The sequence below is a fragment of the Cobetia sp. cqz5-12 genome, assembly GCF_016495405.1.
Lineage (GTDB): Bacteria > Pseudomonadota > Gammaproteobacteria > Pseudomonadales > Halomonadaceae > Cobetia.
This window is the reverse complement of record NZ_CP044522.1, coordinates 1,552,006-1,609,676: the sequence shown is the minus strand read 5'-3', so window position 1 is coordinate 1,609,676 and position 57,671 is coordinate 1,552,006. Positions and strand designations below refer to the sequence as shown.

Here is a 57,671-nt window from a genome sequence, read left to right as displayed (position 1 = left end):
GGTTGACGCGCTCGGCAGACGCGCCGCCCGCAGAGCTGGCCGTCGCGGAAGTCGCCTGGCTGGCGCCGAATTCAAAGCTCAGCAGCTCGATCCAGTCCTTGTGATTGGTGTCCAAGCTCTCGCCCGGGATGCCGTCGATCTTGAGGTAGGCGTCAAAAGCCATGGTAAAACTCCATTTCAGTCATGTGATGGGTAGGCATCACGGGTAGCAGCACTCCCTGGCTGCCACCTGCAACGCGCGTTTGGACACGCTACCGCCAGGAGATGCCATCCAGGCACCCCCACTGCGTATGTCCATGCTTCTCCGCTCTCGTGCTCCGGGCCTGCCTTCAGGCCTGTCATCCAAGAGCTCGACTCCTCCATGAGTCGGCAAAGTGAAAACGGTTCAGCGCAGGCGCATCAGTTCAGCGCACGCACTTCAATCTCGACACGACGATTGGGCGCCAGACAGGCGATCTTGTCGGTGCGCGACATCTCGCCATCGCACTTGACCAGCGGACGATCACTGCCGGCCCCTTCCGCGCCGATCAGCTCACCCGGCAGCCCCTTGCCCACCAGATAGGTGCGCACGGTCTCGGCGCGCTGCAGCGAGATCCGACGGTTGGCAGTGGCGGACCCGATCGGGTCGGCGTGGCCGGTGATGGTGATGCGCCCCAGGTTCGGCGTATTGGAAAGTCGTTCGGCGATGGCATTCAGCTGACGCTGCCCCTCGCCCTGCAGCCCCGAGTAATCCGCACGCCCGAAGGCGAACAGGGTGTCGGATTCCAGTGTGATGGTCTCGACGGTGCTCAGGGAGCGGTCCAGCAGGCCATCGATGTAGTTGCGACTGGATGACACCAGGAAGGTGTTGTCTTCCAGACGCGGCACGTCCGGGCGCACGACCTGCTCGGCATAGAAATTGACCTGACGGCTGGCATATTCCAGATCACGACTGTCGCGCGGCATATCCTCCCCCTGGGTGATGGCCGGATACCAGTAGACCGGCATCTCGCTACGCAGCCAGTCCGGTTCGATGTCCTCGCGCGGCGTGCGCGACAGGGACAGGTAGGTCTTCAGGGTACTGTTGCCGAAGTCCGCCAGCGCCTGGGCCGAGTTGTCACGCGGCTGGGCGTGGTCCTCGACTCCCGGGACATGGATATCGGTCTCGCGCGGGCCATCCTCGCGGTCATGCACGCTGATGGTCGGCAGCATGAACAGCGACTGGTTGAGGTTGCTGGCGATCGGCACCAGCATCGTCTGCCGCAGCGCGCCGAAATAGACATCGCGCAGCTCAGGTTCCAGCGTCTCGCCTTCATAGAGCCCGAAGCCGAGCGACCAGGGCACGCCACTCTCGTGATGACGGCTGTCGTAGCGGGCCGCGCTGTCACGCAGGGCATCCAGCGTCGCCCACTGGGCATAGGCATTCGGCTCGCCGGCATCCTCCTCGTAGGCGGCATCCAATGCCTGATCCAGCGCCCCCAGCTCCCGGGTATTGGCGGTGAAGGACACCGCCCACGCCAGGCACATGGCCGCGGCGAGCGCCAGCGCCAGCCACACCCAACGCAGCTGACGCCGACGCTGCAGGTTGGCACCGCCATAAAGGCCGACCAGGTGCTGGTCCGGCAGCACCACTCGTGAGAACAGCCCCGAGACGAACAGTGGCTTGCCATCCTGATGGCCCGGCGCATGACGCTCGGTAACGGCGAAGCGTGACGCCACGTTACGCCCGTGGGCGGCCGTGCTGGCCTGCCCCTCGGAGAGCGCGCTGGTGAAGTAGAAGCCGCGCAACAGCGGTGCCGCCTGATAGGGATTGACCCTGAGCAGCTCGGTGACGAAATCGGTCAGGTGCGGAGCCAGCGCTTCCAGCTCACGCGGGAATTCCACCGCCGCCGGTGCCTCGCGGGTGCGCACGATGTCACCCTCCACCAGACAGCGCTCACCGGTACCCGCACAACGTGCCACCAGACGAGTCATCGCCTCACTGAAACGAGTACGCCAATCCGCCTCGGCATAGCCCTGGTGCGGGAAACTCATGCCCAGCACTTCATCGCGCTGCGCCGGGGCCAGCTGAGCATGAAACTCGCGAAAGCCGGGAATGTGGTCGCTCTTGGTGAACACCAGGTAGATGGGCAGTGCCGCACCGAGACGCTCGTAGCTTTCCTGGATACGCTCGCGCAGCTGATGTGCCAGGGCCTCGACGTCATGGCGGTTCTGGAGCACTTCATCGATGCTGACCGCGACGATCAACCCGTTGAGCGGCTGACGCGGACGATAGCGACGCAGCATGTCGAGGAAGGCACGCCACTTGCCGACTTCCTCCTCGGAGCTGACGTAACGCCCTGCGGTATCCAGCAGCACGGCCTCACTGCTGAAGAACCAGTCACAGTGACGGGTGCCGCCGATGCCCGCGACACGTGCGCTTTCGCGCTCCGCGAAGGGGAAATCCAGCCCTGAGCGCGAGACCAGCGTGCTCTTGCCCACCGCAGGCTGACCGATCACCAGATACCAGGGCAGCGTATAGAGCACGTCCCCCTGACGGGTGAACCAGCCACTACGCTTCTCGCTGGCACTCTTGCGCATACGGTCCAGCGCCGCCAGCAGGCGCTCGCGCAGCAGGCTGACTTCCTCGCGGTCCTGGGGCGCGGCACTGAGCACGGCGTCATCGGCGTTCTGGATCAGCAATGACTCGACGTCCTGACGCTCGCCCACCCCACGGTAGAGCAGCAACAGATAGAGGGCGGAGGCGACGAGGAATGCCAGAATGCCGACCAGCAGGCTATCCAGTGACGGGTAGCCCAAGCTCACACCGACGCCCCAGATCAGGAAGATGCCCAGGAAGAACAGCACGCCCAACCAATACGGGCGGTATTTGAGGATGTAGTACTTGAGAACGTGGAGCTTTAGCTTGTTCATGTCGGTGCCGATTCATCCTTGGATATGTCGCCGTATGCCATCTCTGCACTGCCCGGGTGTGTGGCTGGCTGCCCCGCCTTGTCGGCCGCAGCGACGTCGTCTGCAAGCGCAGCGCCACCTGCAAGTGCGGCGCCATCTTCCAGCGCGGCGCTGTCATTCAATGCGAGCAGGTAAGCCCCCATGCCCAGCGTCTGCGCCGCCACTGATATCTGATCTGCTGACGGCCCCGCTATCTGAGCCACCTCGCCCTGCGCGCTTCCGAGCAGGCGCCAGCCACCAAGTGCCTCGGGGGCCGACTCGGCCAGGATGCGCAGTGCTTCCTGGTCATCGCGCGTGAAGCGCACGAGCGTCGGGCGCATGAAGTCGTCGACGATCACGCTGATGTGCCCCGGCGCGCCATTGTCATGCTCCAGCCAGTGCAGCCACAGGTCCGCAGCCGGACGCTTCAGCGCGCGCTCCGGTGGCAGCGGCAACGCCACATGCCCCCGTTGGCCATGCCTGGCTGACGACTGTCGACGCAATGCCTGCATGTCGCGGGTCAATCTGCTGGCACTCACATCGGGAAAGCCACTGGCCAATGCACGCGTGAGGTCTCCATAGCGCACGTCTTCCAGAAAGCGTGCGAACAGACGCCGATGCAGCTTGAGATCGGAATCATCCAGCGGGCGCAGCGCCTCGATCCCCGCCAGCAGACGCTCCTGCGCCTGCTGGGGGTCTGCGCAATGCATCACATCGCGCAGCAACTCCCGCACCTGCCCCGCGAAGGTCTCGCCGAGGGTATGCACCCCGACACAGCCTTCCACCACCGGCGAGACGGCCAGCCGCTGGAAGACCAGCAGCGGGTAGCGTCGCCCGGAGGCGTCCTGCGAGGGCGACATGACGCCCATCAACCAGGCCCCACCGCTGGCGCGGTAGTGAAAGAAGCACAGCGGCAAGGCGTCGAAGCGTGCCTGCCAGTCTTCGTCGCGCTCCGCCATGCGATTCAGCGCCCGCTGCCACCAGCCATCCAGTTCCCGGATGTCCTTGTGGCCCGCGTGATGGGCGATGAAGTCCGCGCTGCCGGGCAGCTTGCCGAAGAAGCCGATCATGCGGTCATCTCCCGGCGACCGAAGGCATCGACAGGTTGCGCACCTGCTTGAGGTCCGTCAGCTTCACGCCACCGAAGTTGCGCGCCTCGAAGCTCACCGGGCCGACCGGGGTGTACCAGGTGAAGCGCTGACGGGCGGTATCCAGATCGGTCACGTCCGCGGATTCGATCAGCTTCAACAGACTCCAGCGATTGGGGAAGTTGAAGACCGTGATGCGGCGGCCATCCCGTGTCACCACATCCAGTCGCGCGCCGGAGACTTCCGGGTCGCCCGGCCAGACGAAGCGCTGCCAGTGTTGACGACCATTGCGGTACACCTGCTGCTGGCCATCCAGTGTCAGCTGGATCGAGATCAGCCGGGAGGAAGGCCGGATCATGATCTCGAAACCGTTCTCCACATCCGCCAGACTCTCCAGCACCCGGCCCACTGCCGTGCCCTTGGTGATGGTGGCGGTGATCTTGGGGTCTACCAGCGGCGTGCCGTCCTGTTCGCCCTCTTCCAGATTGCCGACTTCTTCATTGTCGAAGCGGGTCAGCAGACCGGTATCGGGGTCGATGAACTGACGCAGATCACGCACCGAGGTCTCATTGCCGGAGTCACTCACCGGATAACGGCCACTGACCATGCGATGCCACGGCGAGACGACCTGCTCACCCCAGGCGGCGGCCAGCTGTGAGGCCACCGGTCCCTGCAGACTGGCCACGGAGTAATCGATGGGCGCACGGAACAGACGCTGAAGCGACTGCACCAGCGGTTCCTGCGAGGTATCGACATTGGCGGCGACATAGTCACGGGCCGCCGAGATTTCATTGGGCTTGCCGCCGATCATCTCGGCCAGCAGCTGCTTGGTGCGCTTGCCGACATCGCCACGCTCGAGGCCGTCGAGGCGCACCTTGAGCTGACGCAGGCGCAGCTGATAGCGATTCATCACCGAGGCGTCACCGCCCTGACCTTCATCCTGGGCGAACAGGCTGGCGACCGGCGCGAAGTGGTCCGCAAGCTTCCCATCGTGAACACGGGGCAGCCCCTGCATCACGCCGGCACTTTCGGCCACCTCGGCGCCACTGCCTTCCAGCCACGCCACTGTCTGGTCCCACATGCCTGCCGACTCGGAGGCCGGTGCGGAGGCATCACCTTCGGCTTGCGGCTGCGGCGCCTTGCGGGCCTCGGCATCACGGCTGTCCCAGCGCGTGTTGTCATCCACGACGGCCATCAGTGTCTTGAGCGGTGAACGCTGGTAATCGCTGAAGCGCGCCAGACGCTGACGCGAGAGCGCCAGTCCTTCGAAGCGACGCACCCCGACATCGGCCAAGAAGCGCTCCCAGGCCTCGGCGTAGTCACGCTTGTAGTGGGCCAGAATGGTCGCGGCGAATTCGCTCTTGCCCTGGGCCGCATCGGGGTTCTCGTCTTCCAGTACCCAGTCATGCTCCACCGGCAGGTCCGAACTCAGCGTCTTGAGCAACTCGGGGCGCACGAATTCGTCCCACACACGGCGCGTGAAGAAGGCCGGCACCGATTCCCCGGCATACAGCAGGCCGCGTGCGCCCTCATCCGGCAGCATCACCGACAGGGTCATCGACGGGAAACGGGCTTCGGCCGCCAGACGCAGACGCAGGTATTCACGCTCCGCCGGCGAGTTGTCGAGCAGGAAGGCCTTGAGATCACGGCGTGAACGCGCCACGCGGTCCTCATCGCGCACCAGTGCAGGCGCCTTGCCCTGCGCCAGATATTCGCTGTAAAGCGCGACGTTGTCGGCAATGCGCTGATCGCCGCCCGGCACCTGACGACGGCTGTCGGCCAGCTGATGCCAGGCACGCGGCAAGGCTTCACGCACGAAGGCGACGTCCGGGTGCGCGACGGGGTCACTCAGAATCAGATACAGCTTGAGCGCATCGTAGGCATCGATGAGACCGGCGACCTGTTCCGGCGTCAGCTGGTTGAGCACTTCACTCGAGAAGGCAGGCCCGCCGGGCATGCCCCCCTCGGCCGGGCCACCGTCTCCCGGCACCGTGCCATCACCGCCGAACCCCGCAGGCGAGCCACGCAGGGCGTCTGCCTTGTCGCGCAGCGCCTCACGACCCTGCTGGCGTGTGCTCCAGTAGGCGTCATTGACGCCACCGCGCAGGCGATAATCCGCCTCGCCCTTGAGCTGGCTGGCCAGTTCGCCTGGCGAGCGCGGCACGCTGCCCAGCGTCGGGCGCTCGGTCAGGCGCTGACGCAGGCGCTCACCGCTGGAGGTCAACAGTGACTTGCCATCTTCGATCAGCACATCGGAGGCCCCGGCCTCGGACGCGCTCTCCCCGCCCATGGCCTGCAGCGAGGCAGACTCGGAGACGATGCCCAGCGACACCGCCAGGCGACCGACCGCCCGCAGACGTGCATCGAGATCTTCCGCCAACGGCGCCAGTACCTGCTGCTTGAGGGTCGCGAAGTAGCGAGCCTCGAGCGTGGTGCCCAGGCGCTCGCCGCCATCCAGCCCCATGTGCTGATACCAGGGCAAGCCACCGTCTTCACGGGCCTGTCGCACGCGCGACAGCTCGTCGTGGAGCAGATCGAGCTGCACGCTCGGCGTCACGGCACCGTCAAGCGACGTCAGTTGCGCATCGACGGCCTCGAGACTGATACGGCTCTGGTAATAGGCGTTGCCAAGCAGACCCAGCGTCACCGCACCTGCCACCCCGCCCACGCCGATCAACAACGGGTTCAGGGAGCGGCCCTGGCCATCGCGTGCGTAGTGACGCACCAGGTTGCGGTCCGGAATCATCACGTCGCGGAAGACACCGCCGACGAAATAGGGACGATCGCCGACGGCGGCACTCGCCGCTGTCGCGGACTGGGCGGCACTCGGCTCCTTGAGTGCGAAGCCCTGACGGACCTGCTCATCGAGGATCGCCGGCATTGCGCTGCCATCCTGCAAGGCACTGGTGAAATAGATGCCGCGCGTCAGCGGCCCACGCGCGCTGTTGCGACGCAGATCGAAGGGCTCGAGGAAGTCGGCCAGCAGGCCTTCCATCTCGGCAATGTATTCCGGGAAGTGCAAAAGCTCGCTGTCCGCCTGCTGACCACGCTCACGCAGGGCCGCTTCCACATGGCCGCGCAGCCCCGCCACCATCTCGGGGAAGTGTCTGGAAAAGGCTGCCACGACGCCCTTCTGGCGTGCCTCGGCCACCGAGAACGTCATGCCCCACGGCGCATGGCGGGCATCGCTGTCCAGGGTATTGAAGGCGGCGGTGAAGCCCGGCAGCTGGTCGGCCTTGGTGAACATCAGGTAGACCGGCGGCGAGGCATCCAGCGCATCGCGGAAGTCATTGATGCGCTCGATCAGCTGGCGTGCCAGCGCGTGGTTCTCGTCGCGCGGTGCATGCAGCAATGCCGGCAGGTCAACCACGACCACCAGGCCATTGATGGGCGCACCGCGCCGGCGACGCGCCAGCAGACGCAGGAAGTCACTGAAGGCACGCGCCGGCTGTTCCTCGGCGACGTAGCGCCCGGCGGTGTCGATCATCAGGGCGTCATTGCCGAAGTACCAGTCGCAGTACTGGGTGCCGGAGTCGCCGCCCAGTCCCGCCACGCTGGAACTCAAGCCCGAGCGTGTCAGCAGCGAGGTCTTGCCGGAGGACGACAGGCCCAGCACCAGATACCAGGGCAGATCGCTGAGCGAGGCACTGCCCCCCTTGTGCAGCCCACGCTGGGCCCGCAGCATGCGCAGCGCCGACTTGAGACGCTCACGCAGCACTTCGTAGTCGCCGGCTTCGGTGGCGGCATCCGCGGCTTCGCGGTCCACTTCCAGCTGGACGAGGTCTTCCAGATCACGCTCGGCGCGCACCTTGCGATACTTGCGCAGCACGATGGCCAGCAGCCATACCGCGGTCAGCAGGGCCACGGCGATCGCGAGACGTTCCAGCGAGCCACCCAGACGCGGCACCCACCAGACACACAGCACGACACCGGCCAGCCACAGCAGTGACGACGCCAGCCAGAAACTCTTGAGGAAACCCAGCACCCGTTTCATTCAGTCACGCCTCATGTCGTTGCGAACAGGGACGACAGTCGCTCGATGAGCGCCGTGACCTGAGCATCCAGCAGGTTGTCGAGCACCAGATAGACCGCGCCACAGCAAAGCGCGATCAACAACAGGTAGACCCACACCGGAATTTCGTAACGCAGCAGCTGGCCCACCTGGTCAGGCAGCTGCCAACCCGGCGACAGCACGGCGGAAGACTGGCGATAGCGCGCGATATCCTGGCCCAGGGTGCTGGCCACGTAGCGCAGCTGATCACGGTGTTCGAGGCGGAACTTGCCCTCGAAGCCCAGCGCCAGACACAGGTGATAGACCTCCAGCACGTCCAGGTTGGCCTTGACGTCGGTACGCAGTGCCTCGAGGCGCTCGAAGAAGCCTTCACCGGCCAGATGCACCCCGAAATAGGTGTACTGCAGCGGGTGCAGTTCCAGGTGCTGGCGAATGTTGCTGGCGCCGGCGCCCAGCACGCTTTCATCGAGAAAGGCGCACAGCGCGTACTGGGCGTCACGCACCTGGTCCATGCTGTAACCGACGGCCAGCGCCTGGGCTTCCAGCTCACGGAAGTAGTCGGCGACACGGGTCAGGAATTCATCGACGTTGCGCGCTTCACTACCGCGACGAATCATCAGGATCAGCGAGAAGAAGTCCTGGGACAGCGTACGCAGACGCGTATCCGCCGCTGCGCCATTGGGCTGAGCACTGCCAGGGTGGTCACTGCCAGACTGGGCACTGCCGGTCTGGGCAGCGTCATTCGGCCGGGTTGCCGTGTACTGGTTCATTTCAGCACCGCCATCAATTCAATCTTGAGGTTGTGGAAGCCGCCGGGCACATAGAAGGCGATGGCCTGAGCGGCCATCATGCGTTCGTACATGCGCCCCTGGGGTTCCAGCGCGAAATAGTGATTATCGAGGCGCGACGGGATCGCGGTGGGCAGACGCGAGGCATGCACCAGCGAGCCGCCGGGCATGGCGCTGTTGACCACCACTTCGATGTCATCCGGCGAGCCGACCTTGAAGGCACGCGGCACCAGCTCCAGCAACTTGGCGCCGGGCATGTCGGCATGCACGCTGATATAGAAGTCGGCATCCACCAGACGCGCATCGTGCAGATGGGCGATGTAGTAGGACGGCTTGGTCTGTTCCAGCGCGATGGGGATGTACTGGTTGGGCACTACGGTGTCCAGCAGCTCGCGCGCCATGGTTTCCAGCGTCGTCAATGACTGGACCGGGTCTTCATGGCGGTACGTCGGCAGGTCACTCAGGCGGTAATCCATCGAGAAGGTCATCAGGCTCGCGACCAGGTCCGACAGGAAGGTGTAGAGCTTCTCGGGATGCTGCTGCGGGTGTTGTAGCAGATGCGCCAGCGCCGGGTAGGCACGATTGACCGTATGCAGCAGCCAGAACAGCGCCACGTCGCTTGAACCGAATTCCGCGACCTGATCGGCGCGTTCGCGGCGACGGCCTGACAAGGTCTCGTGCTTGGCCTGCAGCATGCCGGCCAGGCGCTGGCCCATGGCCATCAGCGTCTCGCTGCTCGAGAGGTGCAGCGCGGGCGGCACGAAGCGCGGCGAGACGGAGAACCCACCGGCGGCATTGCGCGTCAGCACGGCCAGCGGACAATGCGTGCTGCCTTCCAGGTCATCGCCTTCCAGCAACAGACGCACATTGAGTTCCAGCAGGCTCAGCTCGTTCTCGCCATCGCCGTCCAGCAAGTCCGGCAGGGAGTCGAAACGCTGACGAAAGCGGCGACGGGCACCGCGCTGCTGCTCATCTTCCTGCACATTGCCGGCGTAGGGTTGTACCAGGCTCAGCGCAGCGTGCACCTTGATCTCGCTGTGGCCGGCCAGTTCACCCAGGTCGCGCGCCCGCGGCAGGCTATCGTGCTGCGGTGCATCGAACAGCGTGCCGTCGGGGAAGACCAGCTTGAGGCGGCTGAGCTGCAGGCGGCCCTGGGCCAGCGCGCTTTCATCGATTTCCAGACGCTGCACGCCAAAGGCAAAGGGCCCGCTGCGCGTGCTGGCTTCGCCGAGCTGCCATTGGTGATACTCATCCTGATACTGGAAGTGCTGGGGCAGCAGGAACATGCCCTCGGACCACCTCACGCGATTATGCTTGCTCACGAATCCATCCTTTATAAAGTCCGTCCGGTGTCGCCCGTGACGTGTCAGCCACGCGGTTCATGCCCCGGGTGTCAGGGCTGGGTCGCCGTCGCCAGCAGGTCTTCGCTGTCGGGCGCCACCGTGATGTAGTGATCGATCAGGGTCAGTTCGACACCGTCCGGTGAGGTGAACAGGCCGTCCTTGCGCATCGCATCGGCGTCGAACAGCACGCGCCAGCGCGCGTCCGGGGTCTGGCGGAAATAGGCCGCGACCGCCACGTAACGCGCGCCCGGCTTCAGCGGCGCCTCATCCACGACATGCCCGCCCGGCACCATCACCACTTCGCGGGTATCCAGCAGCGTGTCGCCCAGTACCTTGTCGGCGTGATCCCACAGGCCATCGGGCGAGGCGCTGGCGAAGGCTTCACGCGCATCCAACTGATAGATGCGCACCACCACCGACAGCGACGCCTCGTCGACATCCGGATTGAGTGATTCATCGGCATCGAGGGTGAAGGCGACCGTCTCGTCCTGGCTGAACAGGATGTCGCCCACCGTGCCATCCATCTGCTGGCCAAGACGGCTGCCGACCCCGCAGCCGCCGAGCAGCAGGCTGGCGCACAGCATGACCGGCAGCCAATGGCGCGAACGCAGTGACGTGGATCGGCGCTCAGCCTTCACGTGATATCCCCGGAATGACATGTGGGCTTCCTCACTGCATCTCGTAGGTGAACTGGCCGGCGTCATCCAACGCGATGCGGATGTCACCCACCGGCTGCTGATCGGCCATGCGCTCCAGTACCCACTCCACCAGCGGCGGCATCATCGAACCGCTGAGCAGATGGTCGATGCTGCGTGCACCACTGTCGGTCTGGGTGCAACGCTCGGCGATATGATGCGCAAGCGATGAGTCGAAGCTCAGATGGGCGCCGTGATTGCGCGTGAAGCGCGCGGCCAGACGCGACAGCTTGAGGTCGACGATGCGTGCCAGGATGTCGCTGTGCACCGGGTAGTACGGCACGACCTTGAGACGGCCGAGGAAGGCCGGCTTGAAGACACCATTCAAGGTATCGCGCAGGCCCTCGACCAGCGCCTCGGGCGCCGGCGGCGTCGCCACGCCCAGGCAACGGTTCATGATCTCGTCGGTGCCGACGTTGGAGGTCAGCAGGATGACGCAGTTGCGGAAGTCGATCTCGCGCCCTTCCCCGTCATCCATCACGCCCTTGTCGAACACCTGGAAGAAGACTTCCAGCACGTCCGGGTGCGCCTTCTCGACTTCATCGAGCAGCACCACGCTGTACGGCTTGCGACGCACGGCTTCAGTCAGCACGCCGCCTTCGCCATAGCCGACATAGCCGGGCGGCGAGCCTTTCAGCGAAGAGACGGTGTGGGCTTCCTGGTACTCGGACATGTTGATGGTGATCAGATTGCGCTCCCCGCCATACAGGGTGTCGGCGAGGGCCAGCGCGGTTTCGGTCTTGCCGACACCACTCGGGCCGAGCAGCATGAAGACACCGATCGGCTTGTTCGGGTCTTCGAGCTTGGCGCGTGACAGGCTGATGCGCTTGCCGATCTCTTCCAGGGCGTGGCCTTGGCCCAGTACGCGCTCGCCCAACAGCGCCGGCAGACGACGCACGGTGTCGATCTCGTCACGCTGCATCTTGCCCAGCGGGATGCCGGTCCAGGCGGCGACGACCTCGCCGATGGCGTTGCCATCGACACAGGCGTGCACCAGCGGTGCCTCGCCACCGGCCTCTTCCAGCACCGCACGCGCAGCGCGCAGTTCTTCCAGTGCGCTTTCACGGGCCGCGTCATTGGCCGCGTCGCTGCCCTCATCATTGCTCTTGTCATTCACCTCGTTCAGAGCGGCGTCGGCCTTGAGCACTGCCTCGACGGCCTCACGCTGACGCGTCCAGTCGGCTTCCAGCGCCGTGACCTGAGCAGTGATGGCCAGTACTTCCGTGTCGATCTCGTCCAGACGCGGGGCATGACTGTCATCGCCGCGCTCGTGTTCCCGGGCCAGCGCTTCCCGCTCGGCCTCCAGATCGCGCAGGCGCTGACGGGCATCTTGCAGCGGTGCCGGCGTGGTCTGCTGGCCCAGCGCGACACGCGCGCAGGCGGTATCCAGCACGCTGACCGCCTTGTCCGGCAGCTGACGGCCGGTGATATAGCGGCTGGAGAGACGCACCGCCTGCACGATGGCGTCATCGAGAATCTCGACCTTGTGATGATCGCGCATGCGCGTCGCCAGCCCGCGCAGCATGTCGATGGCCTGCGGCTCGGCCGGCTCCTCGACCTTGATCACCTGGAAGCGACGCGCCAGGGCGGCGTCCTTCTCGAAGTACTTCTTGTACTCGGCCCAGGTGGTGGCGGCGATGGTGCGCAGCTCGCCACGCGCCAGCGCGGGCTTGAGCAGGTTGGCGGCATCGTTCTGGCCTGCCTGACCGCCACTGCCGATCAGAGTGTGGGCTTCATCGATGAACAGGATGATGGGATGCAGGCTGCGCTTCACTTCCTCGATCACGTCCTTCAGGCGCTGCTCGAATTCGCCCTTCACGCTGGCGCCGGCCTGCAGCAGGCCGAGGTCCAGGGTGCGCAGCTCGACACGTGCCAGCGGTGCGGGCACTTCGCCAGCGACGATCTTCTGCGCCAGACCTTCCACCACCGCTGTCTTGCCGACTCCCGCCTCGCCGGTGAGGATCGGGTTGTTCTGACGACGACGCGTCAGGATGTCGATCATCTGGCGCACTTCATCATCGCGCCCCAGGATCGGGTCGATGTTGCCGTCACGCGCACTGGCGGTCAGGTCGATGGTGTATTGATCCAGCGCCGGGGTCTTGTGACTGCCCGGACGTGCGCTGGCACCACCCTCACCTGCCGTCTGCCCGCCGCTGCTCGCGGCTGGCGGCGTTGATTGCGAAAGCTCGGCTTCCGGACTGGCGGCCAACAGGCTGGTGAAATGCAGGCGCAGGTCAGCGACATCGATGCGCTCGAAAGGATTCTCGAGACCTGGCATGTCGCTTCGGATCACGCGCGCCAGCTCCGGGTCCTCCAGCAGCGCCAGCAACAGGTGCCCGCTGCGGATATGCGCGACTTCGTGGTCGATGGAGGCGATCAACCAGGCCTTCTCGATCAGCCGCGTGATATGCGGTGAGAGTGCCGGCGTCGCGGTGCTGCCCGTCTTCAGGCGCTCCAGCGAGCGATCCAGCTGATCGGCGAGTTGGTCCAGGCCCAGCGAGTAGTGACGCGCGATGCGCAGCAGGTCGTTGTCATCGCCATCCAGCAGCTTGATCAGCAGATGCTCGACATCGACTTCATACTGGCGCTTGGCAAGGCACAGACCCGCCGCCTCTTCCATGGCACCGCGGCTGACATCATTGAGCTTGGCGAATAGCGTCTTGAGACTCACGGGGTCACTCCATCGAAGGGGATTCGTAACAGCACACTTCCCGAGGTGCTGCGTGGTGTCTGGCCCAGCCAGCCCAGGCGACCCAGCGAGATGCCGCTGGCACCTCCCAGGCGGGCCGGCGGGACTTCACTGGGGTCGAGCTGCAATTCCAGCTCGAAATCGAGCTCCGGCCCGACATAGAAACGGATCAATTCCGTCATGCGCAGGTGGTCTTCACCCCCGGGCAGAAAACGGCGGAAGTCCGCCAGGCGCAGGGGGCCAACGACCATGCGCAGGCAGGACTGGTAGTCCCAGGCACGCTTGCCGGCCACGGCGCTCTGGCCGAGACGCGCGTTTGCCTGCCCCAGGCGCGTCAGTTCCGGCTCGCTGATGTCGAGCCAGCGGCCCTGAAACGGATTCACCTGGCAGGGCACACCGAAGAACACGCCCAGCAATGTCTCGAGATTCTGCTGATTGCGGGGCCGCTGCCCGAGCAACCCGGCAAAGAAGGAAAACAGCTCACGCGGCAGCTCGCGGCTGCCGGCGCGCTGCTCGTCAGTGCCGTGGTTGTCACGGCTCTGACTGCCAATGCCCCAGCTGGGTGCCGCGTTGTCGCGGTTCTCATCCACCTCCAGCGCCTCGACTGACGTCCTGGCGGCAGGCACTGCCAACGGCGCCTGCGGAGCAAACAACAGCTCGGCCGAGGCACCCGACAGGCCACACAGCGCGTGCAACTGGCGCTCGATATCGGCCTGCCCCCGCCGCTCGTACTCGACGTGGAAGCGATACTTTTGCCATGCCTGATAGAACAGCGCCGTCATGCGGTGCGAGAACAGATCGAAGAAGGCATGGGCGCCGTCATCGCGCAGCTGCACGTGGCGATCGATCAGCGTCTCGGTGTACGGGCGCGGCAATACGCCAGACGGCCCGACCAACCCCATGAAGGTGACCTGTACCTGGGTCAGCGGCTGGTCGGTGGGCGAACGCAGCGTCTCGCTCTCGAAGACAAGGTCACTCACTTCGCTGGCCGGGAAGTTCAGCGACAGCTGGCTGCGAAACCGCAACGGGTCTTCGTGCGGGCGCAGCTCGGGTTCGAGACGACCGGCACGGCTGTAGTGCAGCCGCAGCAAGCGTACGAGCTGAAAGAAGCTGAACCGGTATGGCTCAGCGCGCGCCTGGTCGATCAGACCAGGGGCTGAGTGCCGGTTCTGGCGGGCCATGTCACGACGTCCTTTTCGCGCTGGCGGCTGCGCAATGTCAGCCGGGTGAAACTGTTGAGCGAGCAGTACTGCCCGAAGAAGTGATCCAGCACCATGCCGAACACGCAGATGCCGCTACCGATGAATTCCTGTTCATCCAGTTCCAGGGTGATGCCGATCCCGCGCACGAAGGCCGGGCGCGGATGCCCGATCCGCGTCATCGCCGGCGCGCTCTGAATGCTGGCGATGCCGTTGATCTGGCGACGCGTGGCTTCGAGGTCGCGATAGTTGTAGAGCGAGAGCATTTCCAGCAGCGCCTCACGGCCGCGCTCCACCAGCGAGAGATGGTTGAGCGACAGATGCGAGATCAGGCGCCAGATGACGCCCTTGCCCATCGGCGGCCGTGCCGAGGGCGTCGGCTTGCGCAGGCAGCGGATGGCCTTGACCACCTGTTCGCGCGGCAGGGTGAAATCGCCACGCGGATGCCCGAAGCTCAAGCGCTGCGGCAGATCACGATTGCTGCAGGTCAGCTTGAGGCTCAGCACGTCGCTGGTGGCGTCGATGGCGTTCAGCTCGCGGTCCGCCAGACGTAGCAGCAGCTCGGTGCCGGCATCCCGCTCACGGGCGGAAGGCACCCGCCGCGACAGCCAGTAGCTGGTCTCGCGTGACGGTGCACTGCCCTGCGGCTCGAAGAACGGCGGGCAATAGCGCACGTGATCGCGCTCAGCGGTCTTCTGTACGCGCGTGACGCGGTCGATCGAGACCACCTCGGCGCCGTGCGGATTGCGCACATCGGCCACCACCGGATATTCCGCCTGGGTATGCGTCAGCAGGATCGGCTCGGCCTGGCGCTCGAACAGGTTGATCACCGGCGTGCAGCCGAGACGGAAATGATTGCGTCCCAGACTCTGGGACAGCCGCGACAGCCGCTCGTCCAGCGCATAGTCCGCGAAGTGGAAGTGCAGTTCGAAACGCGTGCCGCTGGCGCGCGCCAACAGACGTGTCAGCCCTTCGACATCGAAGAACATGAACTTGTCGGGGAAGGTGAAGTACTCGTGCAGCAGGCGATAGCCGAGGAAGGAGCGCTCGGGGTAGTCGATCAGCCCCTCCTCGGGGGCGAACCCGACCGGCGTGAGCGAATCCGTCGGCAGCGAGACTTCACGACGCTGCCCGCCTTCATCGAAGCTGACGCTCAGGCGAGTCAGGTTGTTGAACAGCAGTTCGTACATCGGGTGCATCAGGGCACCCTCGCCGTCCAGGAACAGGCGCAGGCGGTCGATCCCGAAGCTTCCCACCGACTGGTCGTTCAAGGCCTCGAAGGCCAGATCCAGTCGCGCGACGCTGTCCTTGTCGCGACCATTGAAGGCCGAGCGTTCCAGCAGCGAGAAGCCGGCGCTTTCCACGCGCAGCGGCCACACATCCACCGGATAGCAGGTACGGAAACGGCAGGCCACACCTTCCACCGGACGCGAGAACATCTCGGTGTGCCGCGCGACCTGATAGCGCCCGGTCAGCGAGGTCTGCTCACCGGGTTCGAGCTGTGCGATCGACAGCGAAGGCGTCGGTCGCAGGTAATGGGGGTAGAGCACATCGAGGAAGGCCTCGACGATTTCCGGCAGATCATCATCCAGCTTCTTGTGAACCCGTGCCGACAGGAACGCGAAGGACTCGACCAGACGCTCGGTGTGCGGGTCTTCGCAGTGGTCGCCTTCCAATTGCAGTCGTGCGGCAATCTTGGGGTACTCACGTGCGAACTCCCGGCCCAGAAAGCGCAGGTGCGAGATTTCTTGTTCGTAATAAGGCAGCAGTTCATCAAGCATCAGGAAAGGTTCTGCACTTTGTATTGCTGAGTGTCGGCATGCAGCACGGCATCGAACGCCACTTGCCGCGTTGCATCCTTGAGGACGAGGAGCGTCTCGACGCGAAAGCGCAAGAGGCGGTCCTGGCCGTCCTGGTCCAGCAGCTTGACCTGCACGTTGCGAAAGCGACGGTCATTGCTTTCGATGGCGTACTCCAGCTGACGCTGGATCAAGCGGCGGTCTTCACTGCTGTGCAGGCCTCGGCCGAGAAAGTCCGGCAGACCGAAGCCCAGCACCGTGCCACGCAACCCGGGAAAGTCATTCAAGCGCCCTCCCAGCAATTCGCTGCGCGTATTCACCAGAATCTCGAGGTCTCGCACGATGGTGCGCTTGTACTCGTCGAGACTGACGAAGCGTTGCTCCTCTGCGGCTTCTCCCTGATGCGGAGCATCGTCCTGCAACCGATCCCACAGGGTGGGAATGAGGCGGCGGGTGCCATTCATGCGCATGTCGCCTCCTTCATGGCGATATACCGCATCGTCAGGCCGGCGTTGGCCAGTCTGACGATGCGGGCGTGCAGAACACGCAGGGAAAAGAGCGAGGGGTTTTCAGTGACGAGACGTCATCAGCTGCGAGTGGACTGCGGCAGCTCTGCGACCAGGCGCAGCGAGGCGGTCAGTTCATCCAGCTGGTAGTGCGGACGCAGGAAGGTCACGGCCTTGAAGACACCCGGCTTGCCCGGGACTTCCGCGACTTCGACACGTGCTTCACGCAGCGGGAACTGTGCCTTGGCTTCCTGGCTGGCGTTGTCGTCCAGCAGCACGTACTGGGACAGCCAGTCGTTCAGGTAGCGCTCGACACTGGTGCGCGAGGCGAAGCTGCCGACCTTGTCACGCATGATCGCCTTCATGTAGTGCGCGATGCGTGAGGTGGCGAAGATGTACTGCATCTGCGAGGACAGGCGCGCGTTGGCGTTGGCCACGTCGGTGTTGTACGTCTTCTGCTTCTGGGCGGACTGGGTGCCGAAGAAGGCGGCGTAGTCCGTACCCTTGCAATGCACCAGCGGGATGAAGCCCAGGTCTGCCAGCTCCTTCTCGCGACGGTCGGTCACGGCGATCTCGGTCGGGCACTTCAGCGCCACTTCGCCATCGTCGGTCTGGAAGGTGTGGGTCGGCAGGTTCTCGACCAGGCCACCGCCTTCGACACCGCGAATGGCGACACACCAGCCATAGTTGGCGAAGGCATCGGTCACGCGGGAGCCCATGGCGTACGCCGCGTTCATCCACAGATACTTGTTGTGCTCACGGCCATCGACGTTCTCGACGAAGTTGAATTCCTCGACCGGCGTGGTGTCCGGGCCATACGGCAGACGGCCCAGCACGTGCGGCAACGTCAGACCGACATAGCGCGCATCTTCGGAGTTGCGGAAGGACTTCCACTTGGCGTATTCGACGGTGTCGAAGATCTTGGACAGATCACGCGGACCGCTCATCTCGGTGAAGGAGTCCCAGCCGAACAGCTCCGGAGACGCCGCGGAGATGAAGGGTGCGTGCGCCGAGGCGGCCACGTGGGAGATCTGCTCCAGCAGATAGATGTCTTCCGGGCTGCGCGAGAATTCGTAATCGCCGACCAGCATGCCGAACGGCGCGCCACCAAAGGTGCCGTACTCTTCTTCGTAGACCTTCTTGAACAGCGCGCTCTGATCGAATTCCGGCGCCGATTTCAGGTCACGCACCAATTCCTTCTTGGTGGCGTTGAGCATCTGGATCTTCATGTTGCTGCCGGTCTCGGTCTGATCGACCAGATAGCGCAGACCGCGCCAGGAGGATTCCAGCTTCTGGAACTCACTGGCGTGCATGACTTCGTTCATCTGCTCGGAGAGCATCGCGTCGATCTCGGCGATACGCGCATCCAGCACGGCGATGAGGTCCTTGCTGGGCATGACCTCGCCGTCCAGCACCTGGGCGACCAGCTCTTCGATCAGGTCGCGTGCACGGGTGCGCTCGGTCTCGGAGCGCGCCACGCGGCTCTCGGAGATGATGCTGTCGAGCAAGGAAGACTGCGGCGCGAAGACGGTATCCTGTGCCTGCGGTGCCACTGCTGATTCACTACGATTGTCACTCATGGTCTGACTCCGCAATCAGTTGTCGTCTTTGCGCACGGCTTGCTCGCGACCGAACTCGTCGCCCAGCGTCTTGAGCTTCTCGCTGTTCTGCAGCACGTCCATCAGCAGCTCTTCCAGCTTGTCATTGCCGCCCATCTTGTTGCGCAGATCGGCGAGCTTGTTGCGCACATCCAGAAGCTTGCGCAGCGGCTCGACCTGCTTGACGACATTCTGCGGCTCGAAGTCTTCCAGCGAGTTGAAGTTCAGCTCGACCGGCAGCTGGGTACCATCCTTGCTCAGCGTGTTGTCGACGCGATAGGCAAGGCGCGGCTTCAAGCCCTTGAGGACGCCGTTGAAGTTGTCGCGGTCGATGGCGACGAACTTGCGGTCCTTGAGCTTGGGCGGCGGGCTGAGCGGGTTGCCGGTGTAGTCACCGACGGCACCGACCACAAACGGCAGTTCCTTCTGCTCCTGGCTGTCACCGATCTCGACGTCGTAGGTGATCTGGACGCGTGGTGCGCGAATGCGTCCCAGCTTGTGTTGTGTGCTATCCCTCTCCGCCATGGGGCATTTCCTTATGTGCAGTTGTGAAGTGGTTGCGCGTGTCAAAAATGGGGGATCAATCTGAGCCGTCCGGCGCATCTTTGAGCGACATCAGCCCGTCAGACTGCCGCTATCGCCTTGAGTAGCCGCTGCTTGACGGCGTCATCCATCGACTCGATGTCCGCGACATCGATCAGTTCTTCAAAGGTGTCATTGCCGGCGATTTCGGTGCTGCGCAGAATGGTGTCCTGCTCCGGCAGGTGCGAGGTGATGGGCGACCCCACCACGCAGAACGGCATGCTGCCGAATTCGTCCAGCTTCTCGAAACTGACCGGGAAGCGCAGACCCAGCAACAGACGCCCGAGGCCCGGGGCACGATTGACGCAATAGAACAGCATCAGGTAGTGCACCACGTAGCGCAGCAATTCTGCCGTGCTGCGATTGGGGTCCTTGATGATGTGGCGGAAGCGCTGCAGCGAGAAGCCGTCAAAGCCCACGACCCAACGTGTGGGGCTGGTGACGCGAATCACCTTGCCGGTGGTCGTGAGGCGTACGTCATATTCATGTGGATAAAGGCGCGGGGCCGTGCTCAGAAGCTCCAGCGGCACATCCAGCTCCTGCAGCAAGCGGAAAGGCTCGGCATTGGCCGTGGAGTCATAGAGAGCGGTGAATTCCTTGAAGGCATGCTGTGCCTCACGACCGCTACCGCGCGGCGCCCCTTGCAGGTATTCGCCAAAGATCATCTGCGGGCGAATCAAGGCCCCCAGCGTCGTCAGATAATCCGACGCATTGTCATACAACAGATCACTGACGACGCGAGTCTGCTTGCGCTGACGGATGAAGGCTTCAATGTCAAAGGACGAATCCATGTCAGATACTCTCCGTGCGCAGACCTTGCGCAACGCGTGATGAACCTCAGCCAAGCGGCTCGGCACGGGTGAACTGGTAATCGCTGTCAGCGTCCTGCTGCCCCATCAACTCCAGGGTGTCGCCGCCCTCTTCCATCTTGAGCATCAGCGGCGCATCCCGCTCCAGACGCAGATAGGTAGTGCTGTCAGAGGTCTCGGCCTCGAAGTCGCCCCACTGCGTAGTCACGAAATCGCCCCCGATGGCATCGACGTGAGCTTCCTGCAGGAAGAACGCCGTGGGCTTGCCACTCTCGGAATCGCGATGCAGGGTCAGGTCCGCGCGGATGAGGCGACAATCCTGGCAGGGAAGCGTGCCGACGAAACGCTCGATCGGCGGCGGCGTGTAGTCGGCAGGACCTGTGTCCGGCGCAGAGCTGCAACCGCTCAGCAGCAGGAGCCCCACCACCAATGACCTGACAATGGCAATAAAAGGAGTCTTCAAGGTTTCACCGCCTGGTAAGGACATGCCGCCATTTCTTGACATCAATCTGCTTCCCTGTCAGATAAATCAAGACAACGTCTTGCCACCACTACCCTCTGATTGACGTGCTCGATACCGTAAATAGGTGACATCTTGCGGCGGGCATACAGAAGGAAAAGCGTTGACGATACATAGAAGGTAAATCTGTATATTTGTTCTAGCGCAGACGCGAATATGGAAACATATTGCAGGTAGAGATTCCAGCAAGAAAAGCAACACAATAATCGTTTAAATAACGATTAACGCCATGCTTGCCACGCCACTGAGCGGACGGTTCCATCTTTCATGGTGTCGCAATCATCTGACAGGCAGGCCTGCTGTACCTAACCTGGAGCGATAGTAAGGACTCAATCCTGCCCCACCACTCCCGACTCGCCACCACCTGGTACGCAGGTGGGGAAAACACCATCAGAACAATGACATGCTGCCATATACCATACTGGAACAAAAGTGTTACAAAAATACCGAGATTGGGTAACACAAATATGACAAGACAGTTGCCCATTACGCGACGACATGTCTTCTGACACTTTAAATCAGTTTAAACTAATATCATAAACAACCCCATCACTGAGTTAAATGACAGGGTCATCGTGTTGATGAAAACCCTCATTATTGACCAGCGATGTCTACTCTTTTCGCTTGCCGCACTTCCTGACCTCTCATTCATGCAGGCGACCATTGCGCAACCATGCAGCCTCACACGCTCACTCATGGCAACCGGCGCCAGCAGAACTGCAGCCAACCTCTCTCGCCCATACGCTAACGAGTCATAGGCCACCCTGATCGCATTGCCGTGCTACAGACTCATCCCCCTTCCCCTTGGTCGGCACTGACTCACGATCATCAGCAAGCATTGAAAGCCCCAAGCACGAAAAAGCCCGAGACCTGGAGGGGCTCGGGCTTTCTGAACAACACTGAAGTCAACTGAGTCGACTAGCGGTAGCTGCCGTCAGATTGATGCTCAAGCCCGTAATAGCTCGGCACGAAGGTATTGTGCTCTTCTTGCCAAGCACGTGACTGCTTGATGGCTTGTTGGATTTCGGCGTCACTCATGTACTCTGAAATTCTTTGTTTGTCATCATCACCAGCCGTACCGGACAAGTCATAATACTTATATGATTTAATATAATTTTTATCAACTCCATACCCTTTTTCATAATAGCTTGCGAGACGGATACTATTACCACCAATACCTCCACCATACTTAGAGCTAAAAGCCCGCTTAGCCCAAAGAAAAGATTTTTGTGGATCTTTAGCGTATACGATACCTTCCCGATAATAGACTGAAATAATTGCGGCAGATTCAGCATCACCAGCTTGAGCGGACTTCATTAGCCAAAACGCTGCTTTCTCAGTATTCTTGTCATATAATTTAGACTGGATTTCTTTTCGCCAATAAGATTTACCGAGGAGTTTTTGCGCCGGTACATAATCACTGCCTGCTGAAGCAGCTAGTAATTGTTTAGACTTTTCTAGATCTACATCCAAACAGACCCCATGGTAGTACATTCTTGATAACTCATAACCAGCATCATTGATACCATGATCCCAAAGATCACTCAACGTATTAAAAGCGAACGTACAGTCTTTATCAACACCAAGTTCATTATAACCATCAGACAAGCTTAACACTGCTTTTATATAGCTTTTTTTATTATTCTCGCCAACACACCCTGGTACACAACTTATATCTTTTGGCGAGTAAGTATTTAGCAATTCGTCAAAGTCAGCCCTCCTAGGATCTTGGAATAGAGAAGTGGCATAAGAATAGTCAGAAACCAGAAGTATTAAGAAAGTAAAAATGCGTAGCATGTTACCCCGCTCAAACAATAATATCACAATTATTAAATTAAAGCGTATCCACTAAAGAAATTATGTTTTGAAAGATAATTTCTAGCTTTAGCCAGCTAATAATAATTTCACTTTAGCTATACGTGATAGCTCGAGACTGGATTAGTCTCGAGCTACTTCTTGCGACGGTGTCATCAAATATAACTAACGGTAGCTGCCATTAGATTGATGCTGAAGGCCATTATAACTAGGCACGAAGGTATTGTGCTCTTCTTGCCACGCACGAGATTGCTTGATGGCTTGTTGAATCTCATCGTCAGTCATATTCTTCGATACCCTTTCTTTACCATCCATACCTGCAGTACCAGTTAGATCGTAAAACTTATAAGACTGAACAAGATCCTTATCTACCCCGTATCCATTTTCGTAATAGCCTGCCAACCGATAACTATAGGGTCCAGGTCCTCCGCCATATTTTGCTTCAAATGCTTTATGTGCCCAATAAAACGACTTTTGCGCATCCTTTTCAAAAGCAAGGCCTTTCTTATAAAGAACTGATATAATAGATGCAGACTCGGCATCGCCTGCCGCAGCAGACTTCGACAACCAAAACGCAGATTTATCTAAATCCTTCCTATACAACTTAGACTGTATTTCATCTCTAAAATAAGATTTACCCAATAATTTTTGAGAAGGAATATAACCATCATTCGCAGTTTTAAGCAAATATGCCTTTGATTTTGCTAAATCAACCTCTGTACATACTCCATGATAGTACATTCTTGACAGCTCATAGCCTGCATCATTAACCCCATGCCTCCACAATTCGGTTAATGTATCATAAGCAAATTTACAATTTCTAGGCACTTCTAAGCTATTATACGAATCAGATAAACTTAACACTGAAACTATATATTTTTTCTTTTTGTTATCAACTTTGCAATCTGGAATACAAGCGATATCCGCCTTACTGTAAGATGCAAGCATTTGATTGAACCCATCTCTATCCGGACTTTGAAATAGAGATTGGGCTTGTGCTATTGGTGCAATAACAGACAACAGTGTAGCTATAAGCAGCTTCATATTACACGACCTTTATTGCCATAGTGTCATTTTTAAGAACAGAAGTATCGCTGTCTTTATAGAAAATCCTCAAAAAGAAGTTCTCACCATTTAAATTCTTGGTTATCTCTTTTCGCCACTCAAGCATATAATAATCCCCTTCGATGGCCAATCCGGGTTGACTATTGCCACCTTCGCTAGGATAAGTCTCGTTACCACGAGAGAGTTTAGCTACCTTGCCACCTTCTTCTTTTTTATACTCCCAGTTAAATATACGATCACCGACATCAATAGCTATAAACTCAAGCTTTAAATAAAAACTAGATGTTGCGGGAACTGTGACCTTGAGTTTTATATCTATCTCAACATCCCCCGCATGGGTCATAGAGTATATTTGAGCAGCTGATGGGCCCATCGCAGAAGGATCAGGCTTTATATACTGGAGCTCAACCACTACACCTTTAAAGACTAACTCTAGTGAGCTTTGCTCAGATAAAATATCACCGAACTCTTGTACTTGACTAGAATGTTTACCTAAAATACTACGGTTAACCCATGTTTGAACAGCAGGCCCTACCAATGTAGTGTGAGCATAACCTATTAATAGAGTAGCCAATCCAACCAACAAAGTAACTGTCAAGGTAACTGCTAGAGTTGCTCCTATAATTGCGATTGATATGACTCCACCGCTTATTGAGACAGAAGACATCATCTCAAGGTTACCAGCTGAGACGCTATGTCCGAGCCTGACAGCTTCATCTCTTTGACCGCGCAATTCTAAGCCTTCCCATATCGCTAATGCCCCCGCAGCGATGCCAAGCGAATTTCCCATAATCTTCCAGCGAGTTCCATAATTTGTAACTCCTATGAGTTGGGCTTTACCTTCAACAACGCTCATTGTTACCTGAAGCATGGATACACCAACGCCTAGAATTTTACTCCAATCTGCAGCACCCTCTTCATTCTCGATACCATCCTCAACAATATTATACATAAGCGAGCAAAGGCTAATTAAGGCTACTGCTGACTTAGAATAACGCCCAAATATTTTTTCAGCAACGGGCTGAGATACACTGAAGCCCGTTTTTATTACTTGTGATAAAGCAGAGGCTTCTCTTTTCTCGGCATAACTATTGGCCTGAGAAGCATCTTTGTTATCTGAGTTATCAAATATTACAAAACTTGGCAGACGAACAATTATTTCTCTATCATTTTCAATAGTGTCAGATTGGATATTACCGACATTGCCATGGCTAGATTTAAATACACCAGTCTTATCATATCCTCTAGTTTCTTGGCGCAAGTAATCTGAAGTTGATTTCATTAACTTCAGATACTCAGAAATTTTCATAGTATAGCTTTTGATGATAAGGGCCGGTATTTCGTCTGAAGACGGCCCTATCATGCTAACCATTTGTTGATAGCACAAAAAACTCTTCATTGCCTTCGATTGTTCCTTGGAGAAACTCTTATCAGAGCTTCCTCCGATGCTACTATAATTAGCTAATGCAATTAGGCTAGACCCTATTACTGCAGAGGAAAAATTATTGTTCCCCCGGATTCTATGAACCAACTTTTCTGCTATCAAATTATTTTGCGATGTAACAGCGAAAGCAATCTCACTCCATGACTGCTCTTTCCAAGACACGAGATCGAGGACTGAAAGCTGTTCACTGATTTTCAATGAATTTATTTTTTCACATGCGTAACTGATGAAGCTAACATTATTAAAAAACAATACTCGAAGTATCAAGCCTTCTATATTAACAATATTCTTAGCTAACATTCTCCATAAACTACCACTCGCTGGCGATAACACACCCCCTTTGAGAGATAATGAAGCTACATTACTTGCATAAACCCCATGCGACACATCTGTTGTGCTATAGCGAGACATAACCTTCAGTAAACTTTCTTCAACCCATAACGCATAATCACTATCATGCAAAGACAAGATAGCATGACAATGCGCAGTATGCTTTTTATATTCATCATTAAAATCTTCAAGATCATCTGTTCGATACATATCACGAAGTTGATCAAGATGATCTTTTACCACTTTATCAGCCGCTATCTTTTTATTGTGCTTTACGGCCTGCCAGACTCTAAGCTGTCCATCAAAATATGAGTCCTGAGATTTGAGCGACTTATAATATTCTCTCCTATCTTCATCAGCTTCAGCCTCTATCTTCATATCCAAGGCGCTATCACGCTCGCTAATTTCCTTTTTAAGCTTAGATATATTGCTATTAGCTTCTTTCAACTTAGCGATAGGATAGAGAAGCTCAAAGTTTTTGTGAAACTTATCAATAGCCTGCTTACATAACATCTTACGCTTACGTTCTTCTCCCATTTTTTTTGAAGCCAAATCTTCACCGGGATGGAAGAAGTCATCCACAGCGGCAAGCGCCTGGTGACGATAAGCGTTGAGCTCCTGGATAATGCCTATTTCGTCATTGACCGCGAGGATCAAACCTCTGCCCTCGTAGTCCGTCGAGGCATATCTGAGACGCTCGCTCATCGTCTGCTTCATTTCTTCTGGGCTATAGAGATCACGCTTTGGTCCACTGGACCAGAATTGCTCATCCAGCCCTGCTGCACCGGGACTATATTCAGCGACCTGATCCAGCTCTTCCAAGCTGAAAGCATGATCTTGTGCCACCCCTGCTTTCCAGTCAGGAACATTGAATTTCTGCAGATACTTGTCACACCAGGGATCACCACTGAGAATTCTGGATTTCACCTCATCCAGAAACCCTTCAGGCCATGCATGTTCCGTATAGGCATAATACACATCACCGCTCTTGTCAGGAGTCGTGATAGTGACCAGAGAGGCTTGTAACGATTCATTCTTTACGCGTGTGACTTTTTCTTCATCACTCTCGCCATCCCTATTGCCTGACTCGAGAGTACACGGCATCGCCATCTTGTCCAGAGACGGGGGCTGCTTGACGGGGAACTGGTAATATTTTCCATCAGCGGTAATCGCAAACGCAGACCAATACATGCCATCGGGGTTGTCTTTATCGAACAAGTAAAGATAACCGCTGCGCAATTGGCGGAGGATATATTTATTGACCTGACTGGAGGTGCTATGAGCTATCTCTTCCTTGACCTTAGAGGGGACCACGCGCGTGGTACGCTTACCGTTTTCAAGTGTCTGATCAAGCTTTATGTCAGTAAAAGCCTTCACCCTGTCTTCTGACAGTTCAGGGATTTGCTGATTGGCATCATTACGTTGGCAGACAGCATATCGAACAGGCAGGATCGGAAAGCCAGTACGCTTGCAGAAACGACATTCGCCATTCACGACACTCAAAGCGACATGCTGATTTACTATTTGACCTGACATGAGGTTATACCTTTTCCCTGCTTTCCATGATCTTGTCCCAATCGGCGCTCTCAAGCTTGCTGGTCAAGCTGATATAGCTGTGAGTGCTGCGTGAATCAGGTGTCGCTCTGGCGCTCAGTAACTGGCGCATGATCGGATGCTGATAGAACATCGGGGTTGTGACCAGCCCGTGGAGCACGAAGACCGAGATATCCTGTCGCTCTTCCAGACCACACTCCTTTGCGGCGACCAGTAACGCATCGACGATTGCGGCATCCGCATAACCGGCCTTGCTCTCTTCCGGCAGCGTGCGATAGAGCTCCAGGCAATGATTCAGCATCCCTATCCGTCTAATGGCAGACCACTGCGGCAATGTCAGGTTCAATCTCCCGAGGTGACGCTGCTCACTGTGTGGTGCGATGCTCTGCAGTGCATGGGCGTTATCCAGGTAGATCCACTGATCGACAGGCCCCAGCAATGCCGATAGCTGCTCACGATCAAGAATGGCCTCGAGGCGCTCCAATACCCGTGGGTCATGAAAGCGCAGCAGCGCCTTCTTGCCTTCCGGGGTCGTCTGCTCAAGTTGGCGCTGGAAATATGACACCACGCTGGAGAGCGGCTGGGCTGTGATGACCCAGCCACCGAACGCGACCGGAGTGGTGAGGCTTGCAGAGCGTTGCTGCCTCTCCTTCTCCAGCTCTTTGCCCAGGTGCATTTCTGACGGCACCGGTTGTAGATAGAGTTTCTGCGATGGCGTCTGGGCATAGAATCCGTTGCGTACCAGGCCCGCGGATTTCTGGTCCTTCGCACTCAATGCGCGCTGCGGCGTATTGCACGGATCTACCACGCGATACAGGCGTGACTCGGTAGCCGCTTGTCTTGCCACCTGCAGGAATTCCGCCTCATCCAGCATGGCCATATCAGGACTCCACCACACCGTCGCCATTGGCGGCAGCGCTTTGTCCTTTACTCGGACACAGCAAGTCTTCGCCTTCCGGCAATTCCGTCATCGCGGCATTCAGACTCGTCGGCCCACCGAAGCTGTGCTGCGCGCCTTTGACATCAATCTTGCCAGGCGCGTGGAGTTCGATATTGCCGTCCTTGAGGCGGACGTAGGCACCACCACAGGTGAGCAGAATCTCCTTGGCGGCATTGATATCGATGTCGTTCTCGGTGGAGGTGATGGTGACGTCCTTTTCCGCCGTCAGGTCCATCGCATCGCTTTGCGCCTGAACTTCGACCTTGCCCTTGCCGGCAAACAGCTTGATGCCGGAGCGCTGCACGAACAGCGAGAACTTCTCAACCACGGCGCCTACCAGACTGCGCCCGGTGGCCAGGTTGATGTCTTCGCCACTGGTGACGCTGAGCGAGCGGCCCTGTGCCAGGTGCGTCGATTCCGGCGTACTGCTGGCGATGCCGGCGGGGGATGTGAGATGCAGCCAGGGCGCATTCAGGCGCGCTGCCTGCCCTCGCCCGCCATTGGTGGCGCTCTGGGCTGAGCTACCGTCGAAGCGGCTACCGCTGTCATCGGCGCCATAGGTGCCTTGGGTATCGTCGCTGGCCTGCTTGATCTGCGTGCGCGCCGCAAGCGCCTCGGCGTTGTGGCTGGTGGCGCTGTCGCTGAGCGTATTGGCCAGCTGATAGGCGCTGGCGAGCTGCTGTTGCGCAGGAGAGAGATCGAGCTGTTCGCCACTGGCGGCGATCTGGCCCCAGCTACTGAGCATAAGCCCGCTGTTGGCGCGGATGGCGCCGTAAGCGTCCGAGCGCAGCTCGAAGCCGGTACCGCGGAAGCTGCCGCGTGTGTTGCCCTGCTGGTGGATCAGATAGCCGAGGTTGAGCTGGGATTTCTCGTGCTCCGAGTTCAGGCGCACACGCTCCTGATCGGTGGCGTCATCGAACACCAGCTCGTTGTACTTGTTGCCGCGGTAGGTCTTGCTCTTGAGGCCGGAGAGCAGACCATTGGAGTGCCATTGCGGGGTCTGATCACCGTTGTAGACCCGCCCGGTGATCAGCGGCCGATCCACGTCGCCCTCGAGGAAATCGACGATGACTTCCTGGCCGATACGCGGCACGAACACACTGCCCCAGCCAGCACCGGCATTGGGTTGCGCGACACGCAGCCAGCAGCTGGCGTCAGCGGCACCCTTCTCGCTGCGGTCCCAGTGGAACTGCACGCGCACGCGGTTGAGCGAATCGGTGTGGATCTCTTCGTTCTCGGGGCCGACGACGATCGCGGTCTGCGGGCCACCCAGATTGGGGCGCGGATGATCGAGAGACGGACGATACGGCTGACTGAGGCGCTGGCTCTCAAAGTCGATCAGATACTGGCCGGTGCCGACATCGGCGTAGTCTTCGTGAGCGCTTTCATTGAGGCCATGCGCCTGGCGTGCCTCGGCCATGCGCGCCTGCAGGCTGCCCGGTAGCGCCTTGAGGTGCGCGGAGACCGGCAGCGCATTCTCGGCGCAGACGGTCAGGCCCAGCACGAGGAATTCGCGCTCACTCGAGTCGCCGTCTTCATGGCGGGCGTGCTGGCTGAGCTCGAACCAGCGGCCGACCTTCAACTGGCGGATGCCCCCGGCCCCGTAGAAGCGCTTGGCGCGGGATTCATGGGCCTCGAGGCGATTGACGGTCAGGCGTTCGCCGCGCGAATGGTCATCAAAGTAGTACTCGCCGGGATAGTCGTAGACTTCCTGCTCGCTGAGGTTGCCCTGATCGCTGCGCGTGTCCTGACCGGAACGTTTTTCCAGGCCCGGCTGCTTGTAATCAAACGTCCCGAGGCTGACGCGCGTCGGTTGCTGCTGACGGCGGCCGCTCCACTGGGTGATGGAGTCTTCCAGTTCGGTGGCGTCCTGACGGTGGAAGCGGATTACCTGTGGCTCAACCGGCGCGCAGGTCGCGACATCGTCGGTGATGACGAGGCGGTGGCCATTGAAGTCGCTATCGTCAGTGGCATGTTCGAAGTAGTAGAACAGCCCTTCCTGCTCCATCAGGCGATTGACGAACTGGAAGTCGCTCTCGCGATACTGCACGCAGTAGCTGCGCGCCGGGTACTCGCGGCGCAGGTCCAGCCGCCAGCCACCCTGGGCTTCGCCTTGCGCGATGGCATGATGCGAGAATACCGACTCGATCACCTCGACGACGGTAAGGTCCTGGAAGATACGGCTGTCGCGGCCGAGCTTGAGCATCGCCATCCACGGCACCAGCGTCAGCTGGTAATAGAAGACGCCACCATCCTCACCGAGCAGCGCGGCGGACTCGACCAGCCCCGAGAGCTTGCGGTAACTGCCATCGGCCTGACGCACCGAGAGCGCCGCCGGCTGCGCCATCAGGGTCTTGAGTTCGATATCACCATTCTGGGAGATGCAGTCGAGGGTATAGGCGAAGGGACGCGACATGCGCTCTTCCCCCACCAGGCGATGCGGGATGAAGTCCGCGCCGCTCATCTCAAGCGTGAGCAGGCGCTCGTTCTGGCTCAGTGAGACATCAAACGACGACAGCAAGGCGTCGAGTACCCATGAATCTGACATGTTCTGCATCCCTGGCAGTTATCGTAGACGATGCCCTGTTGTACAAGACCGTCCATGGCTCTCAATCAGGCTGCACAGCATATAGGAATGCACTGATTTAGTTAATGACTCAACAGAGTGAACACTTACGCTGAAAGCTCGTTAACGACTACGTGAAGCGCGGCATGACTGGCGAGAAAGGAGGTTATGTCATGATGGATTCGACACCATAAATCGGTACAAGACTTGCCATCATTTCCGGTCAGTCGCGTGGTCTGTTCTCTCTGTTCTCATCATCTGCTCTCTCTATCTGCTCTCTCTATCTCCCGTCTTCCCTCTTCGCTTTGCTCTCTGTCCTCTCCCCTCTTCGCTCCGTCCCCTGCTGTCTGCTGCTGTCTACGGTCTGCGGTCTGCGGTCTGCTCAGCCAACGGGGCAGCCAATGTGATAGCGCCCGGCCCAGGGTGTGATCTCGCGAATGGCGGGCCTGCCAACCACTGCGGACATCGATTGAATACGCGGGACGATGTTCTCGGCGGCAAATATTCGCGACAAGAGATAAGCCATTAATTCCATATGCGGAAATCTATTTCTACATGTGAAAAACAGTTTGACACCTTTGACGTCACTTCATAGCCTGTAGGCCAAATTCAGGAGGAGTGATGCATGCGCACTGACAAGAACTTCATCAACAACGAATTCGTCGCCTCATCCCAGGGCGAGATGATTTCGGTCTACAACCCGGCCACTGAAGCACTGGTAGGTCAGGTGCAGGCAGCAACCACTGACGAAGCGCTTGAAGCGGTGAGCATTGCGGCCAAGGCTCAGAAGGACTGGCGTGCCCAGACCAGCACCGAGCGTGCCGGCTACATGCACAAGCTTGCCGAGGCGCTGATGGCGCGCAAGGATGCCATCGGCCAGGCATTGGCAGATGAGTCCGGCAAGAGCCTGGAAGACGCCACCAATGAAGCCGTCTACGCCGCCGACATCACGCGCTACCACGCCGAGTGGGCACGTCGTATCGAGGGCGAGATCGTCCCCAGCGACACCCCCAATGAAAGCCTGCTGCTGCAGCGCGAGCCCATCGGCGTCGTGGCCTGCCTGATTCCGTTCAACTACCCGGTGTTCACCCTGCTGCGCAAGATTGCCCCGGCGCTGATCACCGGCAATGCCGTGGTCGTGCGTCCGAGCAACAACACCCCGACCTCCGCCTTCGAGATCGCCAAGGCGATCCAGGATGCCGGCATTCCGGCAGGCATCGTCAACATCCTGGCGATGGACCACGGCACCGCAGAAGCCGTCTGCACGCACCCCAAGGTGGGCATGATCACCCTGACCGGCAGCGTCGGCGCCGGTCGCAAGGTGCTGGAATATTCCCAGGTCAACATCGCCAAGTCCTCGTTGGAACTGGGCGGCAAGTCACCGGCCATCGTCGAGCCGGATGCCGATCTGGCCAAGGCAGCGGCACAGATCGCGGCCTCTACCCTCACCAACTGTGGCCAGCTGTGCACCGCCATCGAGCGTGTCTATGTGCACGAATCCGTCTATGACGATTTCGTCGCCCAGCTGAAGCAGCAGATGGAAGGCGTCAAGTTCGGCAACCGACTGGAGGATGCCAGCCTGATGGGGCCGCTGATCAACGAGAATTCGCGCCTCAACATCCATCAGATGGTGGAACGCGCCATCGATGACGGCGCCACTCTGGAAATCGGCGGCTACATCCCCGAGGGCAAGGGTCACTTCTACCCGCCGACCCTGCTGACCGGTTGCCGTCAGGACATGGAGATCGTGCAGGAAGAGATCTTCGGTCCGGTGCTGCCAGTGCTGACCTACAGCGATATCGATGAAGCCCTGGAGCTGGCCAACGATCACCAGTTCGGCCTGGCCTCCGTGGTCTTCACCGAGAACTATCGCACTGCCATGAAGGTCGCCAACAACATCGAAGCCGGCGAGCTCTACATCAACCGCACCCCGGCGGACCCCTACCAGGGCTACCACGCCGGCTGGAAGCGCTCTGGCCTGGGCGGTGATGATGGCAAGCACGGCATGCTCGACTACACCCAGACCCGCCTGGTCGTGATGAACTACTGATCACGCCATTCCGTCTTGCCTGTCACGCCTCCGGGGAGTCCTCTCCCCGGAGGCGTTGACGCCCTACCCCATTTCTTTCCGGAAGCGCGCTGTTGGCGTCGAATGACGGCATGCCAGGCAGTGCGCTCCCACACCATCCTGCTAGCCAGTGACCACTGAAAGGCCTGCCACCATGAAAGTTGTCAGTTGCGAGACACACATCGTCGCCACTCCGCCGCCCCACGTCGGCGGCATGTACTGGATCTTCGTTCAGCTACGTACCGCTTGCGGCATTGAAGGGGTCGGAGAAGTCTATGCCGCCACCTTCCATCCGGAAGTCATGAGCAAGGCGATCGTCGATGTCTTCTCGCGTTATCTGGAAGGCAAGAACCCGCATCATATTGAACGCCTGTACCGCGAAGCCTTCTCCAGTGGCTTCACCCAACGCCCTGATCTCACCATGATGGGCGTGCTGAGTGGTCTTGAGATGGCCTGCTGGGACATCGTCGGCAAGGCGGCTGGCCTGCCGGTCTATGAACTGATCGGTGGCAAGGTCCACGACAAGCTGCGTTCCTACACCTACCTGTACCCCAAGGATGCACGCGGCAACTACGATTATGACAACGTCGAGCTGGCCGTCGAGTGCGCACTGGAGAACAAGGAAAAGGGCTTCACCGCATTGAAGTTCGATCCGGCTGGCCCCTACACCGCCTACTCCGGTCAGATGCTGTCTCTGGAAGGCATGGACAAGAGCGCCACCTTCTGCCGCCGCATCCGCGAAGCAGTCGGCAACAGCTGTGATCTGTTGTTCGGCACCCACGGCCAGATGACACCGGCGTCTGCCATTCGTCTCGCCAAGTATCTCGAGCCCTATGACCCGCTGTGGCTGGAAGAGCCGGTACCACCGGGACAGAGCGAAGCCATGGCGCGCGTGGCAGACCACACCTCCATTCCGGTCGCGACCGGTGAGCGCCTGACCACCAAGTACGAATTCCACGATGTGCTCAAGCACAATGCGGCCTCCATCCTGCAGATGAACCTGGGACGCGTCGGCGGCATTCTGGAAGGCAAGAAGATCGCGGCGCTGGCAGAAGTCTATTACGCCCAGATCGCCCCGCATCTCTACAACGGCCCGGTCGGCGCCGCGGCCAGCATCCAGCTGGCGACCGCCACGCCCAACTTCCTGATTCAGGAAAGCATCGGCACCTGGGATGGCTTCCACGCCGATGTGCTCAAGGAGAAGATCGAGTGGCGTGATGGTTACATCATCCCCTCCACCAAGCCGGGCCTGGGGGTCGAGCTGGACATGGATGTGGTCAAGGCCAATTCGCCTTACACCGGCCGGACCCTGCACCTGAGCATGGACCCGCGTCCCTATGACGTGAAGGAACAGTCCAGCACCGACTGGAAGCGCAAGCCGGAGGCGTAACGCCGATGCAATACGATTTCATCATTGTCGGTGCCGGGTCGGCGGGGTGCATCCTCGCCAACCGGCTGAGCGCCAACGGTCGCCACAAGGTGTTGCTGCTGGAGGCCGGCGGCAAGGACACCTCGCCCTGGATCAAGGTGCCGGTCGGGTTCGCCAAGACCTACTACAACCCGACCTACAACTACATGTATTACAGCAAGGAAGAAGCCGCGATGGGGGGCCGCAAGATCTATACCCCACGCGGCAAGGTGCAGGGTGGCTCAGGCTCCATCAATGCCATGATCTACGTCCGGGGCCAGGCCTCGGACTTCGATGACTGGGCGCGCGCCGGCAACGAGGGCTGGTCCTATCGCGAGGTACTGCCCTACTTCAAGCGTCTTGAATGCCACCCGGATGGTGATACCGAGTATCGCTCCGGCCAGGGCCTGATCGGCATCACGCCGCTGAAACATGGCGCGCACCCGATCTGCCGGTCGTGGCTGGAAGGGGCCCGCGAGCTGGGTTACACGCTCAATGATGATTTCAATGGCGAACGCTTCGAGGGTGCTGGCATCTATGAGGCCAACATCCGCAAGGGACAGCGGGATTCCAGCAATACCGCCTACCTGAAGCCGGCGCTGTCACGCGACAACCTCACGCTCAAGCATATCTGTCGGGTGGAGCGCGTGACGCTGGAAGAGACGCCCGATGGCGGCAAGCGTGCCACGGGTGTCGCCTACCGGCTTGATGACGAAGTCATCGAGGTGACGGCGCGTCGCGAAGTCATTCTCTGCGCTGGCGCCGTGGATTCCCCGAAGCTGCTGCAGCTTTCGGGGATCGGCGAGCGTGAGGCGCTGGCCACGCATGGTATCGAGACACAGGTAGACCTGCCGGCCGTCGGTCAGAATCTGCAGGACCACCTGTGCGCCAGCTACTACTACCGCGCCAATCGCACCACGCTGAACGATGACTTCGCGTCCTTCTGGGGCCAGGCAAAGGCAGGCCTGCAGTATCTGATCAACCGCAGCGGACCGCTGGGCATGAGCGTGAATCAGGCCGGAGGATTCTTCCGGGGCAGCGAGGCGGAGTCAGAGCCGAACATCCAGCTCTACTTCAACCCGATGTCCTACCAGATTCCCAACGACCCGAGAGCCAAGCTGACACCGGAGCCGTATTCCGGATTCCTGCTGGCCTTCAATTCCTGCCGACCGACCAGCCGTGGCAGCATTTCACTGTCCTCGGCAGACCCGGCAGACCCGGCGACGATCTGCCCCAACTACCTCAGTACCCAGAAGGACATCGATGAGGTGATTCAGGGCAGTCGTCTGGTGCGCAAGCTGATGGGCGCGCCCGCTCTCAAGGCCATCACCGAGTGCGAGGTCGCACCGGCAGAGACGGTGCAGGATGAGGCCAGCATGCTTGCGTATTTCCGCTCCCAGGGTGGCTCCATCTACCACCTGTGCGGTTCCTGCACGATGGGGCCGGACAAGGCCACCGCCGTGGTCGACAGTCAGTTGAAGGTGCATGGCGTGTCAGGGCTGCGCGTGATCGACGCTGCCATCTTCCCCAATATCACTTCCGGCAACCTGAATGCGCCGGTGATGATGGTGGCGGAAAAAGGCGCGGATCTTGTGCTGGCCGACCACGCAGACTGACCCGGCGGATAGCCGCCACCCCCACGAACGGCCCATGGGTCTGGTACCCTATGGGCCGTTCCCCTTTCCACGGATGGGCGATGCAGCCCGAGGCATCGCCCATCCGTCGTCACAGTGTCACAGCCTTCGGTCAGAAGCCGCCTGTGACCGAGATTCGCGTTTCGGAGTGACCCCGCGTTCATGAATCACGAGAAGACCAAAGCCCCTGCCGTCGACCACAGTGTCATGATTCTGGATCTGCTTGCGGCAGCCTCCTACCCGCTGACGCTATCGGAAATCTGTGAGTCCACCGGCATCTCGCCCGCTACCGGTCACCGCGTGATCAATTCCCTGCTGCACCATCAGCTGGTCGCTCACGATCCCGGTCGCAAGAAGTCCTACTGCATCGGCTCGCGCATCTTCCAGATCTCCTCGACGATCTACAACAAGCAGAGCCTGATCCCGGTCTTCTACCCCATCGCGGAGATTCTCAAGAACGAGATTCACCGCTCGATCTTTCTGTGCATCCCCATCGGGGACCAGGTGGTGGTGATCTCGAAGGTCGATGCCTCCGGCAGTGGCAGCTACAACCTCTATATCGGCAAGACCATGACCCAGCACGCCTGCGCCGCCGGCAAGGCGATTCTCGCCATGCGCCCCGAGAGCTCGCGTCAGCTGTACCTGGAGGCTGCCACGCGTATCACGCCTGAACTGGCCGAACGCCGTGACGAGATGGATGCCGAACTTGAGCGCGCGCAACGCCTCGGGTATGCCGTGTCCAGTGGCGATGCCGAGGGACAATTGAGCTGTATCGCCGCGCCTGTACTGAACATGCGCAATGAGCCCATCGCCGCCATCAGCGCCGTCATCAGCCAGGACTGGCTGAATCCGCAGCAGGCACGCGCCTACTCCAAGCATCTGGTCCAGGCGGCGCGCCAGCTGTCCTCGCGCATCATCTGAGGCCGAAAACGTTGCCTGGCGAGCCCGTCATGCTGCACCGCACAAAGTCTTGCCACTATATATAGGTATTTTCAGCGCCCAATATAGGTATTTTTCAGCACCCAGCGATCTGACAGACGTTATCGATGTTGCTCTGATAGCGAAACGCGGCTGCGACAGCCGACAAGCACCTTGAGGGCGCCTTTTGTCGATGGCGTGAATGGTCGGTGGCGCGAATGCAAGATACCCGTGATTCACGGGCCACTCTGGCCTCACGAATCACGGGTATCTTGCGTGGCATCACGGCGGCGCGGCCCGCCTTCTGTCAGGAGATGGCCGGCGCCCCGAGCAGTGCCTTGACCTCGACATATTCCGCCAGGCCTTCGTCACCCCATTCACGGCCATTGCCGGAACGCTTGTAGCCACCGAAGGGGGCATCGAAGGAGAACTCCGCCCCTTGCAGATAGCATTGCCCTGCCTGCATGCAGCGGGCGATGGGCAATGCTGCCTCGGCGTCACGTGCATAGACCGCAGATGACAGGCCATAGACGCTGTCATTGGCGATGGCGATCCCCTGCTTCACATCGTCGTAAGGCAGGATGCACAGCACCGGGCCGAAGATCTCCTCACGGGCGATCTCCATCTCATTGCTGACATTGGTGAAGATGGTCGGACGCACATAGCAGCCCTTCTCGAGCCCTTCGGGCGGCTCGACGCCACCGAGCGCCAGCTCGACACCGTCATCGATGGCACGCTGCACCAGATCAAGCACACGTTCGCGCTGCAGCGCGGAGACCAGCGGCCCCATGGTGGTTTTCGGGTCGTTCGGGTCACCCACCACCTGCTCGTTGGCGATCTCCACCGCCAGACGCGTGGCCTCTTCCAGACGCGAACGCGGCACCAGAAGGCGTGTGAAGGCGTCGCAGGTCTGGCCGGTGTTGGCCATGATGTTCTCGACATTCAAGCGCACGGCCGCGGCCAGGTCGGCATCTTCGGTCACCAGCAGCGGCGACTTGCCGCCCAGTTCCTGACAGACCCGCTTGACGGTGGGCGCGGCACTCTCGGCGACCTTGCTTCCGGCAATGGTGGAGCCAGTGAAGGACACCATATCCACTTGCGGATGGCCGGACATCACCGGACCGATCTCGCTACCCTCGCCCGTCACCACATTGAAGACACCTGCAGGCAGACCGACCTTCTCGAAGATCTCGGCCATGATGAAGTCCTGCAGCGGGGTCTGCTCTGCCGGCTTGGCGATCACGGTGCAGCCTGCCGCCAGCGCCGGGGCCAGCTTGCCGATCAACTGATGCAGCGGATAGTTCCACGGATTGATCAGCGAGCAGACGCCGATGGGCTCGCGCATCAGCGTCACATCGCCCTTGCGCTCGTCCTCTTCCATCTGGAAAGCGCGTTCAGCGTAGTAACGCATTCCCTCGATGGGGCCTTCCACGTGCAGCGCGCCGGCCAGTTGCACCGGGCAACCCATGGTGAGCACCTGCACGTCGCGCAGCTCATCGAAGCGACGCTGCATCTCATCCGCTGCCGCCATCAGGATGTCGTGGCGTTCCTGCGCGGATGTCGTGGACCAGGCAGGCAGCGCCTGACGTGCTGCCATGATGGCAGCCTCCACATCCTGCTCGCCGGCGCGCGGCACACTGGCACACAGCTCGCCGGTGGCCGGATTGATGACCTCCATGCGCTCGCGCCCGAAGGGTGCCTGCCAGTGGCCATTGATGTAGAAGTTGTCGTGATGTTGCATGCCAGACCTCTCGTTGCTGGTGGGAGATAACACTTTCCCTGAGGGTGAGTCTCAAACGCAAATGCCCCGGAGGCCATTCGCACGGCGCTCCGGGGCAGTCTTCACGGCTCAGCTGCGGCCGGTAACGCCGACCTCGTAGCCGACTTCTTCCGGCTCGTCATCGGTCAGCTCTGCCGGGAAGCCGGTGCCGAGCACACGGACATCGGCGGCTTCCTCGAGACGACGGATGATGTTGGAGGACCACTCACGCGGACCGAAGCGTTCCTGACCATCGCGGAAGATGTCCATCAGCATCGGGGAGATTTCCAGCGGCACGTCCAGGTTCCTGGCCAGGGTGTCGAACAGGCCGACATCCTTGAGCACCAGATCCATGGTGAAGCTGATGTTGCGGCTACCGTTCAGGATGACCTGAGACTCGGTCTCGTGGACGAAGGAGTTGCCCGAGGAAATCTTGATCGCCTCGTAGGTGGTATTCATGTCCATGCCGGCCTTCTTGCAGACGGTCAAGGCTTCGGCAACGGCGCACAGGTTGGCGGTGGCCAGATAGTTGGTCATCACCTTGAGCACGGAGGCGGTGCCCAGTTCCCCGGTGTGCAGGACACGGCGACCCAGGTTGGTCAGCACCGGCAGCACCTGCTCGAAGGATTCGCGGTCACCGCCGACGAAGATGGAGATGTTGCCGGTGGCGGCACGGTGGCAGCCGCCAGAGACCGGGGCTTCCAGTGCCTTGGCACCGGTGGCCAGCACCTTGTCGGCGATGCGACGCAGTTCGCCGTCATCGGTAGTACTCATCTCGAGCCAGATCTTGCCTTCGCACAGACCGGCAATGATGCCGTCATCGCTTTCCATCACGGCGCTGCAGGCAGCCGGAGACGGCAGGCAGGTGATGACCATGTCGTTGGCTTCGGCGAGTTCCTTGGAAGAATCCGCCCACTTGGCACCCTGCGCGAGGAAAGGCTTGGCGGCTTCCGGGTCAAGGTCACGCACGGTGACATCATGCCCATTGCGCAGCAGGCTGCCTGCCAGCTTGCCACCCACGTTACCGAGACCGATGAATCCGACTTTCATGTGCTGTCCTCTCTGCCTGTCTGTGCGGTGTACTTGCATGAGTCCATTCACGGAAACCGGAAGAGGTAACCCCGTGGCCCATGCCATCTTGACGCTCACCGTACTGACGCGACCGACAGGCAACAATTCATAAGATTTTGCTGACTGGTAACAATTTTTGTGAGGCCGAACGACGGCCCCCAACGACAACGCCACCCGAAGGTGGCGTTGTCGTTGGGGGCATGCATGGCGCGATGCGTGAACGCGATCCCGTCAAGACGCGAGAGATTGGCTCTGAGCCTCGAGCCAGCGCAGTACGGTCGCGACCCGTTCATCCTGTTCAAGCTCGCGATGACAGACCGCTCCCCACTCCCCACGCCCATCGATGACCTGCCCGGTGGGGTTGACCAGTCGGCCACCCAGCAGATCCGCATCCGCGAAAGGACCATTGACCAGTGCCACGCCCTCGCCCCGCAGAGCCATCTCGAGCGCCACCGCCAGCGTATCGACCACGATGCAATTGCGGCTCGGACAGGGGCCAAGTTCCTGAAGCTCGAACCAGCTGTCCCAGTTCCACCCCTCGGTGTAGACCCCGATCAGCGGCAAGGTACGCAATGCTTCAGGAGCCAGAGGCCCGGACTCGCCCTCCAGCAACTCAGGGCTGCAGACTGGAAACAGTCTGGAGGCGAACAGCGGCTGCCAATGCAGGTGCTCCGCCAGCGGCGCTTCCTGGAAAACGATGCCGATATCGGCATTGGCCTCATCGAATTCCCACCCTACGCTGCAGGTGGTGAGCTTGAGCTCGATCTCGGGATGCTCGGCCTGGAAGCGAGTCAGCCGCGGAGCCAGCCAGCGAATCGAGGTCGTCACGTAGACCTGCAACCGCAACGGTTGTGCGTGCTGCATCTGGCGAAGCGCCTCGGCCCCCTGAACCAGTCCGGCCAGGGCTTCACGCACTACCGGATAGAAACGTTCCCCTGCGGGGGTCAGCACCACATGGCGACCTTCACGTGCGAACAACTTGACGTCGAGACTCTCTTCAAGCCGCTGGATCTGGTTGGCGATGGCCGGGTGCGTCAGGTGCAGCTCCTCGGCTGCGGCACGCAGACTCAGCAAGCGAGCGGCGGCTTCGAACCCTTTCAGAGAGCTCAAGGGCGGGAGTTTATGCAGAGACAATGGAGTCGGCATGGAAGAACACTCAGGCAGGACGAAACGAGGAAACAAGAGACAGGCAGGTCATCCGAATGCTAGACCCTCAAGGCGGGAAATGGCTGCCCTCTGGCCCTCTTTCGCGATGAGACAATGGCAAAGCGGGTGACCGTCGCTGACAGCCACCCGCACAATTGTCCTCATGTTACCAAAGCCGCCATGCCGCGTAATGCCGATGCGCGTCGGCAAGCTACCCGTGGCCGGCTCAACCGGCCTGACTCAGACAGCCTGGCTCAGCAGGCGCTCATCGAAGGGATAGTCCGACAACAGTTCCACCTGACCATCGTCACGAATGTACAGCTGCTCTTCGAGCTTGACGCCTTCGCCGCCGGACTCATGTCCGATATAGCTCTCCACGCATAGTGTCATTCCCGGCTGGAGGATGCCGTCGTAGCCCTTGTCCTCGATATCCTCGCGATGAACGATGTAGGGATACTCACCGTTCATCCCGACACCATGCGCCAGGGCAAAGTAACGACGCGCGCGATAGGCGGGAGGGATTCGCCAGGCACGTTCGGCGTATTCCTTGAAGCTGACCCCCGGCTTGAGATTTTCCATGTTGGTCTGGATCTGGTCATACGCCATGCGATAGAGCGATTTCTGCTCGGCACTGGCCTCACCCGTGCCACACAGGAAGGTTCTCGAGAAATCCGCGTAGTACCCGTAACGCCCGACCACATCGGTATCCAGCGCGACCAGTTCTCCCGCCTGGATGATCCGGTCGGAACATTCCTGGAACCAAGGATTGGTGCGCGGCCCGGAATTCATGAGACGTGTCTCGATGAAGTCGGCGTCTGTCTCGATAATGTGCTGATGCAGTCGGGACCAGACGTGATTTTCGGTGACCCCAGGCCGTATGGAGGCCTCCAGTTTGCGCACTCCCTCCTCGACCGCTCTCAGCGAGGAGCGAATCATCTTTATCTCATTGGGCACCTTGAAGGCTCGCGCCTGCTCAAGGGGCTCCTGAGCATCCAGCACCTGATAGCCTCGCTGCTCGAGCATGAAAGCGGCTTCCGCGGTCGCGCTCTCGATGGCGATCCGCTCACCTCCGCCGCACTGACGCACCAGATCGATGATTTCATCCGCCCAGGCTCTGGTGACGGCTTGTGTATTCTTCTCGTTGAAGTAATAGGAAATCGCCTTGGCCGGGCGAATCTCGTCCACGGTCGGTAGATGGCTGGCCAGGTGTTCGCATCCCGAGAACTCGAACAACACGACCGGCCCTGCGGCGGGGACGAATACGTAGCGGGCGGGATTGCGCGAACTGTATACCTGCATGTTGCGAGACCCGGTGGCATAGCGGACATGTGCCGGGTCGAACAGGACTGCCGCCGTGATATCGCGTCGGGCCAGCTCCTGGCGAACACGCGCAAGTCGGTCACATTGGATCTGCGCAATCTCTTCCGACGTCGGTTCGCAGTCTTCCAGTGCATGGGTCGGAGCGAGGATGCCCATCGCCGTCAGGTCCATTTTCATGTGGGATGCCCTGTGGGAAGTGTTCGATCAAGCGCCCAAAAGGCGCATGCAAGTTGAGAAGGCGTCACGGGAATACCGGACATCGATCAGTCGAGCAGACCGTCGGCGCGCTGGACGTATCGAGCTTCCGCCAGAATGTGCTGCTCCGAGACGCGCCCATACAGCTGGCGCGTGCGCTCCAGTCGCCCCACCACTCCCGGCGTTTCGGAATAGGCGAAGATCGCCGTCAGTCGGGGAACCTCACCCGAGACCTGCGTGACGCGGTGCAGACTGAACCGCCCCTTGAACAACTGCAGATCCCCCGGGTTGAGACTCAGGGTCTTCACCGCTTCACGTGACTCTCCCCGGATCACTTCGCCCACGGCAGCGTAGTGTTCATCGTTGGGGGTGCGGATGCCGGGGCAATACTCGAACTGACCACCGCTCTCGGGCCGTTGGGTCATCATGGTGACGATGAATTCGTTGGTGTCGTAGTGCCAGGGTTGCTCGGTGCCCTCTGGCAGCACGTTGAGCACGAGCCCGGCAAAGGGGTCGGCATACTCGTACACCCGCTCACGCCCCAGACAGGCCGACACCAGTTGCTTCATGGCCTGCGAGACATACAGTCGCTGCATCAGGCTATCGGCAGGAATCATGTCGCGCGTCACGAAGCCACTGGTACGGGTCATGAACAAGCGACGCGGATCCTGTTGGGGCAAGCGGTCGTCATCGGCCGTGAAATAGGCATTCACCTCGCGAGTGTTGAAGAACGCACGCTCGGCGAGGCGAGCCGTTTCCGCCTGCATCTGCGCCAGGCGCTCCGGACGCAGAAAACCTCTCAATACGGCGCATCCCTCACGCTCGAGATCTTCTCGCGCCTTGGCGATCGTGGCCTCGAGCACGGGAGATCGGGGGTCATGCAGGGGGTAACGCTCGGTATCGATCAGCGCAGAGAGATCGACGGCCTCGGCATCGGCCAATGGTGGGGGCATCGCGGTAGTCAGGTCAGTCACGGAGATATCCTCGCGTCGTGGGGCTGGGGGACAAGACAGCTCGTGGGTCAGGCACTATGCTGGCCAGAATCCATGCATTTGAGAAACGAGTCATTCCAATGAAATCCATCGGAAAACCCGATACATCAAGCACAGACGCCCCTCGCCCCTTGCCATCGCTGGATACGGATCTGCTGCTGGCATTCGTGACGGTGGCCGACAGCGGGAGCTTCACTCAGGCGTCGCGGCACCTGCACCGCACCCAGTCCACCGTCAGCCTGCGCATCAGCACCCTCGAGGAACGACTCGGCTACCGACTGCTGATACGCACCAGTCGTCATATGGAATTGACCGATGCCGGTCGAACCTTTCTGCGCTACGCACGCCGCATCCTGCAATTGCAGCGTGAAGCCGTGGCTGCCCTCGGTGAAAACGACCACCCGATCACGTTGCGCCTCGGCTTGCCGGAGGACTACGCCACCACCTGGCTGCCGCAGCTACTGGCACAGATCAGTGAGCATCATCCCCAGATCCGGCCACACATCCACTGCCGGATGTCCACGGAACTGCTGGAACAGCTCGATGCAGGGCAGCTGGATCTGGTCATCGCGGTCAGTCACAACCCACAACGCCAAGGGGAATTGCTGTCTCGCGAGCCTGTGGTGTGGGCGGCGCATCAACGCTTCGTGCTGGATCCCTGCGCTCCGCTGCCATTGGCACTGTTCCCCGATCAATGCATCTATCGCGAACGGGCCTTGTCCGCCCTGACGCAGGCCGAACGCAACTGGCGTATCGATTCCACCAGTCAGAGCCCCAGCGGCTTGAGAGTCATCGTCAATCAGGGTCATGCCATCACGGTGGCAGATCGACGCTCGTTGCCTGAAGACTGGTATGAACTGGGTGAGGATATGGGCCTGCCAACGCTGCCCACGGCCGAGATCGAACTCCATCGCTCTCCCAGCCTGACGCACCCGATATTCGATACCTGTGCAGAGATGATTCGCGAATTGTTGCGAGAAAAACCTCAGGCGCGATGAGTCCTCATCATGATCACCGGTCTTGCTGCTTATACGGGCGTTTTTACTATCTCCGTTACGACCTCTGACATTCTGCCTGCGACAGGATGGAAGATTTTCCGCTCTCCACTGCAATACGCTGCACGGCAGTTCACTGCATGCCCCTGATCGACTGGCACCCTCCCCGGCAACATCGCAAGACACGACAACAAGAACGAGGAAACTCACATGTTCGGAGCATCCGTGCGCCCACTGGTCTTCTGGCCCCCTTTCATTCTGCTGTTCGCCTCCGTATTGGCGAGCTTGATCGATCTCGACAGCTTTCTGGCTGTCACCACCAATCTCAACAACCAGGTACTCAGCAAGTTCGGCTGGTTGTTTTCCATCACGGCGCTCAGCATGGTGGTGGCCTGCCTCATCGCCTATCTTTCGCCACTGGGCCGCACCCGTATCGGCGGCGAGAACGCGACGCGACTGTTGTCCCCATGGCGTTGGTTCTCCATCACGTTATGCACCACGCTGGCCGTGGGCATCATGTTCTGGTCGACCGCAGAGCCGCTTTATCATCTGCACTCGCCGCCCACCTCGCTGGACATTGCCGCCAATAGCCCGGAAGCCGCGCGGTTCGCGCTCTCGACCATGTTCCTGCATTGGTCGTTCACGCCCTATGCGATCTACACCGTCCCTGCACTGATCTTTGCCCTGATGCATTACAACCTCGGCAAGCCCTTCTCCCTCGGGACCCTGTTCGTGCCACTGCTGGGAGATCGGCTGATCGGTCGCAAGGGACGTGCGCTCGATGCACTTGCGCTCTTCGCCCTGGTCTGTGGCATGGCGTCGTCCCTCGGCACAGGGGCCATGACCCTGGCAGGCGGCATCGACCGCTTCCTCGGTACTGGCTCGGGTCCGCTGATGCTGGGCATCGTCACCCTCGCAATCGTGCTGTGTTTCACCGCTTCGGCGGCCAGTGGTCTGCAAAAAGGCATCGCACGCCTGTCCGCCATCAACGCCAAGGCTTTCTTCGCCTTCCTAATCTTCGTGTTCGCCTTCGGTCCGACGCTGACCATCCTGGGCTACGGCACGGAAGCGGCTGGCGAATACTTCACCAACTTCATGAGCAAGAATCTGTTCACCGGGGCCTTCGACAATGACCCCTGGCCACAGAGCTGGACCATCTTCTACTGGGCCAACTGGATGGCATGGGCACCGATTTCCGCCCTGTTCCTGGGCAAGATCTCACGCGGTTATACCGTGCGGCAGTTCATGCTGATCAACATGGTGGCGCCCTCGCTCTTCTCGATCATCTATGTCGCGGTGTTCAGCAGCACCACGATCAAGCTGGATATGGAAACTGGCGGCGCCCTGTATGGCATTCTCTCGGACTCCGGCGCGGGCTCGGTGATCTACGCACTCTTCGATGAGCTACCGATGAGCTCTCTGGTGGGGGGGATCTTCCTGGTCATCGCCTTCCTGTCCTTCGTGACAGCGGCCGACTCCAATACCGACGCCATCAGCCAACTCTGCAGCTCGGATAGCCAGGAGGCTCTGGCAGGCAACGAAAGCGAAGACCGCAGCAAGGGGCGACTGATGATGAAGATCATCTGGGGCTCGACCATCGGCGCCGTCGCCTGGATCATGACTTCCTTCGTCGGCATCGACGGCATCAAGATGCTCTCCAATCTCGGCGGCGTGCCGGCGCTGTTCATCGTGATCGGTGCCACGGCGTCTCTGATACGTCTGGTCTCGATCGGGACTGCCAAGATCGGTCTCGAGCATACGCCGTCACGCAGTTATTCGGCAGAAGCGCATCAGCGTTGGCAATCTTCCCGGTCCAGCTGAGCCAGCTCGAGATGGCGTGATACTGCAGTCCTCAAGGAGAAACCACGACACCCCCGTCGCCTTTCGGCGCGGGGGTGTCGTGGTTTCTCCTTGAGTGTCATGGCCCGCACTGTGTCGTGGGCCATTCAGCCCGCGTGATGTTCCGAACGAGCGCACCTCTGAACCCATTTTTGGCAGAACTTTCTGCAAATCCCGCCAGCGCATTACATGAACGCGCGCGTATATACGCCGTTGATGAGCGAATCTCAACGCTGACAAAACAGAAATTTATGGGTTAGGATCCGCAGCCTCACAAGAAATTATAGGAATACGTATGTTTGGCTCTTCCATCCGCCCCTTGGTCTTCTGGCCACCGTTCATCCTGTTGATGGTCGCGGTGGCAGCAAGCCTCATCAATCTCGAAGGATTCCTCGCCACCACGACAGCCTTGAATGACTGGGTACTCAACAAGTTCGGTTGGCTGTTCTCGATTACGGCATTGGCGATGGTGGTGACATGCTTGATCACCTACCTGTCTCCACTGGGCAGAACCCGGATCGGAGGTGAAAATGCCACGCGGATTCTGACACCCTGGCGCTGGTTTTCCATCACGCTATGTACCACCCTGGCCGTCGGCATCATGTTCTGGTCAACCGCGGAACCGCTCTATCACCTGCATACTCCACCGGGTTCACTCGATGTGGTTGCCAATACGCCTGAGGCTGCCAGATTCGCGCTCTCGACCATGTTCCTTCACTGGTCATTCACGCCCTATGCGATCTATACCGTCCCGGCATTGCTGTTCGCTCTGATGCATTACAACCTTGGCAAGCCGTTCTCGCTCGGCACGCTCTTCGTGCCGCTGCTGGGTGATCGCCTGATCGGTCGCAAAGGCCGTGCGCTGGATGCACTGGCGCTGTTTGCACTGGTCTGTGGCATGGCTTCATCATTGGGCACCGGTGCCATGACACTGGCCGGCGGGCTGGATCGCTTTCTGGGCACAGGCACTGGCCCATTGATGCTGGCACTGGTGACTCTGGCCATCGTGGCCTGCTTTACCGCATCCGCGGCCAGTGGTCTGCAGAAAGGCATTGCGCGTCTATCTGCCATCAATGCCAAGGCCTTCTTCGTCTTCATGGCCTTTGTCTTCCTGTGTGGCCCGACCCAGACCATTCTCGGCTACGGCACGGAAGCGGCTGGCGAGTATTTCAACAATTTCATGCAGAAAAGCCTGTTCACCGGTGCCTTTGATGGTGACCCGTGGCCGAAGAGCTGGAGTATCTTCTACTGGGCCAACTGGATGGCGTGGGCACCGATTTCCGCCCTGTTCCTGGGCAAGATTTCCCGTGGCTATACCGTGCGACAGTTCATGCTGATCAACCTGGTCGCGCCGGCACTGTTCTCGATCACCTATGTGAGCGTCTTCGCAAGCTCCACTATCCAGTTCGACATGCAAAGTGGCGGGGCGCTTTACCAACTGCTGAATGAGTCCGGTGCAGGCTCCGTCATCTATGCCCTGTTTGATGAACTGCCGATGAGCACCCTGGTCAGCGCCGTCTTCCTGATCATCGCCTTCCTGTCCTTCGTGACGGCAGCAGACTCCAATACCGAAGCGATCAGTCAGCTGTGCAGCACCGACAGCCAGGCTGCCATGGCCGGAGACAGCGACGAGAACACCAATGATCGTCTGCTCATGAAGATCATCTGGGGCTGCACCATCGGCGCCGTCGCCTGGATCATGACCGCCTTCGTGGGGATTGATGGCATCAAGATGCTTTCCAACCTCGGCGGTGTGCCGGCGCTGTTCATCGTGATTGCCGCCACGGCGTCCCTGCTGCGTCTGGTGTCGATCGGTACCGCCAAGATCGGTCTCGAGCACACGCCGTCACGTAGCTATTCTCCAGAAGCGCACCTGCGCTGGGAGAGCACTCGCAAGTCGGCAGAAAGCTCTCGGTAAGTATTGCCCTGCCCAAGCATGCCTGCCTAGGGCATGTTGATAACGCCCTGTCTCCGGACAGGGCGTTTTACTGTGGGTAGAACGTGGCGAAGACTCGCTCTCCCATGAGTCAATGTCCTCTTCCAAACCGAGTCAGTTGAGCCCGAGACATTGAGCAAGTCTCTTGCTGAAGTACTGAAAAAGTCATACGCATATCGTAATGACAACGATTTATTCGACTTGCTGACGCAACCCATAAGTGCCAATAAATAATTAAAGATAATACTGAGCGAGTTTATTTATATAATAATTCATGTCTTCCACGATGCTCTGCCATGTGTCGTGCAACTGGATGTCGTCGCCCCTCTCTCGTCCAACCACCGTTGACGTGAATGAAAGGCAAGCTTCTCCCCCAAGGGTGTGGACATTGACATGCGCATAATTTATCGTTGCAAACGAATTTGATAACGAGACAATATAAAAACACTGTTTTGCCAAGCTCGGGGCTGACCAACAACTCATATCAGCGCCCTTGCAAGGCTTGACCAATAACAAGGACGCGTATGCGACATCATTATTCCGATGAAGGCAGATGCATGCCACGCCGCCCTCCCCCAAATTCCCGCCTGACCGGGAAGTGCCACCAACTCCGTCTTCATTGACCGAGTTTGCCGATTATTGATGACGCGGCCCACGTGCTGCGCTGGATGCCATTTGCTTGAGCAAATGACGCAGAACTACGTCCACGGCTAAGAACCTTCCCCTCCTTACTCGTCGCTATCGACAACCGTTTGCCCTCGGGCAACTGCGTTGCGTAGCGCCCTGTTTCCCTACCGAGGGCCAGTTCTTGAACAACGAATCGCTATATCAATTCTCTACCCTGACTGTCGTACTGCTGCTGCTTGCCTTCTATGGCGGCACCTATCTGATGACGCTGGGGATCCGTAAGAAAAATGAAGATGCCGATGCCTTCATGGTCTCCAACCATCGCGTTGGCTTCGGCATGGGCGCGGCAAGCATGACGGCCACCTGGATCTGGGCAGCCTCCTTCTATGCTGCCGCTACCTCCGGCTATACCTATGGTGTGTCAGGCCCGATCCACTACGGCCTGTGGGGCGCCCTGATGATCCTGTTCATCTATCCCTTCGGTCGCCGCTTCCGCAAGCTGGCGCCCAATGCGCATACGCTGGGCGAACTGATCCACGCACGTCATGGCTCCTCCAGTCAGCTGATTCTGGCGCTCTCGAACCTGTTGGGTAGCGTGATCAGCCTGATGGTCAACTTCACCGCTGCCGGGGCACTCGTCTCAGTGCTCTCACCGCTCTCCTTCCAGGCGGGCGTGATCATGGCAGGCGTCGGGGTGCTGTTCTATACCCTGTGGTCCGGCTTCCGCGCCTCGGTACTGACCGACTTCGCGCAACTGGTTGCCCTGATGGCAATCGCCATCGTGATCATCCCGGCAGTGTTCTTCGCGATGGGTGGCCCGACGGAGCTGGTCGCAGGTCTGGACAATCTGACGCCAGAACAGGCCAACTTCTTCTCGACGGATGCCATACTGAATCAGGGCGCGCCCTTCTTCGTTGCGGTACTGGCCTATGCCATCGGGAACCAGACCATTTCCCAGCGCCTGTTCGCCGTCAACGAAGACCACATCAAGCCGACCTTCCTGACCGCGACGCTGGGCTACGGTGCCATCGTCATCGGCTTGGGCATGATTGGCCTGATGGCACTGACACTCGGGGTGGAGCCGCTCAACGGCGACATGAACAACCTCATCCCGCAGATGGTGTCCGAGTATCTGCCACCGTTCTTCATCGCGCTGTTTTTCATTCTGGTGATCGGTTCGCTGTCCTCCACCGCGGATTCCGACCTTTCCGCGCTGTCCGCCATCATCATGGCCGATGTCTATGGCAAGAATATCGCCCGCGGCAAGCCCGACCCGAAACGTATGCTCTTCATCGGTCGCTTGACCATGATCATCGCCACGGTGCTGGGCATCGTCTTCGCCAGCTTCTCACTGGATATCCTGGTGATGCTGGTCTTCGTCGGGGCACTGTGGGGCGCGATCGTCTTCCCGGTGATCGCCAGCTGCTTCTGGAACCGGGTGACCAATACCGCTTTCACCACATCCGTCCTCGTCGCGATGGTGACGTTCTGCCTGGCACGCTTTGAGCTTGTCCCGCTGACGGGCATGAGCGGGCTGTTCTTCGAACTGCTCGCCAGCATCGGCGGTGGCGTGATCATCGGCCTGATGGTGTTTGGCTTCCTCGGCCGCACGCTAGGCATCATCGCCGGCGTCATCGCCATGATCGCCATGCTGATCTTCGCGACCGGCTTCCTGCGCGATTACACCGTGCTGCTCGCCTCGCTGACCGCTTACGGTACCAGCACCCTGGTGTGTGTGGTCATGAGCCTCGCCAGCCGCAAGGAACGCTTCGATTTCGACACCATCACCGAACGTGTCGGCAACTATGACGAAGCCCTCGACTCAGGCGATCGTGATACGACAACACCGATCCAGACTCAGCCCGCTGCCTCTACCGGCGCATGATTCTGGATAACGTCCGAGACAGAACACGGAGACAACACACATGACATTGCTATTTGCCACCTATGTGCTGGTATGGCCAGTACTCACTCTGGCGGTATTGATCGTCATCTGTCGCGCGGTCGCACGTGATCGTCGCAGTGCACGGCAAGAAAACCGCGAACTGGTATGAAGCTCCTGGCGTAATGTGACGCCATGAACGCAAAAGCCCGCCTCTGGAATGTCCAGAGGCGGGCTTTTGCATGCAGTGGGTACGGCCTCACCTGATCGGTCATCAAGGTGCCAAAAGCTCACCGAATCTCGCTGAGCAGCACGCGGCGACCCTCGCGCCAGGAAATGAGCGCGGCTTCCGCCAGCTCAAGTGCCGCCAAGCCATCCTGAGCACCTGCCAACGGTGCACGCTTGTCCTGCCAGGCCGAGACGAAATCTGCCACTTCGCGTCCGAATGCCTGGGCATAGCGCTCCAGGAAGAACCACTTGGGCCGCTCTTCCACTACCCCCTGCTCACCGGTAAAGCGCAGCCGTGTATCCGTCTCGTTGCGGGCTTCCAGCATGCCCTTGCTGCCAAAGACCTCAATGCGCTGATCATAGCCGTAACAGGCACGCCGCGAGTTGCTGATGCTCGCAAGCTTGCCTGAAACACTCTTGAGGCTGATCAAGACACTGTCCAGATCTCCCGCTTCCCCGATGGCAGGGTCCACCAGGCAGCTGCCCGTCACCGAGATCTCAGTGATCGGCTCTCCCAGCAGCCAGGCCGCCATGTCCAGGTCATGGATACTCATGTCGCGGAAGATCCCACCAGATGCGGCAATATACTCAGCGGGCGGCGGTTCCGGGTCCCGGCTGGTGATGGCGATCATTTCCAGCTCGCCGATACGCCCCTCAGTTACCGCCTGCTTGAGCGCCGTGAATTGCGGATCATGACGACGATTGAAACCCAGAGCACAGGTCACTGGATGCTCGGCCAGCACAGCGAGACACTCACGAGTGCGTTCAAGGTCCAGATCGATCGGCTTCTCGCAGAGGACCGCCTTGCCAGCGCGTACCGCTCTCTCCAGGAAACCGGAATGCGTCGGCGTCGATGAAGCGATCAATACTGCGTCTATGTCTTGTGAGGCAAAGACATCATCAGCCGACAGTACCGGTACCGAGTATTCAGCGGCCAGTGTCTCGGCGGCCGGCGCGTAGGCATCACTGATGCAGACAAGCTGCGCTGTCGGATGCTCGGTGATGGCGCGGGCATGCACACGGCCGATGCGCCCTGCACCCAGTAGAGCAATCTTCATATCCAGAATCCTTTCATGGCATTTGGTGTCGTTGGAATGAATGCGCGCAAGGCAACAGGGCTTTACCTGTTGCCCTCTTCAAGGCTAAGCCTGCCTCATGCGGCTTGCTCCAGCTTCATTCACAAACCAGTCTCTGCCCGCAACACATGCAGCAGACAGAGACATTGATCATCGTGGTTCCCAAAGAACGATACTCGATAACAGCATTATTCCGTTGTCAGCGGCAAGCCTTGACGCGCCAACCGGCGACGACGCTTGCTGAGACGAGTCCCGGTGATGCCTTCCAGCTCCTCCAGGGTCTTGCCCTTGGTTTCCGGCACGTAGCGCAGCACGATCATCAAGCTTATGAAGGTCAGGACAGCGTAGAGCCAGAAGCTGAATCCACCACCGACGAGTTCATTGAGGAAGTCGCTCTGGCGCATCATCGGGAAGGTCTGGGTGACGATGAAGCCGAGCAGCCACTGTGCGGCAACGGCCAGTGACATGGCGCGTGCGCGGATGGCATTGGGGAATATCTCGGAGACCAGTGTCCAGCAGACACAGCCCCAGGAGATGGCAAACGAGACGACATAGACGATCAGGGCGATCAAGGCGCTGATGCCCGGTTCGCCATTGCCGATCACGACGCCCAGGAATGTCATGCCGACGATGCTGCCAAGGCTCCCCGCAATCAACAGCGGACGACGCCCGACCTTGTCTATCAGCAGCATGCCCAGCAGGTTACCGGCGACGAAGGTGACGCCCATGATCGAGGTCTGGAACAGGGCATCTTCATTGCTGGAAGTGACAGCGGACAACACATCCGGGGCGTAGTACATCACCACATTGATGCCGGTCAGTTGCTGAGCCGCAGCGATGAAAACCCCGATTGCCACCAGCCCCAGCATCCCCTTGGTACGCAGAGACGCGTGGCGTTTGCTCTCGTTGTGCTGGAAGGATTTCTGGATCTCGCCCAGGGTGCGCTCGATGGCATCGGCGTGATAGAAGCGCGCCAGTACCCGCCGCGCATCATCCAGACGTCCTTTCAACACCAGCCAGCGCGGGGATTCCGGCACGAAGGGAATCAGTACTGCGAACAGGATCGAGATGATGGCTTCCGATCCCAGCATCCAGCGCCAGCCATGATTCAGGATCCATGTCTCGGCCATGCCCTTGGCGATGAAGTAGTTCACGAAGAACACCACCATCTGGCCAAAGACCACGGATTGCTGGAACAGGCTGACGGTGCGCCCACGCATGTAGCCCGGTGACATCTCGGAGATGTACATCGGTGCCATAACGCTGGCCATTCCGACCGCCAGTCCCCCCAGGATCCGCCACCAGATATAAGCATCGAAGGAGCCCGCCAGGCCAGAGCCCAACGCGGAAGCCGTGAACATCACGGCTGACAGCATGAACACGGCCTTGCGACCATAAGCGATGGACAGGCGACCGGCGATGAGGGCGCCACCGATGCAGCCGATGACCACCGAGGAGACCGCCCAACCCTTCTCTGCGGCGGACAGGTCGAAATATTCTGCGATCGGCCCGATGGCCCCGGAGATGACCCCCGTGTCATAACCGAACAACAGGCCGCCCAGGGCAGCCACCAGAATGATCTTGATCAGGAAGACAAGCTGCACTGGTGTCAGCTTTTCTTGAATGTCGGGTGAGGAGGGATTGGTGGATGCTGAGGGGGTAGCGGTGTCGCTACCGGGGTGTGAAGTGGGCATGACGACCTCTCGTGATCGATTGTTATAGTATTACGAGAACTGCTGAGGCAGATGTGGCTCGTGCATCCATGGCCTGTGACAGACCACGCTGGCGAGACAAGTCATTGCTTACGTTTCATGCCCTGCCGTCTTCTGGCGTGATGACGACAGGGCTTCTTGCGGATCAGGCTTCCGCCAGCCCTTTTTCCAAAATGCTGCGTTCGATGAATTCACGACTTTCGCGGGCATTTTCCAGCGCGCTGTTGTCCTTGGTCGGGTCCACGTCCTGCTCGACGGTGATCCAGCCTTGATAGCCGATGGATTCCAGGCTCTCACGGACCGCATCAAAATCGACACAGCCCTGGCCCAGTGGGCAGAACACCCCTTGGCCGATGGCGGTATAGAAGTCGATGCCATCCTTGACGACGTTCTCCAGCACCGGGGCCTGAATATCCTTGAAGTGGATATAGGCGACGCGCTCGCCGTAGGTGCGAATCAGTTCCGCCGGATCGATGCCTGCATAGGTGCAGTGCCCGGTATCGATGCACAGCTTGACCAGGTCAGAGTCCAGCTCAGCCATCGCACGGTCCACTTCATCGCGATACTCGATGTAGGTGCCGGCATGCGGATGCAGCACCGGTGTGACCGCATATTCCTGACAGATTTCCGCCACCTGACGGATAGTGACCATCATCTCGTTCCACTGCGCATCGTCGAGACGGGTCGCGGTTTCCTGCTGGCCGGCTTCATCGGTGCGTGGCGAGCTGACATGGTCGATGATGACCATGTAGTTGCCCTGCTGCGGCTTGAGCACTTCACAGGTCGCGCGGGTGTAATCCAGGATTTCCTGACGGCGTGACGCATCGTGCAGATGCTTGAAGATGGTACCGGCGATCAGCTCGAGCCCTCGACTGTCCAACGCGGACGCCAGTGCGGCCTGCTCGGTCGGCAGGTAATTGAGCGGGCCAAGCTCCGTCGCCTTGAAACCGGCGCCGGCGATTTCGTCGAGCACGGTCTGCCAGCTGGGATTGGCGGGATTGTCGGCGAACTCGATACCCCAGGAACACGGTGCGTTGGAAAGTTTGATGTGCATGATGATGTCCTTCTTCTTGGCGTTGTCGTTGTCTTTCGGGATGACCATCGTCAGTGACGTGGAAATGAGGCCTCACATCGGGTGCCGACCGAGTGGCAACGGTGGAGCCGGCATGAGGCGCTCCTGATGTCGCAGTCAGATCAGAACGCGACCCAGCGATTCTCGTTGTCAGAGGATTCCACACAGCACTCCAGCAACCGCACGCCTTCGATGCCTGCATCGATATTGGGGAACCAGAGAGACTCCAGCTCCTGCTCCGACAGGCCAAGGTGTTGAGTACCTGTGCCATTCCGGCGTGCTTCAGCGCCCTGCATGGCGAGGGCATAACGGTGATAGACATTGGCCCAGGATTCGAAGAAGCCTTCCGCGTGGCCGCCGCCGATGCGATTGCTGTTCACGGCGTTGTCGCCCTCGGCCAGATAGCCCATGCCACGTTCCAGAATCCGTACCGGTTCGCCCTGGACCTCGTAGCGCAGCTGGTTGGGATATTCATCCCACCATTCGATACTGGCCTTCTCTCCCACCACACGAATCTTCTGCTGATGCATGGATCCCGCATTCACCGCACTGGCCCACAGTGACCCCACCGCGCCGTTCTGGTACTGGAGCAACACCTGGGCGTTGTCTTCCAGCGGCGCCCGCGAGGCCACGAAGCTTTGGCGGTGGCACATCAGGCGTTCGACCTTGAGTCCGGTGATGAACTGGCCGGCATAGAAGATGTGCGTCCCGAGATCCCCCAGCACATAAGTCGGCCCGGAAACGGCAGGACTGGTACGCCACTTGGCGCCGCTGCTGACCTGTTCGACCGGCTGGCTATGGAAGCCATGGGCAAATTGCATGTTGACCATGCGCACCTGCCCCAGCTCACCGGACTGCACCATGGCACGTGCCTGATGCAACATCTGATAGCCGCTGTAGCCATACATGACACCGAAGACCAGACCGCGCGCCTGTGCTTCAGCCTTGAGCTCCTCAGCCTCGGCAACCGTGAAGGTCACCGGCTTTTCACAGATCACATGCAGGCCAGCCTTGAGCGCCGCCAGGCTGATGGCATGGTGAGTACTGTTGGGTGTGGCGATGCTGACGGCCTGAATGCCATCGTCGCGGGCAGCTTCGGCCTCGAACAGGCTGGCGTAATCCGGGTAGCAACGCTCTGGATCGAGCCCCAGGTTGGTGCCGAATTCACGACCGCGTTCCGCGTCGAGATCGAAGGCACCGGCGACCAGCTGGAACAAGTTGTCACGATGGGCAGCAGCACGATGGGCGTGGCCGATTTCACTGCCACGGCCACCACCGACCATGGCCCAGCGCAGCGGCGCGAGATTGTGTTCTTCATTGAACATCAGAGATTCTCCTGGCAAATGCATGGGTGCTGATGATTGGCGCTGTCATTGCAGAGGTGTTCATGAGGCCCGTTGCGGTGTGCGCCAGGCCTCACGAATCACGCAGAATCAAAGCTCCGTAGAAACAAAGTCCCACAGAATCAAAGCCCGCGGCGCTGATGGATACGGCCGGCATTCATGGCGGCCACCTGTGCTTCATCCACGTCCTCGCGGACGACTTCCGGTAGCCCCACATCCCACCAGCAGTCACAGGAAGACCACTTGGTGGAATCGATATCCACCACGATGACGTAGGTGCGTGGGCTCTCCTTGGCGCGCTGGTAAGCGGCCCGGAAATCACTGATGTCACTCAGGTGCTCACCGTAGGCACCTTGCGACTGGGCATGCTGGAGGAAGTCGACGCGTACCAGCTCGTCGGCCTGGCTACGACAATCGGCCAGCATATTGTTGAAGGAGGGGTTGCCGCTGTTGTTCTGCAGCTTGTTAATGACCGCAAACCCGGCGTTGTCACAGACGACAACGATCATCTTGTGGCCAGTCAGTACCGAGCTGTAGATATCGGAATTCATCATCATGTAGGAGCCGTCGCCGACCAGGACCACGACCTCGTTGTCGGGGTTGGCGATCTTGGCACCCCAGCCACCGGCCACTTCATAGCCCATGCAGGAGAAGCCGAACTCGATGTCGAACTTGCCGAGCTGCTTGCTCTGCCAGTTCATGTTCAGTTCTGCCGGCAGGCCACCGGCGGCCGTCAGCACGGTATCACCGGGCTCCTGCACCGCATTGACGCTGGTAATGACCTGAGCGTAGGACGCCATCTCGCCGGGCGTGATCTCGCCACGGTTGGCGCACAGGGATTTCCACTCGGCGACCTCAGCCTGGCCCTTTTCCAGCCAGCGCTGATCGGCTCGCCATTCACCCAACCCGGAATCAAGACGCTCCAGCGTGTGGCGAGCATCACCGATGACCGCCATGGCGCGATGCTTGATGGCATCCATATGCGCCACGTTGACTGACACGATCTTCAGCGCTGGATTACGAAATACCGACCAGGATCCGGTGGTGAAGTCCTGCAGGCGTGTGCCAATGGCCACCAGCACATCACATTGTGCCGCCATGGCATTGGCGGAATTCGAGCCAGTCACACCAATCGGGCCGATATTGCAGGGGTGGGATTGCAGCAGCGAAGAACGGCCCGCAATCGTCTCGACCACCGGAATATTACGACGTTGTGCAAAGTCGGCCAGCAACTGATTGACTTCGGAATAATGAACGCCACCGCCAGCGATAATCAGCGGCTTCTCCGCCTTTTCCAGCAGGGAAATGGCATCCTGTACAGCACGCGTATCGGCTTCCGGACGACGAATATGATGGATGCATTCTTCGAAGAGTGCCTCTGGATAGTCATAGGCAACGCCCTGAATATCCTGTGGCAATGAAATCATGACCGGCCCGCAATTGGCGGGGTCCGTCAGCGTCGCGATCGCTGTCGGCAAGGACTGCATGATCTGTGCGGGATGAGTGATGCGATCCCAATAGCGAGTGACGGGCTTGAAGGCATCATTGACGCTCAGGCTTGGTTGATGGGCATGCTCGACCTGCTGCAGCACCGGGTCTGGCAGGCGTGAGACATGGGCATCGCCGGCGAACATCAGCAACGGAAGGCGGTTGGTGTGCGCAATACCCGCAGCCGTGATCATGTTGGTGGCACCCGGCCCGATGGAGGTGCTGGCGATCCCGATGCGCTGGCGCTTGTTGGCCTTGGCGTAGGCAACGGCGGCAACCGCCATGGACTGCTCATTCTGGCCGCGCCAGATCGGGATCGTGTCCTGGATGTTGTGCAGCTGCTGCCCCAGACAGGTCACGTTACCGTGGCCAAAGATGGCGAACCCGCAACCGAACAAGGTCTCGACATTGCCATCGAGTTCAATCTTCTGCGCCGCCAGGTATCTGGCGATGGCTTCGGAGACGGTCAATTTTATCGTTTTCATTCCTCTCTCCCGACGAGCATATGGCGTTGTTTTATTGTGTGCATTCAGGTCGAAAAATCCGCACCTGAAGCTCAGTGATGATGACGTAGGAAAATGATGGTCAGCGCTGAATTCTTCGCCGTTTGAAAAGACACTAGCAGCGCTTGAAAACGTTTTCACCTTCATTTTCAAAAAAAGTGCTTTCCTTGGATCAAAGTTCAATAAGGATGTCTTGGCATGATTGAA

At 59.6% G+C, this 57,671-nt stretch carries 39 protein-coding genes (1 of these 39 running past the window's edge); 9 read left to right on the top strand and 30 right to left on the bottom strand.

Annotated features, from left to right (window positions below):
- The 20 genes from F8A90_RS06885 to F8A90_RS06790 all read right to left on the bottom strand — a co-directional run.
- A protein-coding gene (locus F8A90_RS06885) for an Hcp family type VI secretion system effector (protein WP_065392475.1) crosses the window boundary here: on the bottom strand, positions 1 to 163 show its 5' end (the start). Its footprint begins 383 nt before the window's first position; 163 of the gene's 546 nt are visible here — the first part of the coding sequence; its start codon is at positions 161 to 163; its stop codon lies beyond the left edge, outside the window.
- A 236-nt stretch (positions 164 to 399) separates the two neighbouring features.
- The gene (gene tssM / locus F8A90_RS06880; RefSeq protein WP_200019500.1) at positions 400 to 2,892 is read right to left on the bottom strand and encodes a type VI secretion system membrane subunit TssM; all 2,493 of its coding nucleotides are present in this window, start codon (positions 2,890 to 2,892) and stop codon (positions 400 to 402) included.
- The gene (gene tagF, locus F8A90_RS06875; protein ID WP_200019499.1) at positions 2,889 to 3,980 is read right to left on the bottom strand and encodes a type VI secretion system-associated protein TagF; all 1,092 of its coding nucleotides are present in this window, start codon (positions 3,978 to 3,980) and stop codon (positions 2,889 to 2,891) included. The genes tssM and tagF overlap by 4 nt, the downstream gene beginning before the upstream one ends.
- Positions 3,981 to 3,984: 4 nt before the next feature.
- A complete protein-coding gene (locus tag F8A90_RS06870) occupies positions 3,985 to 7,992 on the bottom strand; it encodes a type VI secretion protein IcmF/TssM N-terminal domain-containing protein (RefSeq protein ID WP_200019498.1) in 4,008 nt (1,335 codons plus the stop codon).
- A gap of 11 nt (positions 7,993 to 8,003) precedes the next feature.
- A complete protein-coding gene (gene icmH / locus F8A90_RS06865) occupies positions 8,004 to 8,780 on the bottom strand; it encodes a type IVB secretion system protein IcmH/DotU (RefSeq protein ID WP_200019497.1) in 777 nt (258 codons plus the stop codon).
- A complete protein-coding gene (gene tssK / locus F8A90_RS06860) occupies positions 8,777 to 10,120 on the bottom strand; it encodes a type VI secretion system baseplate subunit TssK (protein WP_200019496.1) in 1,344 nt (447 codons plus the stop codon). Before tssK ends, icmH begins: the two co-directional genes overlap by 4 nt.
- A gap of 71 nt (positions 10,121 to 10,191) precedes the next feature.
- Positions 10,192 to 10,800 (bottom strand): type VI secretion system lipoprotein TssJ, encoded by a 609-nt coding sequence (tssJ, locus tag F8A90_RS06855; RefSeq protein ID WP_200019495.1) that lies wholly within the window; start codon positions 10,798 to 10,800, stop codon positions 10,192 to 10,194.
- A gap of 10 nt (positions 10,801 to 10,810) precedes the next feature.
- Positions 10,811 to 13,507, bottom strand: a complete 2,697-nt coding sequence (tssH, locus tag F8A90_RS06850) for a type VI secretion system ATPase TssH (RefSeq protein ID WP_200019494.1) — start codon at positions 13,505 to 13,507, stop codon at positions 10,811 to 10,813.
- The gene (tssG, locus tag F8A90_RS06845; protein WP_200019493.1) at positions 13,504 to 14,706 is read right to left on the bottom strand and encodes a type VI secretion system baseplate subunit TssG; all 1,203 of its coding nucleotides are present in this window, start codon (positions 14,704 to 14,706) and stop codon (positions 13,504 to 13,506) included. The genes tssH and tssG overlap by 4 nt, the downstream gene beginning before the upstream one ends.
- Positions 14,670 to 16,505 carry a type VI secretion system baseplate subunit TssF gene (gene tssF / locus F8A90_RS06840; RefSeq protein WP_200019492.1) on the bottom strand — a complete coding sequence of 612 codons (1,836 nt, stop codon included), beginning with the start codon at positions 16,503 to 16,505 and terminating at the stop codon, positions 14,670 to 14,672. The genes tssG and tssF overlap by 37 nt, the downstream gene beginning before the upstream one ends.
- Complete coding sequence (gene tssE / locus F8A90_RS06835; protein WP_233593521.1) at positions 16,505 to 16,993, bottom strand: type VI secretion system baseplate subunit TssE; 489 nt, start codon at positions 16,991 to 16,993, stop codon at positions 16,505 to 16,507. The genes tssF and tssE overlap by 1 nt, the downstream gene beginning before the upstream one ends.
- Before the next feature lie 116 nt (positions 16,994 to 17,109).
- Positions 17,110 to 18,609, bottom strand: a complete 1,500-nt coding sequence (tssC, locus tag F8A90_RS06830; RefSeq protein ID WP_077377255.1) for a type VI secretion system contractile sheath large subunit — start codon at positions 18,607 to 18,609, stop codon at positions 17,110 to 17,112.
- Between the two features lie 15 nt (positions 18,610 to 18,624).
- Entirely contained in the window at positions 18,625 to 19,152 is a 528-nt protein-coding gene (gene tssB, locus F8A90_RS06825) for a type VI secretion system contractile sheath small subunit (RefSeq protein ID WP_077377258.1), read from the bottom strand.
- A gap of 98 nt (positions 19,153 to 19,250) precedes the next feature.
- Positions 19,251 to 20,000 carry a hypothetical protein gene (locus F8A90_RS06820; protein WP_077377261.1) on the bottom strand — a complete coding sequence of 250 codons (750 nt, stop codon included), beginning with the start codon at positions 19,998 to 20,000 and terminating at the stop codon, positions 19,251 to 19,253.
- Positions 20,001 to 20,046: 46 nt separating this feature from the next.
- Positions 20,047 to 20,481, bottom strand: a complete 435-nt coding sequence (locus tag F8A90_RS06815) for a copper resistance protein NlpE N-terminal domain-containing protein (protein ID WP_200019491.1) — start codon at positions 20,479 to 20,481, stop codon at positions 20,047 to 20,049.
- A gap of 975 nt (positions 20,482 to 21,456) precedes the next feature.
- A complete protein-coding gene (locus F8A90_RS06810; RefSeq protein WP_200019490.1) occupies positions 21,457 to 22,335 on the bottom strand; it encodes a tetratricopeptide repeat protein in 879 nt (292 codons plus the stop codon).
- Positions 22,336 to 22,518: 183 nt separating this feature from the next.
- Positions 22,519 to 23,397, bottom strand: coding sequence for a tetratricopeptide repeat protein (locus tag F8A90_RS06805; RefSeq protein WP_200019489.1), 879 nt, complete (start codon positions 23,395 to 23,397; stop codon positions 22,519 to 22,521).
- A gap of 1 nt (position 23,398) precedes the next feature.
- The gene (locus F8A90_RS06800) at positions 23,399 to 26,728 is read right to left on the bottom strand and encodes a T6SS effector BTH_I2691 family protein (RefSeq protein WP_200019488.1); all 3,330 of its coding nucleotides are present in this window, start codon (positions 26,726 to 26,728) and stop codon (positions 23,399 to 23,401) included.
- A gap of 4 nt (positions 26,729 to 26,732) precedes the next feature.
- On the bottom strand, positions 26,733 to 27,626 hold the full coding sequence (locus F8A90_RS06795; RefSeq protein ID WP_200019487.1) for a DUF4123 domain-containing protein: 894 nt from the start codon (positions 27,624 to 27,626) through the stop codon (positions 26,733 to 26,735).
- Position 27,627: 1 nt separating this feature from the next.
- Positions 27,628 to 30,234, bottom strand: coding sequence for a type VI secretion system Vgr family protein (locus F8A90_RS06790; RefSeq protein ID WP_200019486.1), 2,607 nt, complete (start codon positions 30,232 to 30,234; stop codon positions 27,628 to 27,630).
- Positions 30,235 to 30,877: 643 nt separating this feature from the next.
- On the opposite strand from F8A90_RS06790, the gene aldA reads away from it, so the two are divergent.
- The 4 genes from aldA (at position 30,878) to F8A90_RS06770 (ending at position 36,283) form a co-directional block, all read left to right on the top strand.
- Entirely contained in the window at positions 30,878 to 32,302 is a 1,425-nt protein-coding gene (gene aldA, locus F8A90_RS06785; RefSeq protein ID WP_200019485.1) for an aldehyde dehydrogenase, read from the top strand.
- A 172-nt stretch (positions 32,303 to 32,474) separates the two neighbouring features.
- Entirely contained in the window at positions 32,475 to 33,710 is a 1,236-nt protein-coding gene (locus F8A90_RS06780) for a mandelate racemase/muconate lactonizing enzyme family protein (protein ID WP_200019484.1), read from the top strand.
- 5 nt (positions 33,711 to 33,715) lie between these two features.
- Positions 33,716 to 35,344, top strand: coding sequence for a GMC family oxidoreductase (locus F8A90_RS06775; RefSeq protein WP_200019483.1), 1,629 nt, complete (start codon positions 33,716 to 33,718; stop codon positions 35,342 to 35,344).
- Between the two features lie 180 nt (positions 35,345 to 35,524).
- Positions 35,525 to 36,283 (top strand): IclR family transcriptional regulator, encoded by a 759-nt coding sequence (locus tag F8A90_RS06770; protein ID WP_054555863.1) that lies wholly within the window; start codon positions 35,525 to 35,527, stop codon positions 36,281 to 36,283.
- Between the two features lie 304 nt (positions 36,284 to 36,587).
- On the opposite strand, the gene F8A90_RS06765 is transcribed toward F8A90_RS06770, so the two are convergent.
- From F8A90_RS06765 to F8A90_RS06745, 5 genes are all read right to left on the bottom strand, one after another.
- Complete coding sequence (locus F8A90_RS06765; protein WP_200019482.1) at positions 36,588 to 38,021, bottom strand: aldehyde dehydrogenase family protein; 1,434 nt, start codon at positions 38,019 to 38,021, stop codon at positions 36,588 to 36,590.
- Positions 38,022 to 38,129: 108 nt separating this feature from the next.
- The gene (locus tag F8A90_RS06760) at positions 38,130 to 39,089 is read right to left on the bottom strand and encodes an NAD(P)-dependent oxidoreductase (protein WP_136938016.1); all 960 of its coding nucleotides are present in this window, start codon (positions 39,087 to 39,089) and stop codon (positions 38,130 to 38,132) included.
- 252 nt (positions 39,090 to 39,341) lie between these two features.
- Entirely contained in the window at positions 39,342 to 40,220 is an 879-nt protein-coding gene (locus F8A90_RS06755) for a LysR substrate-binding domain-containing protein (protein WP_233593517.1), read from the bottom strand.
- A 276-nt stretch (positions 40,221 to 40,496) separates the two neighbouring features.
- The gene (locus tag F8A90_RS06750) at positions 40,497 to 41,753 is read right to left on the bottom strand and encodes a M24 family metallopeptidase (RefSeq protein ID WP_200019480.1); all 1,257 of its coding nucleotides are present in this window, start codon (positions 41,751 to 41,753) and stop codon (positions 40,497 to 40,499) included.
- Between the two features lie 86 nt (positions 41,754 to 41,839).
- Positions 41,840 to 42,745 (bottom strand): HalD/BesD family halogenase, encoded by a 906-nt coding sequence (locus F8A90_RS06745; protein ID WP_325096944.1) that lies wholly within the window; start codon positions 42,743 to 42,745, stop codon positions 41,840 to 41,842.
- A 98-nt stretch (positions 42,746 to 42,843) separates the two neighbouring features.
- Between F8A90_RS06745 and F8A90_RS06740 the strand changes: the two genes are divergently transcribed.
- From F8A90_RS06740 to F8A90_RS17555, 5 genes are all read left to right on the top strand, one after another.
- The gene (locus F8A90_RS06740; protein WP_200019479.1) at positions 42,844 to 43,761 is read left to right on the top strand and encodes a LysR substrate-binding domain-containing protein; all 918 of its coding nucleotides are present in this window, start codon (positions 42,844 to 42,846) and stop codon (positions 43,759 to 43,761) included.
- A 207-nt stretch (positions 43,762 to 43,968) separates the two neighbouring features.
- Positions 43,969 to 45,579 carry a BCCT family transporter gene (locus F8A90_RS06735; RefSeq protein WP_200019478.1) on the top strand — a complete coding sequence of 537 codons (1,611 nt, stop codon included), beginning with the start codon at positions 43,969 to 43,971 and terminating at the stop codon, positions 45,577 to 45,579.
- Positions 45,580 to 45,892: 313 nt separating this feature from the next.
- A complete protein-coding gene (locus tag F8A90_RS06730; RefSeq protein ID WP_200019477.1) occupies positions 45,893 to 47,515 on the top strand; it encodes a BCCT family transporter in 1,623 nt (540 codons plus the stop codon).
- 826 nt (positions 47,516 to 48,341) lie between these two features.
- The gene (locus F8A90_RS06725) at positions 48,342 to 50,045 is read left to right on the top strand and encodes a sodium:solute symporter family protein (RefSeq protein ID WP_200019476.1); all 1,704 of its coding nucleotides are present in this window, start codon (positions 48,342 to 48,344) and stop codon (positions 50,043 to 50,045) included.
- A gap of 40 nt (positions 50,046 to 50,085) precedes the next feature.
- A complete protein-coding gene (locus F8A90_RS17555) occupies positions 50,086 to 50,214 on the top strand; it encodes a putative transporter small subunit (RefSeq protein WP_233593508.1) in 129 nt (42 codons plus the stop codon).
- Positions 50,215 to 50,332: 118 nt separating this feature from the next.
- On the opposite strand, the gene iolG is transcribed toward F8A90_RS17555, so the two are convergent.
- The 5 genes from iolG to iolD form a co-directional block, all read right to left on the bottom strand.
- A complete protein-coding gene (gene iolG / locus F8A90_RS06720) occupies positions 50,333 to 51,328 on the bottom strand; it encodes an inositol 2-dehydrogenase (protein ID WP_200019475.1) in 996 nt (331 codons plus the stop codon).
- Positions 51,329 to 51,534: 206 nt separating this feature from the next.
- Positions 51,535 to 53,040 carry a sugar porter family MFS transporter gene (locus F8A90_RS06715; RefSeq protein WP_200019474.1) on the bottom strand — a complete coding sequence of 502 codons (1,506 nt, stop codon included), beginning with the start codon at positions 53,038 to 53,040 and terminating at the stop codon, positions 51,535 to 51,537.
- Between the two features lie 163 nt (positions 53,041 to 53,203).
- The gene (locus tag F8A90_RS06710; RefSeq protein ID WP_200019473.1) at positions 53,204 to 54,112 is read right to left on the bottom strand and encodes a TIM barrel protein; all 909 of its coding nucleotides are present in this window, start codon (positions 54,110 to 54,112) and stop codon (positions 53,204 to 53,206) included.
- A gap of 140 nt (positions 54,113 to 54,252) precedes the next feature.
- Entirely contained in the window at positions 54,253 to 55,455 is a 1,203-nt protein-coding gene (locus tag F8A90_RS06705) for a Gfo/Idh/MocA family protein (RefSeq protein ID WP_088743401.1), read from the bottom strand.
- 140 nt (positions 55,456 to 55,595) lie between these two features.
- Positions 55,596 to 57,446, bottom strand: a complete 1,851-nt coding sequence (gene iolD, locus F8A90_RS06700) for a 3D-(3,5/4)-trihydroxycyclohexane-1,2-dione acylhydrolase (decyclizing) (protein ID WP_200019472.1) — start codon at positions 57,444 to 57,446, stop codon at positions 55,596 to 55,598.
- Between the last annotated feature and the right edge of the window lie 225 nt (positions 57,447 to 57,671).

Coding starts and splice junctions, on each gene's coding strand:
- iolG (WP_200019475.1), bottom strand. CDS start 51,328: ATGAAGATTGCTCTACTGGGTGCAGGGCGCATCGGCCGTGTGCATGCC.
- aldA (WP_200019485.1), top strand. CDS start 30,878: ATGCGCACTGACAAGAACTTCATCAACAACGAATTCGTCGCCTCATCC.
- F8A90_RS06805 (WP_200019489.1), bottom strand. CDS start 23,397: ATGAAGCTGCTTATAGCTACACTGTTGTCTGTTATTGCACCAATAGCA.
- icmH (WP_200019497.1), bottom strand. CDS start 8,780: ATGAACCAGTACACGGCAACCCGGCCGAATGACGCTGCCCAGACCGGC.
- tssM (WP_200019500.1), bottom strand. CDS start 2,892: ATGAACAAGCTAAAGCTCCACGTTCTCAAGTACTACATCCTCAAATAC.
- F8A90_RS17555 (WP_233593508.1), top strand. CDS start 50,086: ATGACATTGCTATTTGCCACCTATGTGCTGGTATGGCCAGTACTCACT.
- tagF (WP_200019499.1), bottom strand. CDS start 3,980: ATGATCGGCTTCTTCGGCAAGCTGCCCGGCAGCGCGGACTTCATCGCC.
- F8A90_RS06730 (WP_200019477.1), top strand. CDS start 45,893: ATGTTTGGCTCTTCCATCCGCCCCTTGGTCTTCTGGCCACCGTTCATC.
- F8A90_RS06715 (WP_200019474.1), bottom strand. CDS start 53,040: ATGCCCACTTCACACCCCGGTAGCGACACCGCTACCCCCTCAGCATCC.
- F8A90_RS06750 (WP_200019480.1), bottom strand. CDS start 41,753: ATGAAAATGGACCTGACGGCGATGGGCATCCTCGCTCCGACCCATGCA.
- F8A90_RS06735 (WP_200019478.1), top strand. CDS start 43,969: ATGTTCGGAGCATCCGTGCGCCCACTGGTCTTCTGGCCCCCTTTCATT.
- tssG (WP_200019493.1), bottom strand. CDS start 14,706: ATGGCCCGCCAGAACCGGCACTCAGCCCCTGGTCTGATCGACCAGGCG.
- F8A90_RS06810 (WP_200019490.1), bottom strand. CDS start 22,335: ATGCTACGCATTTTTACTTTCTTAATACTTCTGGTTTCTGACTATTCT.
- tssF (WP_200019492.1), bottom strand. CDS start 16,505: ATGCTTGATGAACTGCTGCCTTATTACGAACAAGAAATCTCGCACCTG.
- F8A90_RS06740 (WP_200019479.1), top strand. CDS start 42,844: ATGAAATCCATCGGAAAACCCGATACATCAAGCACAGACGCCCCTCGC.
- tssC (WP_077377255.1), bottom strand. CDS start 18,609: ATGAGTGACAATCGTAGTGAATCAGCAGTGGCACCGCAGGCACAGGAT.
- F8A90_RS06820 (WP_077377261.1), bottom strand. CDS start 20,000: ATGGATTCGTCCTTTGACATTGAAGCCTTCATCCGTCAGCGCAAGCAG.
- F8A90_RS06770 (WP_054555863.1), top strand. CDS start 35,525: ATGAATCACGAGAAGACCAAAGCCCCTGCCGTCGACCACAGTGTCATG.
- tssE (WP_233593521.1), bottom strand. CDS start 16,993: ATGCGCATGAATGGCACCCGCCGCCTCATTCCCACCCTGTGGGATCGG.
- F8A90_RS06710 (WP_200019473.1), bottom strand. CDS start 54,112: ATGCACATCAAACTTTCCAACGCACCGTGTTCCTGGGGTATCGAGTTC.
- F8A90_RS06705 (WP_088743401.1), bottom strand. CDS start 55,455: ATGTTCAATGAAGAACACAATCTCGCGCCGCTGCGCTGGGCCATGGTC.
- F8A90_RS06795 (WP_200019487.1), bottom strand. CDS start 27,626: ATGGCCATGCTGGATGAGGCGGAATTCCTGCAGGTGGCAAGACAAGCG.
- F8A90_RS06800 (WP_200019488.1), bottom strand. CDS start 26,728: ATGTCAGGTCAAATAGTAAATCAGCATGTCGCTTTGAGTGTCGTGAAT.
- iolD (WP_200019472.1), bottom strand. CDS start 57,446: ATGAAAACGATAAAATTGACCGTCTCCGAAGCCATCGCCAGATACCTG.
- F8A90_RS06780 (WP_200019484.1), top strand. CDS start 32,475: ATGAAAGTTGTCAGTTGCGAGACACACATCGTCGCCACTCCGCCGCCC.
- F8A90_RS06765 (WP_200019482.1), bottom strand. CDS start 38,021: ATGCAACATCACGACAACTTCTACATCAATGGCCACTGGCAGGCACCC.
- tssB (WP_077377258.1), bottom strand. CDS start 19,152: ATGGCGGAGAGGGATAGCACACAACACAAGCTGGGACGCATTCGCGCA.
- tssJ (WP_200019495.1), bottom strand. CDS start 10,800: ATGTCATTCCGGGGATATCACGTGAAGGCTGAGCGCCGATCCACGTCA.
- F8A90_RS06790 (WP_200019486.1), bottom strand. CDS start 30,234: ATGTCAGATTCATGGGTACTCGACGCCTTGCTGTCGTCGTTTGATGTC.
- F8A90_RS06775 (WP_200019483.1), top strand. CDS start 33,716: ATGCAATACGATTTCATCATTGTCGGTGCCGGGTCGGCGGGGTGCATC.
- F8A90_RS06870 (WP_200019498.1), bottom strand. CDS start 7,992: ATGAAACGGGTGCTGGGTTTCCTCAAGAGTTTCTGGCTGGCGTCGTCA.
- F8A90_RS06760 (WP_136938016.1), bottom strand. CDS start 39,089: ATGAAAGTCGGATTCATCGGTCTCGGTAACGTGGGTGGCAAGCTGGCA.